The following is a 54,666-nucleotide window of genomic DNA, read 5'->3' as shown; positions in this document are numbered from 1 at the left end:
ATATTTCTTGAATGTCGAGTCATTTCGTGCAATATCGGGCTATTATGTTTAATTTCGTGCAGAGAGACGATGCTGACAACGCAACGCAAGACCCTCATTCTCGACATCCTGCGCCGTGACGGCCAGGTGATCGCCAAGCGCGTCGCCGAGGATTTCGCCCTTTCGGAGGACACGATCCGGCGGGACCTCAGGGAAATGGCAGCGGAAGGGCTGCTGAAACGGGTGCATGGCGGGGCGATGCCGCTGGCGCCTGACCTGCCTGACTTCACCGCCCGGCGCAGCGTGTCGTCACAGATCAAGGCACGGCTGGGAGCAGCGGCGGCGGCGATGGTCAAGCCCGGTCAGATGATCTTCCTCGACGGCGGCACGACCACGGCGGAGATCGCCCGGCATTTGCCGCGCGACATGCCGCTGACGGTTGCGACCCACAGCCCGACGATCGCCGCCGAGCTGGAACACCACCCGACAGCCGAGGTGATCCTGACCGGCGGACGGCTCTACAAACATTCGATGGTGGCGACGGGCGCAGCGGCGGCAGCGGCGATCTCGCAGCTTCGCCCCGACCTCTTCTTCCTCGGGGTGACGGCGGCGCATCCGGTGCACGGGCTTTCCACCGGCGATTTCGAGGAAGCGGCGATCAAGCGGCACATTGCCCGCTGCTCGGCCGAAACGCATGTGCTGCTGACTGAGGAGAAGTTCGACCTCGTCTCGCCCTGCCCGGTGCTTGGCATTTCCGAGGTGGCGGGGCTGATCGTGCCCATGGAGGTGACCGCCGAACGGCTGAAACCCTATCGCGATCTCAACGGCGCAATCGCCGCAGCATGATGGTGCTGCGGGAGGGCTGCGGTGCTGCAGCATGCGGCAAGAGACTTGCGGCAAGGGCCGCGATGAAGGCCGCCAACACGGCATAGGCCGGCGCCATGCTGCCGGTTCCAATGGTGAGCACCGTCTGCAGATATGGCTGCGCCAACGCGATGACGATGGAAAGTGCCGGCATGTCAAGCAGGGTCCCGGCGATCCGCGAGAGTTCCGGCATGAAGGCTGCGCCAGCAAGCGCGCCGTAAACCGCCGTCAGGCGGAGTGTAAGGCGCAACGGCACCGAGGCTGCAAGCGGCAGCATGTCGCCATCCTCGAGGGCAAACATGAGATAGGCTGCGAAAGCCGCCAGAAACAGGAAGGCGACGGGCAGTGCGGCCAGGGTAGCGGATTGCGTCAGCGCCGCCGCATCCGCCGCCAGGAAGAGCAGGATCGGCGTGGAAGCGACGAACCAGATGGCGACGATCGGCCCCCAGAACCAGATGAGCGAGAGAGCGTGAAGACGGAGCAGCGTCGCCATGAAGAGCACGCCGATCGCGGTCCAGATGCAGGCGGGTTTGAGCACGCCCGATATCAGCCGCAGGGCCGGCTCGCAGGTCCCGGCCATCTCGCCGCAGCCGGACAGCTGGATCGTGAGCCAGGTGATATAATCGAGGCTCAACGTAGCGAACATGAAGATGCCGATGCCCATCAGCATCCACCAGAGATAGCGGCCTGCAAACATGCCCTGCCCTCACGGCTTCCAGGACTGTGCTCACGTCGCCGCGAAAGGGTGCATCCGCGATCGCAGGACGTACCCCTTTTATATTAGGCAATTCTTATTTTTCTAATAACTTATGTAAGCAAGCTCGACTCATCCGCCAAGGCGGAAGTAACCCTGACATCGCCGACATGGATGCCGTTCCAATTGCGCATTGGCTTCGTGGTATGGGCGATCAGGGCCGCATGCACCTCGCTCTCCGTCTCGAAGAAGCGGGCGAGGGTCGCCGCCACCATGGCTTCGGCGGCGCGGGTCGTGCCATCCTCGCATTTCAGCGCGATGGCAATGCCCTTTTCCGGGATGGCGGCGCAGAAGACGCCTTCGGCGCCTGTTTTGCAGAAGATACGGCCGGGGGCGATCTGCATCAGTTCCGTGCAGGCGCGGCCGGAGCCCGCGACATAGAAGGGCTCGGCCATGCAGGCCTCGATCAGTCGGCGGGAGGCCTTGGCGCGCAGCGGTTCGAGGCCGGTGCCGGTCGCCATTTTCGCAAAACCGTGGGCAAGGCTCTTGAGCGGCACGGCATAGGTCGGAATCGAGCAGCCGTCGGTGCCGCAGCTCTCGGCGCCGAGCACGGCGCCGGTCAGGCTTTCCATCGCCGCGCGGATCTCGACCTGCAGCGGGTGCTGATAGCCGACATAGCCCTTCGGATCGAGGTCCTGATGACAGCACGCGCAGATGAAGCCGGCATGTTTTCCCGAGCAATTGTTGTGCAGCGCGTTCGGTGCCTCGAGCGTGCGGGCCTGATGGATCAGGGTCTTCTGATGGAACGACCAGTGGGCGCCGCATTCCAGCGCCTCGGCGTCGCGACCGGCGCGCGACAGCATGGAAGCGGCCAGCGCCACATGCTCGTCCTCGCCACTATGCGAGGCGCAGGCCAGCGCCAATTCCTTGTCGCCGAAGCCATAGGCATCGGCCGCACCACTTTCGACCAGCGGCAGCGCCTGCATCGCCTTGCAGGACGAGCGCGGGAAGATGGCCGCCTCGATGTCGCCCAGCGAGAAGACAAGTTTGCCATCGCCATCGACCACAGCCACCGCGCCGCGATGGCGACTTTCGACGAGCAGGCCGCGAGTGACTTCGACGGTGACGGGATTGGTCATGAGCTCTCATCCGGATGCTGGCGGGGTTGCGCAGTCCATAACGCGTCACGCGGCGAAAGCCAACGGGGTTGACGTGGCGTCGGGGTTTAGGCGGCTGCGCGGGTGCCTGCTGATAGTGCACCGGCTCTATGGGTGGCTGGACATCACCGCATATTCCGCCGTCCCAGCCCTTGAGTTTAGACGGCTCGAGACGTTATGCCTTGCAACCCAATTCACAATCCGAGGAATTGTTTTGCAATCGGGCACATCTATCACCGAGTCCACGTTGTTGGCACTTTTCACGATTGTCTCTCTGAGCTTGGCGTGTTGGTTGGCACGCCAGCCCGCAAAGACGAGCGTCGGAATCACCCTTGGAGTCCTTCTTGGGCTGGTGTTGATATACACCACCTCAGCGCTCGTCGCTTTTTTGGCAAATGTTCTTCCCTTCGGGCAAATCGACTTCTGGCTCTCGAATTTGGTCGCGAAATTCTGAAATAGGCATTCAGCCCCCTTGCAGGCTTGGACGCGAGCACATCGTCCAAACATTCATCACAAAAATTGACGGAGACGATCTAAAACTATCGTTTCTCTGATAGGTCCGATGCAGCTAAGAGTGGTGCATCAGGAACCGCCCCATGCCATCCACCTTTTCCTTGATCCTTCGCGACAACAGGATCCGTATTCCGACCGTGACACTCGTCGCGCTCGCCTTCACCTATGCTTCGACCGCGCCCTACCAGTCGATCATCGGGATCAATGAACTCGGCTTGAGCAATGGCGCCTATTCGGCGCTGGTGTTCTTCTCGGCAATCGTCAACGTGACGACGAGCCTGACGCTCGGCATCTGGTCGGACAGGCTGAAAGAGCGCCGGCCGCTGGTGCTGGGGCTTTGCGTCGCCGGCATGCTCGGCTTCGGGTCGATCGCGATCATTCATAGCCCCGTGGTCTTCATCTTCTCCACGCTGTTGCTGGTGCCGATGAGCAATTCCACCTATTCGCTGCTGTTCGCCAGCCTGCGCGCCAGGACCAATCAAATGGACCGTGGCCAGGGGGCGGCGATCACCGCAACGGTGCGAGCGCTGTTTTCCGGCTCATGGGCGCTGGCGCCGGGGTTGATCGGCCTCTATCTCGTCAGTTCGCCGTCGATGACGCCGGCCTATGGGATCGCGGCATTGGCAAGCTGCACCTGCTTCTGCCTGTATTTCTTCTTCGCACCCCGAAATGGCGCCGCCGGCCCTGCCCCCGATCACGCCGGATTCTTTGCTTCGCTGAAACGGATTTTTGTGCCGCACGTGCTGTCGCGCGTTATCGTCATGGCGATGCTGTTCGGGCTGCAGCGGCTGAACAGCATGCTCTTGCCGCTGATCATCACCCATGCGGCCGGCGGCACCGTCGTCGATGTCGGCTTCATGGCAGGTTTGACGGCGCTGCTCGAGATGCCGTTCATGATGATGTGGGGCTTTGCGCAGCGCCACTTCCGGACCGTGCATGTGCTCGCCTTCGGCGCGCTGATCTACTGCGCCTATCTGCTACTGCTTGGTTTTGCTTCCGCGCCCTGGCACATCTATGCACTACTCCTCCTCAATGCCTGCGGGGCGGCAGCGATCCTCAGCGTGCCGATCACCTATCTGCAGGACCTGATCGCGGACCGACCGGGGCTTGGAACCTCGCTGATCTCGCTGAACACGTTCATTGGGACCGGCATCAGCGCCGGCCTCTTCGCTTTCGGCACCGCGATCACCGATTATTCCGGCACCGCCTTTGTCGGCGCGGCCGCGGGTCTCGCATCGATCGGAGTGCTGCTCTATCTCGAAAGCAACTGGCGGCAGGCGCGGCAGCCGGCGTGAAGCGCCAGCCGGTTGCGAGCGATATCGGTCAACGCGGCATGATGCGGTAGGCGCAGCGGCGGGCGCCGGCGAGGATGTGTTCGCTGCGCTCGATATCGGCGCCGAGGACGGCGCGGAAGGTTTCGAGTTCGGAGCGGCAGAAGCCGGCGCAGACGGTAGCGGCGGCGCAGATCGGGCAGTGGTTTTCGACCAGCATGAAGGAGCCATCCGCCTCCTGCCAGTGATCGGCCATATAGCCCTCGCGGGTGCGGATGCCGGCAAGGCCTTCGATGCGCGAGGCAAGGTCATGCGCCTCGCCGAGTTCCTGCCGATAGCGCTGCAGCGTCTCGGCCTCGCGGGCGGAGATGACGGTATCGAGGGCTGCGGCCCCGAGCTGTTCGACCAGCGTGCCAAGGAGATTTGCCGTCAGCTCGGCATGGCCATCCGGGAATTGGCGGTTGCCGCTGGCCGTGAGGTGCCAGAGCTGGCGCGGCCGGCCCCTGCCCGCGGCGGCAACGGTGACCGGTTCCACCAGCCCCTCCTCCGCCATCTTCGACAGCTGCTGCCGGGCGGCTTCGCCTGATATGCCGAGCGCATCGCCGATCGCGGCGGCAAGCTGCGGGCCATCGGTCTTTATCAGGATCAGGATCCGGTTGGCTGGGGACTGGCGCATATTTTCCAAGTCAAGTCTTGTTTTAATCGAAGCGGCATGCAATTTTCCAATTTATAACTTGGAAAATAATCCTTCGCCAGTAAAAATCTCGGGGTCCTCCCATGTCGAATATCGACCAGACCGCAGCCGTCTCGAATTCCAGCTCGGTCTTCCGCCTGTTCCTGCCCGAGCACCTGCCGGCAACGCTGATGCTGGCCGGCGGCGTGACGCTTTATGCTGTGGAGAGTTACATCATGGCGACGATCGCGCCTTCGATCGTGCGCGATATCGGCGGGCTCGCGCTGTTTTCCTGGGTCACCAGCCTGTTCGTCGCCGCCGCCGTGCTCGGCTCGATCTTCGTCGCCATGCGGCCGCGCGGCATCGGGCTTCGATCCGTCTATGTGATCGCGGCACTGGTCTTCGGCGTCGGCAGCCTGATTGCCGCAGCCGCACCGTCGATGCCGGTGGTGCTGATCGGACGCGCGGTGCAGGGTCTGGGAACTGGGGCGCTGGCCGCGCTCGGCTATGCCTTCATCCGCTTCGTCTATCCCGAGCCACTCTGGCCGAAGGCCTCGACGCTCTATGCGGCGATCTGGGGCGTGGCGACCGTCATCGGACCGACGCTCGGCGGCTTCTTTTCTTCGGGCCACGCCTGGCGCTACGCTTTCATCGTGCTCGTGCCGCTCGGGCTGTTGATGGCGTTCCTGGCGCCACGGCTTCTGCCCGAGGTCGAGGACGACCGCGAGCAGGAGAAGACTCCGGTTGCCCAGATCGGACTGCTGCTTGCGGCCGTGCTGATGGTGAGTGCGGCCGGCGCGATCGAGACAACAGGCGCGAAAGCGGCGCTGATTGCGGCCTCGGTCATCGCGGTGGCAACCATGCTTCTCATCGAGCGGAAGAGCCCGAACCGGCTCTTGCCGTCCGGCGCCGTCAGCCTTTCCCAGCCGATTTCCCGGGTCTACCTGGCGATGCTCGCCATGACCGTCGTCCTCGTCAGCGACGTCTTCATTCCCTATTTCCTGCAGACCCTGCATGGGGTGGCGCCACTCCTATCGGGTTATCTCGTCGCGCTCGTCGCCCTCGGCTGGACGTTTGCGGCCTTCCTCAGTGGCTCTTGGACCGGCAGGCAGGCTTACCGGGCAATCGTCATTGGTGCCCTTATCGAGGCGGCGGCGACCGCTTCGCTCGCGATTTTCCTCGCGAGCGACAATCCGGAGGGGCATATGCTTCTCATCGTCCCGGCGGCGATCGGCATGTTGATGATGGGCTTCGGCATCGGTCTCGGCTGGGCGCATCTGGTCGCCATGGTCCTGAGGCTTGTTGCCGACAACGAGCAGGACAAGGCCTCTTCGGCGATCCCGACGATGAGTTCGCTCGGCGGCGCCTTCGGTGCGGCCTTCTCGGGCGTCATCGCCAATGGCGCCGGCCTCGTCGATCCGGGCGGCGTTGCAGGCAGCATCTCGGCGGCCCACTGGCTCTATGTCGCGATGGCGCTGCCCGGCATCGTCGCGATTGTGGCGGCGATGACGCTGAGAGACAGCCGAAATTGAAAAAGGCGCCTCGGGTTCGGGGCGCCTTTTCATAACTGAATGCTTGCTGCGCTCTTAGAACAGGATGATTTAGGCCCTATCGGCCTAAGGTCCGAATCCTGTTCTCAATTCAAGAGTTAGAGCATGATGTCGTCCGAAAACCACTCACACTGTTCTGACGACATTATGCTCTAAAGCGCGTCGCATCAAATTTGATTCATGCAACACGCTTTAGCTCTTTGTTTTTATGCATGTCGTTGTCCCGGAACCGCTGCACACTTCCGGGCGACATGCATTAGGCGACGTTGCGCTCCGGTTCCGGCTCCTGCTGGACGGCCTGCTGCTTCACGCCGAGATAGAGGACGGAGCTGCGGCCGATGCCATAGGTATCGCAGACCTCGGGCGTCAGGAATTCGGTGACCGGAACTTGCTGCACCGCCAAACCGGCGCGCTGGATCACATCGATGAACCCGGACCTTGAGAAGAGGCGCACATGGTCGTCTTGGCCGAAATGCGCCCAGCGGCCTTCCGGCGTCGTCACTTCGGGATTTTCATAGTTGTCCTCGATCGACAGGCAGATCGGCGCCATCAGGATGGCGATGCTGTGTTCCTTGAGAACACGCCGGATTTCGGCGGTGGCACGCACCGGATCCTCGACATGTTCGAGCACATGGGAGCAAAGCACGAAGTCGAAGCTCTCGTCGGCGTAGGGCAGGTTGTGGATATCAGCTTTGTCGTCTGCCTCGGGCATATACATGTCGCAGCTGCGGTAGAAGATATGCGGGTGGCTCTTGAGCCAGAAGCTCAAGGCCCGTCCCGGCGCAATGTCCAGGAATCGGAAGGGGTGCGCCTGGTTGAGGCGCTGGAACACTGGCGTCAGGAACAGCGCGTAGAGCCTGTCGCGATCGGACGAATGACAATTGGGGCAGCTATAGGCCTGATGGTTGATCGTCTCGAATTCATCGACGCGATAGGGAAAGCCGTGCTCGACCGCCTTGTCGATGTAGTAGCGCGGAAGCGGTATGAAATGCGGAATTCTGCTGCGGCAGATGGGGCAGGCGTGGAATAGAGCCATTGCATTCCTCGTAGGGACCGTACAATGCGCAAGCAACACCACATCAAGATGCGCAGTTTCGGGGCCGGGTTTCGATCAGACGACTGTTCAACGACCCGGGGAGACTCACAAACGGCCAGGATCAGCTTCACCTTGCGCACAAATGCTGGTCCGAAGCTGACCTCAGACGGTGAGCATGACCTTGCCGACATGGCTGCCGTCTTCCAGCAGCCGGTGGGCTTCGATAACCTCTTCGAAGGCAAAGACCTTGTGGATGACGGGCGCAACGGTGCCGGCTTCCAGCAGCGGCCAGACCTCGGAGAGCAAGTCGTCGCGGATGGCGCGTTTTTCTTCTGCCGTGCGCGGCCGCATGGTGGAGCCGGTGACCGTCAGCCGCTTGACCATGATCGGCGAGAGATTGACCTTTTCGGCGATCGCGCCGCCGAGGAAGGCGATGATCGACAGGCAGCCGTCCTGGGCCAACGAGCCGATGTTGCGCTCGAAATAGGAGGCGCCGATCATGTCGAGGATGATATCGACGCCGTGGCCGGTCTCGGCCTTGATCACCTCGGCGAAATCCTCGGTCCTGTAGTTGATCGCGCGTTTGGCGCCGAGCCTCTCGCAGGCCTCGCATTTCTCCTTCGAACCCGCCGTCGCGTAGACTTCAGCGCCGAAGGCGCGGGCGAGCTGGATCGCCGTCGTGCCGATGCCGCTGGAGCCGCCATGGATCAGCACCGTTTCGCCTTCCGTCAGCCCGGCCATCTGGAAGAGATTGGCCCAGACGGTGAAGAAGGTCTCAGGCAAAGCGGCCGCCTTTACCGCGTCATAGCCCTTGGGAAAGGGCAGGATCTGGCCTGCCGGCAGCAGGCAATATTCGGCATAGGCGCCACCATTGGCGAGCCCGCAGACCTTGTCGCCGACGCCATAGCCGCTGACGCCGGGGCCGACGGCAACGATTTCGCCTGATAGCTCCAGACCGAGGATCGGGCTCGCATCCTTGGGCGGGGGATAGCTGCCCTGGCGCTGGGCAATATCGGGGCGGTTGACGCCGATCGCCTCGGCGCGCACCAGAACCTGCCCGTCTTGCGGTACGGGAAGCGGTCGCTTGCCGATCGTCATCACCTCGGGCCCGCCGAAGGACGGCAGATCGACGAAACGCATTTCCTGAGGCAATGGCATGACCCGGCTCCTCCCTGGAGCAGTTCAGCTTTTGGTGGAAGTGCGCGGAACCGCTCTGGCTTTTTGTCTAAAACACAGGAAGTAAATCAGCCCCGCAGGCTTGGGAAGACTTGATGTGGCAGAGGCGTCAATTCGCCTCGCCCACTGCATAAGTGCTACAGCGTCCTTTGCGCATCTAAAATGACGCGCGGCGCTGTAGGAGATGGAAGACCAGGCCTCCCTCGCTGTCCTTGGCGGCCGACTTGATGATGGCGATTTCGGCGCTGACGCGGTTGATATCGTCGATGACGAGTCCTTCCGGCAGTTCGATGACGCCGATCGAGCAGCGCATCAGCGGGAACAAAGCTTCGGCGCCGGTGCGGTCGTGACCGAGGATGCGGCCGGCGGCGCGATCCTCGTCGGAATAGAGGTCCCGCACGTCGTCATGGAAATCGCTGATCAGCCGCTCGAGGATTTCCGTCAGCTCTTCCTTGGTCCAGCCGACGACGCCGATGAAGAAATCGTCGCCGCCGACATGGCCGAGGAAATGACGTTCGGCGAAGAAATAGCGGCGCATCAGCGCGGCAAACAGCGAGATCGCGTGGTCGCCGAGATGGAAGCCATAGGCATCGTTGAACGGCTTGAAATTGTCGAAGTCGCAATAGCAGAAGTGGCGAAGCGCATCGCCGTCGCGGCCGGACTGACGCATGAAATCGCGGATGGCACGATTGCCCGGCAGGCCGGTCAGCGGGTTCTGGTCCTGCGCGGTCTTCAGCTGTTTCTCGTTGATGACCTTGATCAGCGACGCGGCGGAGACGACACCGGCATAGCGCATATTGTCGGTCAGGATCAGGCAGTTGCTGCCTTCCATATTGGCGAAGATGGCCATCAGTTGCTCGGCGTCGCTGTCGAGGCCGACGATCGGCGCCATCTCGACGAAATGCGAGATGCCGCGCTCGTACATCTTGTTCTTCAGGAGATCGCGGCCGAAGGGCTGGTAGATATATTCCTTGAGGTGATGCTCGTGGATGATGCCGCGCGGCTCGTCATTGGCGTTCAGGACAGGAAAGAAGGCCTGGCGCGGATTACGCCGGAAGAGTTCGAAGACGCTGTCGATGCTGTCATTCTCATAGACCGTCGGCAGCAGCTCGATCTGCTTGCGGATGAGGATTTCGTCGAGCGACTGGCTGCCCCGCTTGCTCTTGCCGAGCTCCTGCAGGTGCGGGTAGGACGGCGCCAGCTCTGATATATGCGTCGTCGGGCGGGAGATAAACCAGCCCTGGACGAGGTCGACGCCATATTCGCGGCAGGCGATGAATTCGGCCTCGGTCTCGATGCCTTCGGCGATGACGCGCGTGCCGAGCACATGGGCAATGTTGACGATGCTCCTCAAGAGATGGCGCTTGCGGGGGCTGCGGTCGATCTCGGCGACGAAATGGCGGTCGATCTTGAGATAATCGACGGCATAATCGCAGAGCAGCTTTATCTCGCCGTGGCCGACGCCGAAATCGTCGATCGCCAGTTTGAAACCGGCCTTGCGCAGCCTGGAAACGAGGCCGGAAAATTCCGGCACGCTGGTATTGTCGAAACGCTCGGAGAATTCGAAGCAAACGGAAGACGGCGGAATATTCGCCTTGCGCAGATGCTGCAGCAGGCTCTCGACCAGGTGTTCTCCATGCGGGATCAGCCGGACATCGAGATTGAGGAACAGCGTCGAGGTGGAGAAATTCGATAGCGTCGCGAATTTGGCGAGCGCGCGGCTGGCGACCATCTGTTCGAGCTGCAGCAGCTGGCCGGCCTGGTGAGCCTCGTCGAGGATTTCGAGGGGCGTATCATAACCGATGCGTTCCTGGCCGCGCATCAGGGATTCGTAGCCGAAAACCGTGCCGGTGCCGGCCTCGACGATCGGCTGGAAGGCATTCTCGACCACGAGCTTGGCAAGGGTGACGATCTGATCGCTGGCGTAGCGGCGCAGGACATCCGGCGCGACGGTGGCAGCCAAGGACATGCTGGTCTTCATTGTGGGCCGATCTCCACTGTGACTTGTTCTTTTTCGTCCGGAACATGCCGCAGAAGGATCAATGAACTCTTTCGCCAGTGTGAAAGTTTTATGAAACGCGCAAGAGCATCCTGCGCGTTCCGCGTTCATTCAATTTTTCCAATGCAATCAAATCCTTGTTCAGGCGGAGCGACGGCGCTCCGCCTCGTGATCGGCGAACATGTCGGCGACGCATCTGCCGCCGGATGGAGCGCCGTCGTCAAGAATATCGTCCCGGAACTCATTGAGCTTGCGGGCGGTATCCCAGAGGCGGAGCGCCTCGCGGACGACCTCACTGCTCGAGGCATAGCCGCCATTGTCGACGGCGGCGCGGATGCCCGCTGCCTGTTGCGGAGAGATGGAAACGGTGACCATCGGCATGAACTTCCTCCCTTTTCTGATCAGGCAGAACCCTGCCTCTGGGGGACGCATGACCATTTTCAGCATTCTCGGCGATCTCGCCGGTGCCTTGGTGCATTCGCACTCAGACCGTTCACTTGACTTAGGACCGGTCTGTAACCCGTTAAGTCTAATCCCCTGTCATAGTCTTGTCAAAAAAGAACGGTCAGCGGCATCAGTTTCGATTGCGGATGCCGAGGCTGAAGGCAATCATTGTCGAGCCCTGGACGATGAGATCGGCGGCGAGGAACAGGCCGAGGATCCACAGGCTGTTCACCGGCCAGCCGAGCGCGATGACGAAACCGGCAAGAGCGGTGATGACGCCACTTGCGACGATCCAACGCCAGCCCTTGGTGGGCTTCATGCGCATGCCGACCCAGGTGCGGAAGACGCCGGCGATGACCAGTGCGAGCGAGAGAAACAGCGTCAACGCCGCCGAGGTCAGGATCGGATTGACGAAAGCGCAGATGCCGGCAAGCACATAGAGCAGGCCGCTCAGTATCCAGAACAGCACATGATCCCAGCCGCGCACCTGGAAGGCATGGACGAGATAGATCACCCCGCCGAACAGCATCAGCATGCCGACATAATAGACCGAAACGACGGTGGCGAGCATCAGATTGCCGAGCGCGATCAGACCGCAGACGAGCAACAACACGCCGAGGCCGGCAAACCAGATCCATTTCGACTGTAGCGAAGATGTCGGCGTTCCCTCGAAGACATCGGTCATGATGCACCTCCTGAGATTCTGAATATGTTGCAGCAATTTGACAGGGAAAGATCCGCGCCCAGTCAAATCGCGAAAGATTTTTATTGATTGATCAGTCAATCAAAAATAACCTGCCGCTGATTTCAAGGAGTGGTTTGTTGCCGAAAGTCGGAATGGAGCCGGTGCGCCGCAAGGCGCTTGTTGATGCAGCGCTGCGGGTGATCGGCGATCACGGCTCGCTTGCCGTCACCATGTCCGATATCGCCCGGCAGGCCGGCGTGTCGCCAGCCCTGGCGCATCATTATTTCGGCAGCAAGGAACAATTGCTGATCGAGACGATCCGCTCGCTTCTCCGACAACTGCGCAGCGATACGGTGGCGGCACTTAAGGCCGCCAGGACGCCGCGGGCGCGGCTTTCCGCCATCATCCGCGTCAGCTTCCACGCCGACCAGTTCGCGCCGGAGACGATTGCCGCCTGGCTTGCCTTTTACGCCGAAGCGCAGCGCTCGGAAGAGACGCGACGCTTCCTGGTGATCTATGCGCGGCGGCTGCGCTCCAATCTGCTGGCCGACCTCAAGGCGCTGTTGCCAGCTGACGCCGCAGAACGCATCGCCGAAGGCGCTGCGGCGATGATCGACGGGCTTTATATCAGGCAAAGTCTGAAATCCGCGCCGATCGGCATTGAAGCCTCGATCGCGCTGACGGAAGATTATCTGAATGCGCTTTTGGCCACCGCCTCCCCCTCTCCCCGGAGCGAGAAGGGACGACCACATCGAACCACCCAAGGACAAATGACATGAAAGCCCAGCCGAAAGCCTCGCACTTCATCGACGGCGAATATGTCGAGGATACCGACGGCACCGTCATCGAGAGCCTCTATCCCGCGACCGGCGAGGTGATCGCCCGGCTGCATGCCGCAACGCCCGCGATCGTTGAACGGGCGATCGCGGCGGCCAAGCGCGCCCAGCCGGAATGGGCGGCGATGAGCCCGATGGCGCGCGGGCGCATCCTGAAGCGGGCAGCCGACATCATGCGCGAGAGAAACCGGGCGCTTTCCGAACTCGAGACGCTCGACACCGGCAAGCCGATCCAGGAGACTGTTGTCGCTGACCCGACCTCGGGTGCCGATGCCTTCGAATTCTTCGGCGGCATTGCGCCGGCCGGTCTCAACGGTTCGCAGATCCCGCTCGGCCAGGACTTTGCCTATACCAAGCGGGTGCCGCTCGGCGTCTGCGTCGGCATCGGCGCCTGGAACTATCCGCAGCAGATCGCCTGCTGGAAAGCTGCGCCGGCGCTTGTCTGCGGCAATGCCATGGTGTTCAAACCGTCCGAGAACACGCCGCTCGGGGCGCTGAAGATCGCCGAGATCCTGCATGAGGCAGGACTGCCGAAGGGCCTCTTCAATGTGATCCAGGGCGACCGCGACACCGGGCCGCTGCTCGTCAACCATCCCGATGTCGCCAAGGTATCGCTGACCGGATCGGTGCCGACCGGCCGCAGGGTGGCGGCGGCCGCCGCCGGCAACCTCAAGCATGTGACGATGGAACTCGGCGGCAAGTCGCCGCTTGTTGTCTTCGACGATGCCGATCTCGATTCGGCGGTCGGCGGCGCGATGCTCGGCAATTTCTATTCGACGGGGCAAGTCTGCTCGAACGGCACACGCGTCTTCGTGCAGAAGGCTGTTAAGGCCGAATTCCTGAAGCGGCTGAAGGTCCGCACCGAGGCGATGCTGATCGGCGATCCGATGGACGAGGCGACGCAGGTGGGCCCGATGGTTTCCTGGGCGCAGCGCGAGAAGGTGATCTCCTACATCGAGAAGGGCAAGGCCGAGGGCGCAACACTCATTGCCGGCGGCGGCATTCCGAACAACGTCTCCGGCGAGGGTTATTATGTGCAGCCGACGGTGTTTGCCGATGTCACCGACGACATGAGCATCGCCCGCGAGGAGATCTTCGGGCCGGTCATGTCGGTGCTCGATTTCGACGATGAGGACGAGGTGATCGCGCGGGCCAATGCCAGTGAATTCGGCCTTTCCGGCGGCGTCTTTACCGCCGACCTCACCCGCGCCCATCGCGTCGTCGACCGGCTGGAGGCGGGCACGCTCTGGATCAACACTTACAATCTCTGCCCGGTGGAAATCCCCTTCGGCGGCTCGAAACAATCCGGCTTCGGCCGCGAGAATTCGCTGGCCGCGCTGGAGCATTATTCCGAGCTGAAGACGGTTTACGTGGGCATGGGGCCGGTGGTGGCGCCTTATTGAGGAAGTGAAGACCCCTCCCCCTTTTGGGGAGGGGTTTGGGGCGGGGTCTTTGGCACCGTTGCAAAAGAATCTAAGGGAACGTCATGCAACAAGCAGATTTCGTCATCATCGGCTCGGGCTCCGCCGGCTCCGCCCTCGCCTACCGTCTGTCGGAAGACGGCAAGAACAGTGTCCTCGTCATCGAGGCGGGTGGCAGCGATTTTGGGCCGTTCATCCAGATGCCGGCGGCGCTTGCCTGGCCGATGAGCATGAAGCGATATAACTGGGGTTATCTGTCCGAGCCGGAGGCGAACCTCAATAACCGGCGCATCACCGCGCCGCGCGGCAAGGTGATCGGCGGCTCCTCCTCGATCAACGGCATGGTCTATGTGCGCGGTCATGCCGAGGATTTCAACCGCTGGGAAGAGCTCGGCGCCAGCGGCTGGGCCTATGCCGACGTGCTTCCCTATTACAAGCGGATGGAGCATTCGCATGGCGGCGAAGAAGGCTGGCGCGGCACGGACGGGCCGCTGCATGTCCAGCGCGGCGGCTTCACCAATCCGCTGTTTCGCGCCTTCGTCGAGGCCGGCAAACAGGCGGGCTTCGAGACGACGGAGGATTATAACGGCAGCAAGCAGGAAGGCTTCGGGCTGATGGAGCAGACCATCTTCGGCGGCCGCCGCTGGTCTGCCGCCAATGCCTATCTGAAACCGGCGCTGAAGCGGGACAATGTCAATATCGTCTACGGCTTTGCGCAGAGGATCTTGATCGAGGACGGACGGGCGACCGGCGTCGAGATCGAACGCAACGGCAAAATAGAGGTGGTGAAGGCGAACCGCGAGGTGATCGTCTCAGCCTCCTCCTTCAATTCGCCGAAGCTCTTGATGCTGTCGGGCATCGGTCCCGGCCAACATCTGCAGGACATGGGCATTACGGTGAAGGCCGACCGGCCGGGCGTCGGCGCCAATCTGCAGGACCATATGGAATTCTACTTCCAGCAGGTGAGCACCAAGCCGGTGTCGCTCTATTCCTGGCTGCCGTGGTTCTGGCAGGGCGTGGCCGGCGCACAATGGCTGCTCTCGCGCGGCGGGCTCGGCGCCTCCAACCAGTTCGAGGCCTGCGCCTTCCTTCGCTCGGCGCCGGGGCTGAAGCAGCCCGACATCCAATACCATTTCCTGCCGGTGGCGATCAGCTATGACGGCAAGGCGGCGGCGAAGAGCCACGGCTTCCAGGTTCACGTCGGCTACAACCTGTCGAAATCGCGCGGCAGCGTGACGCTGCGTTCGGCCGACCCCAAGGCTGATCCGGTGCTGCGCTTCAACTATATGAGCCACGCCGAGGATTGGGAGAAGTTCCGCCACTGTGTGCGGCTCACCCGCGAGATCTTCGGCCAGAGCGCCTTCAACGACTATCGCGGGCCGGAGATCCAGCCGGGCGAAGGCGTGCAAAGCGACGAGGAGATCGACGCCTTCCTGCGCGAACATCTGGAAAGCGCCTATCACCCTTGCGGCACCTGCCGGATGGGCGCCAAGGACGATCCGATGGCGGTGGTCGACCCGCAAACGCGGGTGATTGGCGTCGATGGCCTGCGTGTCGCCGACAGCTCGATCTTCCCGCACGTCACCTATGGCAACCTGAACGGACCCTCGATCATGACCGGAGAGAAGGCGGCCGACCATATCCTCGGCAAACAGCCGCTGGCGCGCTCGAACCAGGAACCCTGGGTCAATCCGCGCGCGGCGGTGAGCGACAGATAGTCAGTGGTAATCTTCTTCGCGCTGGCGACGGACGGCGAGGACAATGACGCTCGTTTCGCTCATCACTTTGAAAAGAATGACGTGTCCGGCAGAACCGAATGGTACGACGAGCTCGCGCAGCAAGGGATCATCCGCAGAGGCGCGTCTGGCCATCAGCGGGAAATCCTGAAGTATCATCAGAGCTTTTTGGATGGCGTTGATGGCACGTTCCGCCAAATCCGGATCACGTTCGATCAGAAAATCGGCGAGCCGGTCCAGATCTTCATAGAAGGTCTGGGTGTACTTTAGCTCGAAGGTCATTTTTGCTGTGCAGCTTTACGAGCTTTCGCCTTTTCAAGCTTTTTGCGCATCAACTCCTGAATGTCGTCCGTTGTGTAAAACACACCGGTGCGCTCAGCGCCCGCCAAGCCGGCCAGACCCCGCGCAATGAACTCCGCTTGGGTCTTTCTGTAATCGACCTGGCGGCGAAGAGAGTCCTCTATCAGCGACGACAAGCTCTCGCCTTCTTTGAGAACGCTTTCGGCGGCAGCGCGCAATTCAGGATCCACGCGAAGGGACGGGAGAGATGCCGTTTTCATGACGTTCCTCATGCGTTGCAATTGCAATGCAACATGATGGATCATCGTGTTATATTCAACTCCCCTCCACCTGACGCAATTCATATGCGCCGCGGTTGAGAAAATCGGGAGCAATCCCATCAGAGAAATCCGATCCAGCGTCCCGCCACGAGTGCGGCGATCCATGTCGCCGCCGACAGAGCCGCCGAAACTCTTATGGCAGGGCGAAGAATGCCGACCGTGGTTACCGTTCGCCAACCCTGCCCCGCGTGCACCACCAGCACGTTGAGTAATCCGAAGGCAATCAGCCCGAGCTTGGCGAGGAAGGCGGGATTGGCGGCATATTCGACCGCCCGGACGCTGAAGAGGCAGAAGCCAGTTAGAATAGCCGCGGCAAGGCCGACGCCGGCGGAGCGGGAGAGAAATGGGGCAACGACTTCAACAGGCAGCTTGCGGAAGAAGCCGGCGAGCTTGAGATCAAGCGGCAGGATGGCGCCGATGAGAAGACCGATCGCCAGGATATGGGCTGCGTTGACGAACATGTAGAGTGTTCCGGAGCGCCGGAGCGCGACCGCAGGCGTGGTGGCTGACAGCCATTCGAGAATGTCGATCACAGCTCGCTTCGCCCAGAGGTCAGTTCGTCTTGATGCGGTCGGGATAGATATCGTAGCGCTTGTCGCCGATGGTGAGGCGCACCGCCTTCATCCGCTTCTCCTTTGGATCCTGCGAACGGTTTCCAAGGGCCACCACCTGGTCGCCGGGCTTGGCGACACCTTCGACGAAGCCGGAGCGTTCCGTCTGGCGCGGATTGCCGAGCTCGACGAGCCAGACGCCGTCATTGGCGGTCGCGACGTTAAGGGTCGGATGCGGCCCGCCCATGGAGATTTTCTCGATGGTGCCAGCAAGCTCGATCTGATCCGCCTCTGCCCAGGACCAGCCGTGATGGGCCATTGCGCCGGTGGCGAAAGCCACAGAAAGCATGGCTGCAGCCATTAGAGTATTTCCGTTTTTCTTCGCACCACGGAAATGCTCTATCTCTTTGTTTTCACGCAATTCCGGACGCAAAACCGCTGTGCACTTTTGCTGGAATTGCTCTAGCCGCTGCGCTGAAATTCTAAACATCATATCCTCCCTACCCGTATTGACGGGCAGGTGGAGCATTTGAGCCGGAAGAAAAGGGATTTCACCAAATCTTGAAGAAAGATGCGGGCGTCAGTTCACCCTGATGCTCAGGCCAGCAGACGGGTGACTTCGGCGCTGTGCGCTGGGGCGACGGCATCGGCGATGGTCGTCGAGAACAGCACCTTGCGGGTGGCGTCCGCCACCTTGGCGAAGACGTGGCGGATCTGGCAGTTCTGTTCGCCGTCGCAATCGTCGCACCGGCGGTAGGCGGTGATCGAGAGGCATGGAAGCGGCGCGATCGGGCCGTCGATGATGCGCAGGATCTCGCCGAAGGTGATGGTGTGGGCGGGCTTGAGGAGGAGATAACCGCCCTGCTTGCCGCGGCGGCTGGCGACGACGCCGTGATGTTTCAGGTCGAGCAGGATCTGTTCGAGGAACTTCTTCGGGATCTTCTGCTGCGCCGCGATATCGGAAATCATCACCGGTTCGTCGGCATCGGCATCAGCCAAGACCGTGAGCGCCCGCAGCGCATATTTCGCCTTTTGCGTAATCATTTTTGACCATCGACACACACAGGCAGTGCGAATTTCCGCACTGCTACGGAAGTACTTTCACCTCTATGGCACAACCAGCATGAACGGAATTTGAACGCGCCGGAGAAAGCCTTGAGAGACAAGCGTTTTGGCCTTGTTTTTTGCTCTCGGCCAAGCTCTCTTAATCTATGCCAAAACTGCGCCTTCTGCACCATTTTCGGCATCACTTCAGATTTCGGATTGACAGGCTGCGTGTAACTCTACTATTTCTATAGACATTCGAGCTGCCGATGTGGATTTTCATCCGCAGGCGGCTGCTTTTCTGCATCGCGGCAGCTTCGGAGAGATATTTGCTCTTCCGGCCGCAGCTTTCGAAATCCCTTTTTCTGTCCGATCCCTGTGTGAACTGCGATACTCCGGTCAACAAAGGACAGGATTCTCATGACTGCTATCAATCCGATTGCGGAAGACGGGCCGATTGCGGAAGAAGGACCGATTGCGGAAGCCAAGGCGCTGAATGACAGACTGGCAGGCCTCGACCTTGCCGGACGTCTGTCGCTGGTCTCAGGCCTCGGCGGCCGCGTGGTGTTCACGACGTCACTCGGCATCGAGGACCAGGTGATCACCGCCGAGATCGGCACGCACCGCCTGCCGATCGATGTCGCGACGCTGCAGACCGGCCGGCTGTTTGCCGAAACGCTGGCACTGATCGAAGAGACCGAAAACCAGTACGACATCCGCATTCATCGCTACGAGCCCGAGAAGGCCGATATCGACGCCTATGCGGCGCAATACGGCCTCAACGGTTTCTACGAGAGTGTCGAAGCCCGGCATGCCTGTTGCGGCGTGCGCAAGCTGAAGCCGCTTGCACGGGCGCTCGAAGGTGCTGCGATCTGGATCACCGGCCTGCGCCGCGGCCAATCGGCCAATCGCGCCGAAACGCCCTTTGCCGAATACGACGCCGAGCGCCACCTGCTGAAGGTCAATCCGCTCGCCGACTGGGACCTGGAGGCGATCAAGGCCTTCGTTTCCGCAAATGGCGTGCCGGTCAATCCGCTGCACGCTCGCGGTTATCCCTCGATCGGCTGCGAGCCCTGCACCCGGGCGATCAAGCCCGGTGAGCCGGAACGCGCCGGCCGCTGGTGGTGGGAGCAGGACGAAACGCGCGAATGCGGCCTGCACGTCGCCGAAGAGGCCGCAGCGATCGCCGCACAGTAAATCACCTCACGGCTTTCCCAATCGGGGCGCGGCGACCGCCGCAGCCTTGGGAAAGTCAACATTCCCTGGGAAAGCCAACGTTCCCGGGGAAAGCCAACATCAAGGAATTGTTTTGCGGCGAGCCGTAAACGACCGATAGCCTGGAGTAAAACATGCCCGATAGCCGTCCGGATACGGAACTCAGCAATCCGCAGAGCGCCAAGGCGCCGCTCGACCCGCATCTGAAAGCGCTGGAAAACGAATCCATTCACATCTTCCGTGAGGTTGCGGCCGAATTCGAGCGTCCCGTCATGCTCTATTCGATCGGCAAGGACTCCTCGGTGTTGCTGCATCTGGCGCGCAAGGCCTTCTATCCCGGCCGCGTGCCCTTCCCGCTTCTGCATGTGAATACCGGCTGGAAGTTTTCCGAGATGATCGCCTTCCGCGACGAGACCGCGAAGAAGTATGATCTCGATCTGATCGAGCACATCAATCCGCGCGGCAAAGCCGAAAACATCACCCCGTTTACGCATGGATCGGCTGCTTTCACCGACATCATGAAGACCGAAGGCCTGCGTCAAGCGCTCGATGCCGGCCAGTTCGATGCCGCTTTCGGCGGCGCACGGCGCGACGAGGAAGCCAGCCGCGCCAAGGAGCGCATCTATTCCTTCCGCACGCCGGATCATCGCTGGGATCCGCGCAACCAGCGGCCCGAACTCTGGAACATCTATAACGGCATGATCCGCAAGGGCGAGAGCGTGCGCGCCTTCCCGCTGTCGAACTGGACTGAGGTCGATATCTGGCGCTACATCCAGGCCGAGGACATTCCGCTGGTGCCGCTTTACTACGCCAAGAAGCGGCCCTTCGTGGAGCGCGACGGCATGATGATCCTCGCCGAGGACCCACGTCTGGAACTGCTGCCCGGTGAAGTCCGCCAGGAAGGCATGATCCGTTTCCGCACCCTCGGCGACTTCCCGCTGACCGGCGCCATCCGCTCACAGGCCACCACCCTCGAAGAGGTGATTGCCGAACTCGAAATTGCAACGGTGTCCGAACGCCAGGGCCGCGCCATCGATCGCGACCAGTCCGGCTCCATGGAAAAGAAGAAGCGTGAAGGATATTTCTGAGATGACCGCAGCCCAAACCGCCGTCTCGGCCGCCACCGTCGTCAGCCTGCCCGCCGCCGAGCAGCAGAAAGCTCTGCGCGACTCGCGCCCGCTGCGCCTCATCACTTGCGGCAGCGTCGATGACGGCAAGTCGACCTTGATCGGCCGCCTGCTCTGGGACACCAAGGCCGTCAAGGAAGACCAGGCCGCCACCCTGCAGCGCGATTCCACCGGCAAGCAGAACGATCTCGGTCTGCCCGACTTCGCATTGCTGCTCGACGGCCTGCAGGCCGAGCGCGAACAGGGCATCACCATCGATGTCGCCTATCGCTATTTCTCGACCGACAAGCGCTCCTTCATCGTCGCCGACACGCCCGGCCACGAGCAATATACCCGCAACATGGCAACCGGCGCCTCGACCGCCGATCTCGCTATCCTGCTGGTCGATGCGCGCTTCGGCATTCTCGAGCAGACGCGCCGTCACGCGACGATCGCCTCGCTGCTCGGGATCAAGCAGTTCGTGCTCGCCGTCAACAAGATCGACCTGACGGGCTACGACCGCGCCGGCTTCGACAAGATCAGCCATGACTTCCGGGAATTTGCCCTGTCGCTCGGCGTCAAGCAGATCATCGCCATTCCAATGTCGGCGCTGAAGGGCGAAAACGTCGTCTATTCCGGCCAGGCCGCCATGCCCTGGTACAGCGGCCCAACGCTCGTGGAGACACTGGAGCTTGCCACCGTGCGCTCGTCGCAGACGGTCGGTTTCCGCCTTTCGGTCCAGCGCGTCTCGCGTCCCGGCGAAAGCTTCCGCGGCTATCAGGGCACGGTTGCCGGCGGCTCGGTCAAGCCTGGCGACAGCGTCATGATCCTGCCGTCGGGCATGGTCGCCAATGTCTCGAAGATCGTCACCTTCGATCTCGTCCGCAATGCAGCCGTTGCCGGTGACGCGATCACGCTGGTGCTCGACCGCCAGGTGGATGTGGCGCGCGGCGACATGATCGTCTCGATCGACGCCCAGCCGCAGGTCGGCCTTGCCTTCGACGCGCAGATCGTTGCCTTGCAGCCTGAGGGTATCGAGCCCGGAAAGCGCTACTGGCTGAAGAGCGGCAGCCGCCGCCAGCGCGTTCAGGTGCAGCCGCTCAGCCAGCTGGAACTGAAGACCGGCAGTTGGAACGCCGCCCAGCGGCTCTACATGAACGCCATCGGCAAAGTGCGGCTCGTCTTCGACGAAGCGGCGATCTTCGACCCCTATGAGCAGAACCGGCTTTCCGGCTCCTTCATCCTGATCGATCCGGAGACCAACAACACGGTTGCCGGCGGCATGGTGACCGGCAAGCGCACCGAACTCGGCGGCCTGCACAATGGCGAAGCCCGTGTCATCCTCTCGCTTCCGGCCGATCTTGCCGAGCAGATCATGGCAAGCGAACTCTTCGCCAGCCGCAGCCACGAGGCCGAGGTGCGGCGCATGACGGCAGCCGAAGCGGCGGACCTCTGGTCGAGCGCTGCAAGCGATATCTAAGGGATAAGGGGCCAGCAAGTCTGGCCCCTCACCGAGACCGAATCCGCTGGCTGCAGGGCTGGCGGATTTCCCTGTCGAGCGGCAAAGAACCGATCAGAACCTGAGACTTTGCGATAGGGGCTTTCCGCTACGCGGCCCCCCCGCGACTTGAACGCAAAATGGCAGGTCCCACCAGCTCAATTTTCTGTGTCGGCCTCTGCGGCCGCTAAAAAAATCAGAGTTTGCAGAAAACGGACTTTTTCAATTCACGATTCGCTGTTTAACGCTTGCCCGCAGGCCAATGTGGGGCCATTCTTAGATCGGATCCTGGCGGTGCGGTAAGACGAGAGGTCAGGCCTTGCAACGCTCAATCTCGACCTCGAAGCACGTGGCGCCTTTTCTCGACTGATCCCCGAGCGAGGAGGTTGTCCATGTCCACGCACTTTGTCGACCATCCGCTACAACCGGGCGACCGGGTCCCGAACGTTGTGTTTGATGCGATCTCGCGCGAGGGGAAGATCGCACTTGATGATTTTCGTGGCCGCAGCCCGTTGTTGATAGGTTTGTTTCGAGGCCTGCATTGTCCGTTCTGCCGGCGCCATGTCGCGGCCATGGCATATCTCAACCCGATGCTGCGTGAGAAAGGCGTCCAATCTCTGGCGGTGGTCAACACCCCGGTCGAACGCGCGCGGCTCTATTTCCGTTACCATCCGATACCCGATCTTCTTGCTGCTTCCGACCCGGTACGGGCTTCGCACCAAGCCTTCGGCTTACGCGAGGTCGGGATCGACACTGTCATGGCGATACGGATCGATCTTCCGGGCGAGTTGCCCGAGCCGATGGGCGTGATGGCAATGGACGAGTTCATCAACGAGAAGGAAGGATATCAGATTACGGAAGCCGATCAGCAGATGATGACTGCCGACCACGGGCAGCTTGTCGGTCAGTTCCTCATCGACCGGGAGGGCATCGTACGCTGGAGCTTCACTGAAGTTCTGGAGGCTGGGCTCCAGACATTCAAGGCACCGAATTCCGAGGAATTGATGTCGGTAGCTTCCCAAGTCGTACATTAACAACGAAAACTCGCTGGACGACCCGCCACAAGTCGGCCTTGCCGGTGCGGCGCACGACGGCCGCCGAAGCGGCCGACCTCTTATCGAGCGCTGCAAGCGATATCTGACAAGGGATAAAGGATAAGGGGCCTGCAAGACTGGCCCGTCACCGAAATGCGGGATCACCGAACCCGCTGGCTACAGGACTGGTCAGAACCTGAGACTTTGCGATCAGGGCTCCACATCCGCTCCGGCCCGAAGCGGTCGGATGGCGTTCCTCTAGACTTCGGCATTTCCGCGATCTACATTTGAGCTTCTGTGAGCCTGAAATTATATCAGCTCTCAGTCCCTTCGCATCGCCCACCCCAACCATTTGCGGTTCGGGCCTGCGCTTCACCCCCCATTCAACGTAATTTCACCGTGCAAGCGGGAGGAGTTTCCATGGCCAATGCCCAATGCGCCTGCGGCGCTCTGAGACTGATGCTCAGCGAGCCGCCACAATTGACAGCTCTCTGCCACTGTTTGGCCTGCCAGCGCAGAACCGGTGCGCCGTTCAGCGCAAATGCTTTCTACTCGATGGGCTGTGTCGAAATATCTGGAACGTCTACAGAATTCATTCGTACCGCCGAGAGCGGTCGCAAGGTCCGAATGCATTTTTGCCCAATGTGCGGCTCGACCGTCTATTGGAAGGCCGATGCTGCGCCGTCCTGGATCGGGGTGGCAGTCGGTTCCCTTTCCGACCCGACCTTCGCGCCACCCGCCATGTCAGTCTACGAACAATCGAAACATCATTGGGTGCAGCTTGACGAAACGGTAGAGCACTTTCAGAGCCATCCAATCCGCCAATTGGAATGAATCGACGCGGGCTTTCGGCCTCAAGCGGACTTTGGATCATCGGCAGCGGAAGCGCTTTCGCTGCCTGCTAGACAACCCTTCGCGCAGACCATTGATCGCTGACACACCGTTGCCTCCGGACCGAGCCGTCTCGGCAGATAGTCGCGCAAAACTCAGAGTGATCGTTCGAAAAGAAGCTCATTCTCCTTTTCGCCGACATGCTCCCAACCAGCCGCTCGATAAAATCTCGGCTCGCGTGTTTGGATCGGTGGTGAGCCACGCGCGTTCGATGCCCGCAGATTTGAGGCGGGCGCAGGCTTCGGCCAGCAGAATCGAGCCAATCCCTTTTCTTTCAAATCCGGGAGCGATAAAGAGCGCCCAAATGTTTCCGTTGCGTGGGTCAGCCGCAGAAAAGCCGACCACATCGCCGTTCTCCTCCCAAACGGCCACTCCCGGATTTCTTACATACCATTCATAATCATGATCGGTGACCTTAGAGGGGTCAGCCAATACGTTTTCGACGACTGAAGAACGGACAACTTTGAGCGCCATGAGGTCACTCGCAACCGCTTTTCGGAGCATGCAACGATCTCTCGATCGCTTGTGAAGGCTTGCAGAATGCCTCTTTGTGGCGATCAGTTCAATGACTGCCTCTGCCGCTTTGGGGCCCTAGCCAACTGAACGGACTACTTCCCCAGAGCATTCTTCAGCGCCTCGACGACGACGCGGACGGAAGGGACGTCTTTGATATCAGAATGGACAACCAGCCAGACCTCTCTTGTCAAAGGCCGTTCGGTCTCAATGCGCTGGAGACCAGCGGACTCCAGGACGGCGAAATCGGGCAGCATGACGACACCGGCGCCCAGGCTTGCGGTTGCGGCCTGAAACTCCAGAACGGATGACCTCACAGCGATCGGCCGGCCGGCCGCCAGTTCGATCAGCCGCAATTGTTGCGGCGAGGCGTTCATGGTTTCGTCGTAACCGATGAAGGTCCAGTCCGGCGGTGGAACCGTTTCGAGATAGGTCTTGGATGCGTAGAGATGGAAGCTTGTCTCGCCGAGCTTGACGATGGCGTAATCGCCGTCCTCGGGACGCGACATTCGCACCGCAATATCCGCCTCTCGTCTGTTCAGCGACGCGAGGCGCTTTTCTCCGACAAGCGTGATCTGAACACCGGGATGGTCTCGCCTGACGGCCGCGATCGGCTTTGCCAGGAGCACGCTTGAGAGAGCGGGAGGCGCGCTGATCCTCACATGGCCACGCAATTCCGTGGCGCTGCTGCGACCAAGCTGCTCGATTGCCGCAGTTTGCGCCGCGACAAGAGCTGCGTGCCTGGCAACCTGCTCTCCGTCCGCGGTTAACATGATGCGCCGTCCGCGGCGGTCTATGAGTTTACGCCCCAGGCTGGCTTCAAGCGACGAAACGCGCCGACTGATCGTGGCGTGTTCGACGCCGAGCTGCTTTGCGGCACCAAGCAATGTTCCGGACTGCGCGAGCGCCAGGAAATGCCGAAGGTCGTCCCAGTCGATCTTTGTGAATTCTCTCCCAATCATTGTGAAGCAATAGGGAATTTTCACACATCATGCCATCGCTTAATTTGTGCCCATGAAGGAGCACGAGATGACCGACCAAATCATATGGCTGAACGCCCCTGGTGACATCACCCAGTTCCATGTCGAGCATCACCATTGTGAGCCTCCCGGTGATGGCGAGATAAAAATCCGTCATCAGGCGATCGGAACCAACTTTCTCGATGTCTATCATCGAAAGGGCATCTACCCCATGCCCTCCTACCCCGCGGTGATCGGTGCGGAGGCGGCGGGCATCGTCGACGATGTCGGTCCTGGTGTCTCCCTGTTCCAAAAGGGTGACCGCGTTGCCTATGCCGGGCCTCCGGTTGGAGCCTATCGCTCCACGAGGAATATTGCCGCTGAAAGGGCGATCAAGCTTCCGGATGCCGTTTCAGCAAAGACGGCAGCGAGTTCGCTGCTCAAAGGCATGACCGCCTACATGCTGTTGAAAAAGACCTATAATGTGCGTGCAGGCACTCAGGTTCTGATCCATGCGGCCGCCGGTGGGCTTGGCAGCATCCTCGTGCGTTGGGCCAGGTCGCTCGATGCCACCGTGATCGGGACGGTCGGCTCTTCCGAAAAGGCAGCCCTCGCCGCATCTTATGGCGCCGATCACCTTATTGTTGGACGAGGCGCCGATATCGTCGCGGACGTGAAGCGGCTCACGAACGGGCTTGGCGTCGACGTCGCCTATGACGGGATAGGCGGCGACACGCTTCTCAAAAGCATTCGTTCTGTCCGCCCATTCGGCATGGCTGTCACCATCGGTCAGGCCGCCGGCGCCATTCCACCGGTGCCTGTCGAGGAACTTCGCCCGGGCAAGGCGCTCTGCCATCCGAGCATCATGGCCTGGTGCGCTGACGTCGGACAATATCGCGAGGCTGCTCTGGCTGCCGTCGGGGCGATGGAAGCGGGGATCGTTTCGCAGATCGGTGCCGAATATCGTTTGGCCGATGTTGCCAAGGCGCACGAAGAGATGGAATCCGGACGCTCGGCCGGCAGTATCCTGCTGATACCTTGATCGGTCAGCGTCCGTTATTTCGGTTTGCGCAGATGGAGAGATCCTGTCGGAATAGGAACCACACTGGCAAGTCGTTGGCCTACCACGGTACCGATTGTGGCAACCCCGGACGTATTCCTGGATGCAGGCTCGATTTGGCGAAGAAACAGTCCGCTATCATCTGCAAGAGATCCGATGGTAATCATCGGCTCATCGTCGACGAAAAGTATCAATCCAATGCCGGATCCGACCTTATCCTCCACCCTGCACGGCAGGGCTCTCAGTACGGTCTCCGCGTTTGTCGAAAACAGGGATTTCACAAGCCCGCCAAGGGCTTCGACCTTATTGACGAACGGCCGCACGACAAGCGTGACCGCGTCTTCTTCAGATAAAGAGAGTTTGACTGAAAACTGAGCCGGCGCAGAACCGGTTGGCAGGCAAGCACTATAAAGCTGGAAAATCGCGGCGCGGGCGAAATTCAAGCGTGTATCATGGGATTCGGCTTCGACGATTGATTGAAGAAAGCGTGAAGAGTTCACTGCCGCAATCCCTATTTCGAATCGGGGTAGCCCGATGAGGTTTCATTATACGATACCGCTTCTGCGTGCGAGCCGTCCGCATTATTCATATTAACGAATGCTGACCTTCGAAAATCTCCGGCTTGTCCCCGATATCCTGGATAGACCGCGAATATTTGGCGAAGCTGGAAAGCCAGTTTAGATCGCAACAAAATATGAAAGCTTTAAGTCAATACTCTGGCGTGTCGAGATCGCTATCACTCGTCTATCGGTATGCGACGATTGTGGAGGGTGGAAAGCCCCCGGAGCATGATGCCGAAAAGTGCCCGCAGTATTCGGAAGACATCATGCTCCATAAAAACCGGATTCAGATTTCAGGCCGACCGGCCTAAATCATCCTGCTCCAGGGGAAAGAACGCGCAACCGTTCCGGTCCGCAGGAGCGCTTCCGATCTTCGTGTCACGCATATTGTCTTCTTGAAATCGGTTTCCGCCTTCGAGCGAGCCCTGATTATTGAAACTTGAGGGCGGCGGCGCGCAGAGCCTGCCAAGCAGGGCCTCCATCGTTATGAATGTCGAATTTGTCGTAGTCGTCCTGGGGATAGAGGCCTGAGTCCTGTGTGCTGACAAGCCGCCAAACCACCCAGCCTCCACAATCCGACATGGCGATCGTGTTCAGCCAAGTTTGATAGGCATTTGCCTGATCGGGATCGGATCGCGGAACTCCAAATTCCTCCAGGATCACCGGTTTTCCGATATTTCGTCCGATCTCGCAGTATTCGCGAATGCGAGCATCGAAATCGGAATGGCTGATTTTGACGTAGGATGGGTAGCCATGCCATGTGCCGAAATCGACGCTCGGAATGTTCATATCCGACAGCTTCTGATCCATGTTCCCATGGCCCGTCGTCACGAGCTGTTTCGGTGCCAGGGTTTTGACATAGGCTGACATTTCCGACACCCAGTCGTGAAGGAGCGGTTTGGGATGAATGTCAGGTTCGTTGGCCAGGTCCCAGGCAAAGATGGTGGGGTCATCGGAATAGCGGACACCAGTAATCGTGTTGACGCGCGACAAAACATGCCGAATCCATTCCTTGTAATCGCGTCGGGTTCGCGGATCAGCGGCAAAAAAGGTGTATTTGTCCGAACTCCCGTACCAGGCGTTCATTTGTTGGGCACCGCCCGTATAGGCCCAGAAATCGACGAATGCGAGGATCAGCTTAAGCTTGCGCTTCCCCGCTTCCGCGATGAGGTAATCGACCTTTTGCAGGCCGTCAGGTCCATCGTTGGGGACCATCCGTTTGGTTGTCGGATCCCAACTCATCATATAGATGCCCTTGGTACCCAGATTGCTGGAATCGGACGTGCTTTTTGAGTTCCAGATCGTCGGCACCCGGCCGTCCAGCGACCCTATAACCGGTTGCAGGAAGGTGCGCACCACATTGGCACCCATTGCCGTGGCATCGTCCAACACGCGGGTGACTTCGCCTGGCGAGCCAAATGTCAGATAATGGTTGTTTACGCCGGCCACGCGGAATGGCTTGCCGTCCAGCAGGAAGCCCTCCCCTTTCGTCGTGACGAAAGATTGCTGCCCAGATGACTGCGCGGCCGTAGATCCGACCTGAGCAGACCAAAAAAGCGCCAGCGCCGCAGCGCCGACAGCGAAATTCCGGAAGCGTTGAATAGGCCTCATGCGAAGAACTCCCTTTCAAGCCCGTGACGCAATTCCGATTTGGTCGGTCTGGTCGAGGGAATTGCCATATGTCGAGACACCGGCAGCCGCTGATGGCGCGGTGGTGGATGGCGTCGCAATGCGCCGCGCAGCCCAATACAATGCCGGGCACAGAAGGAGGCCTTCCAGCGAAACAGCAATGACCCAGAAGTTGGCTGTGCCTGCGATCCCGAATTGCGCACCGGCGGCAGCGGCCACGATCTCCAGCACCGCACCGCCGATCAGAACGAGCGTGGCAAAACCCAGGCGCCGCCGGACACGTTTAACCGCGAGATAATGATACTTGGACGCCATTCCGAAAGCGGCAAAGCCAAGAAACTGGAGACTATTTCCTGCAATCACAGCATAGGCCGGATTGAATATCCAGAGCATGAAGCGCGACAGGAACAGGAACGCCAAGGCGGTCGCCGCGCAAACCAGCATCGACAAGCCGAGCGACAGGCGCAGGCGCGCGGGAAACAGCTCCGGCTCCCGCACAGCGATGGCAAACAACACCGAGGCGAGTGACGCAGGGACTAGAAGCGCAACGTTCAGCACCGTCCATGCGGCATAGAAGGCGGCGTTGATCTCAGCGGACAGCATCACCGTGACGACGAAGGGCAGCAGCAGCGCCGGCGCCTGAACAGCCATGCTGAGGGCATGATGACCTAAAACCTGTCGGAGCGCCGGGCGGAAGGCGTGGATGTCTGGCCGGCGGAAAACGCGCCCACCGGCATAAACAAGTAGCCCGGCCACGACGACCAGTGAGACAAGCTGCCCGGTAAACCAGGTGGTGAAGATCGCCAATTCGCTGCTTGCGCGGCCAAGTGTCAGGCCGAGAGCGATCAGTAGAAGAAGCTTGCTGGCGGCGAAGACGACATTTCGGGCCAGTTGAAGGCCGCTGCGCAGAAGGCCGACCAGGGCCTGGTCGAGCACGAGGGTCACGGCCGTCAGAGCGCAAGCAACAACGAAGAAGAGATCGGTCGCGGAGGAGCCGACGATCGAGCCAAGCTGCGTCGATGTGAAGGCAGCGATAGCAAGATAGATCAGCCCCACCACGATGGAGGCGCTGAACGAGGCAAGGAGCGCGCCCGTCAAAAAAGGGCCTGCTCTTTTCTGGCGGCCTATCTCGCCCATCAGGAAGGGTCCGAGACCGACTTCCCCGAGATTCGCGAGGAGGTTCATCAACGAGATGGCGGCGGCGGCGAGCCCAACAGCCTCGGCCGAGAAGGAACGCGCCGCGAACCACCAGTAGACGAAGCCGAGAATGGCCGTCATCAACGTTCCAAGCCCCAACATGCCTGCATTGAGGAGCAGGACCGCCTGATTCATCAGGAGGCTGCGGACCTTGGCAATAGCGGCGTTGAGGGTCATCATACCTATTCCACCGGTTCGAGAGCGCGAGCAGGAACGGAGGTGAACGGTCGCGTAAGGGCAGCGCGGGTCCGGCCGAGAGCGAAGCCGGCCGCAGTGGCTGCCAGGCCGGCGCCCAGCGCGACGGCGCGAAGAAGGCCGCTCGGCTGGCCAAGCAGCACATCAGCGAATCCCCGCATAACCCCTTGCGGCAACGTCCTCGTCATATAGGTCTTTTCCGACGCCAGCGCCTCGCCGGTGCCCGCCATCAACGATAGGCAGGCCTTTGAAAGCCCTTCGGCCCAGCAGCGGTGGAGGAAATATTTCCACGTCGCGCGATCGGCGGGTATGGCGTGATCGCTGCCGCTCGATGGCTCGAAGACGAAACGGCCATGCGGCAGGGCCTTGGTTGCACGGATGCAGAGTTCGGTTTCCTCGCATCCGAGCGGCAAAGCCTTGGCCGTTCGGCCCAGGCCGGAATCGAAGCCGCCCGTATGATCGAAGACGGAGCGGCGGATGCACATCGACGCGCCGATGAGGTTGCGCACCGGCCCTGGATGAAGACCGCGGTAGGTGCAGCCAAGAGTCCACAGGAATTCGTCGGGAAACCAGGACGGACGGTCCGTTTCCCACAACGGGCGGATAGCCGACACGGCGCCCAGCACCGAGGGGTCCTCCAGTTGCCAAACCAAGGTCGCCAGCAAATCTTGATCCGACACGGCGTCGTCGTCGAGAAACAGGATGACCTCGCCGCGGCTGACTGAAATCCCGGTGTTGCGGGCACCGGAGAGGCCGGGCGGATGAATATTCTCGACGATCCTGACCGGAGTTTCGAAGCACTTGGCGCGCAGACGCAGCGCCAGTGCCGGATTGTGATCGACGATGACGACGATCTCGTCCGCGGCCGGGACCTGGCGCGCTGCCGCCGCGATTGCCTTGTTGAGAATGTCCCAGCGCTTGTCGGAATAACAGCAGATGACGATTGCCGTCGTGAGCTTGCCGGGCACGGGGTGCTGGAAATCATCCATTTTTCGTCTCCGGAGCGGACTGAAGGGTTATTCCGGTCGGTGCCGGGGACTGGAGCGTGTCGATGGTCATCCAGACCTTGCGGTAGATCGTTCCCCTGTCGCCGCCCTTGTAGAGCCAGGCTTCCAGCCGTGCGGGTGGGCGCGTTTTTGTGGGTACGGAGAATTCGAAGGTTTGGCTGGAGGAAGGCGCCAGTTCGAAGGTTGGCATCTTTCCAATCAACGTGCCGCCCAGAACAAGGTCAAAACTGTAAAGCGTTTTGGCGTCTTCCGAATTGCGCACGCCGACCGTTACCACATTGTTCGTCCAGTTCCATTTGGGCACCATCCAAAGCTCGGTGAAATGAAACGGCTTGCGTTCAAGCGCGACCGGGCGCGCCACGAGGACGGAACTCGCCGCCAAGATCATGGAAACTGCGAAGATCGCGAAACGGCGGCCGGGCCAAGCCCAGGGGATGGCTGGAACCGGCCTTGCGAGCAGCAAAACGACATTCAGCCACCGAAGGGCGATAGTCGTCAGGCCCAGCGCGTAGACCCAGCCTCGCGCATCGAGATGGCCGACGACATGCAGCAGAAGCCCCAGAAAAATGCAGGTCGCCAAGCTCAGGAACACCGCGAACGTCCCCCTGGTGACCACATCGCCCTCGAAGCGCAGGGTGTCCACCAGCATGCGGCCCGGGAAATACAGTAACAGCGGCGCGCAGAGCGCCAGACGGACCAGCTTCTCCCAGGTCGAAAAGGTTTCGGGCAGCCACGTTACGGCCAACGCAGCGGCAAGAACCCACAGCGGAATGATTCCCAGAAAGAACCGGCGGGCCATCATCGGGGGCGAGCTCCTGCATTCGCCCATGCCGTTGCGCCGATGATCTGAGCGGCGCCCGGGTTCACCTTCATGAGCTTCTGGCGGATCACATTCGGGTCGAAGGATTTCTGGACGAGATGAACGACCTTGCTGTCCAGCCGGCTCAGCGTGAGGCCGAGGCGGCTATGGATCTGCGTCAAATAGGCCCCGCGCGCATCGCGCATCGTCGGCGACAGGTGCATCACATCGAGCAGAAAGACGGAATAGAGTGTCCATTCTCCGAACCGCGTCTGGTCTTTTGACGCACTCAGACCCTTGAGCAGCTCGACGTAGGGTGTCGAGCCGTATTTCGACGCGATGTAGTCATTCAACGCGATGAGCCATTCACGCTTGAAGCAGAAGAAATCGTTGATGAAATCGACATAGCGAAAAGACCGGGCCGGCTCGACGCCGAGGATCCTTGCGACATTGCGCAACCGTTTCTTTTCGAAACGGTAGTGAAGATCGGGAAGTCTGTGGCTGGAATAATAGAGAACCGGTTCGCGCCGGTCGATCAGATCGGTCGTCGCGATGGGCCGCAGCAGCAGTGTATCCGCACCGAGATTGCAGAAATGCTCAGTGCGGCAGAATTCGAAGGCGCGCAGCTTGATGATCTGCTGCCGAAACCAGCCGGGAAGTTCCAGTTCGCTGGCTGAAAGCCAGTCGTTGTCGCCGGTGACGGCGGCGCCAGGCACGAGACCCTTCGCGTCGAGGAAGGCTCTTAAAGCGGCCGGGTTGTCCGTGACCATGGTTAGGTTTCCCTTGTCGGGGAAATGCCGCTGGTAGGAGCGAAGGGACGCTTCGAGCAAATATTCGATGTCCCGCGAATGGACGCACATGAAAGCGTCGATACGGCTATCGATCATTGTAAATCTCCGTCTGGTCGTCCCAGGGATTGCACCCGCACTCCGGTCCGCCTAGGAGGGGCGGCGGGCTGCCGTGTTTTCCCGAGCCGCCCGACATCGAAAATGACCATGAAGCCGTTGTCGAAGGTGCGGTCGACATCGGGCTCGGAATTGAACTTGAGCAGCGACGACGCCTGGAGGGGGACCGTGTGGTTTCGGTCCTGCGCGCCGCCGTCGAAATAGACGCCGACGCCGGGCAGGCCGGTGGTCATGCGCAGATCGACCATGACGAAACCGACGCCCGAGTCGATCAGCAGCTTGCGTTCCATCGGGCCGAGATCGGCAGCGGTGATGGCCATGCCAGTATCCTGCCCGCTCTCAAGCGTGGTCGAGACCTTTTGCCGGCCGTAGGTGGACAGGAGCAGGCGATTGATCCGGTCGGTTGCGAAATGCTGCTCGCCGCCTAGCCATTCCCTGGTCCACTTTGCGGCGCTGATCCCCATCGGTTCTATCGACGAGGAGTCGGCCGAAACTTCATAGCCGGCCGGAACCAGGATACGTGGCCCCTCGGAGCTGATGACGCCAGCGATCAGCACCGTCGTTGCGGCGGCGGCAAGCGACGTTGCGCGCAGCCAGCCACGCGAGGTGCCGTGCCAGAATGCCGCGACGGCCACCGCGACGACGATTGCGACGCCGAGGAAAGATAGCGAGCCGATGCGGTTGCCGATCTCCCACCCACTGCGCGTCAGCCGGAAGATGATACTGACGGGATAGGCCAGCGTCACCAAAACGAGGATCTCGAGAAGGCTTGACCGCCATAGGCGCCATCTGGTCGGCGGCCAGAGGATGCTCGCATTCGGGTGCTGCCCATTGAAAACGAGCGAGCGGAGAAAGCCGGTGAGAAGTCCCAGGCAGATCAGCGCGACGCCCGCCATCGTCAGGTAACGTTGCCAAGCAGGCGCCAGGGCTCCCGTGTCCGACACGAAAAGCTTACGCGTCGAGGTCGAACTCGATACGAGTTGCGCTACCTCGTGTATGCCGCCTGCCAGTACGGGAAGGATGTAGCTGCCGGTGGGGTTCCCGACGATCTTCGACCAGGCGACCGGAGCAATCACGGCGATCGAGGCCAGCAGGATCGCCTGCCGCCTCTGCATAGCGGAAGCGCCCTGCCTCAGGCATTCCATCACCGCCGTGCCGCACAAAAGGGCCGTGCAAAAATAGGAGGTGAGATGATGAGTAGCTGCGAGCGCCACGATCAGGACCATGGTGGCGACGACCGTCGGCCAGCCTGCCGTGTCGCCTCGCTCCAGGCGTCGGCTTTCGGAAGCCAACAGCACCGCCGCAAGCATGGGGATCGCCAGGCTTTCATACGAGTAGTGGACGTCGAACAGCAAAAACGTGGACGAACCCATGTAGATCAGGCAGGCGATGGAGGCGATCCGTGCAGAATTCGTGATCTTCTCAAAGAGCAGGAATAGCGTGAGCATCAGCATCATCCGTGCTGCCGCCAACACGATGAGGCCTGCCGCGAAGACGGACAGTCCGGACAGTTTGACCAAGGCGGACGTTACGAGCTCTAGCCCGGGATAGAGGGGGCTGACCGGCAAAAGGGGATTGGGCAGGAACAGTCGCCCCGCCTCCAGAATGTCGTTAACCGTCGCCCAGTGCAGGAATTCGTCATGGTCTATGAAGGCGACGGGCGCGCGGATCAGGCGTACCACGAAGAGGGCTGAGGTCACGATCACGATGAGCGCCAACCGCTCCAGGCGGCTGGCCCCCGGATGGATGATTCGCGCCGCAGCGGGGAGAAAGATCGCGGCGATGGCGGTATAGAACGTGGGAACCGCCCAGCCCTCTCCCAGCCGACTGGCATTTGCAGCAAGAGCGGCCACAATAAGGGCGCAACTGCACAGAAAGGCAAAGGCCGGCGACATCCCCAGCGACGAAGGATCGGCAACACCCCCGACCGCGCTGTCCTGCCTGCGCAGGCCCAGAAATGCGGCGATCCACAGATCGATGCGTGGAATGGAAACCCCTACCGTATAGCCATGACGATAAGCTCCGTCCTGGTAGGCCTTCTGCTGGTCTGGAGACGTCCGCCCCTCAACAACGGTCATCGTGCTTCAAATCTCCAAGCAGTGCCGGACCGGTTCGCAGTTCAGGCTGCGGATGCGAAAGTACGCGTCTGTACACCATCAGCAGCCGGTCCGTGCAATCGTCCCAGTCCGGCAAGCTCGTCTCAACCGAGATCGGCCCCGCCTCCATGGCGGCGAGCATTTCACGCGCGGTGAAGTCTGGCGAAGCGTTGAGCGGAATGGATCGCACGAGGCCCTCCTCAGCCAGCTCCCGAAAGCCGGATGTGTCGGTGGTCAGTACGGGAGCCTTGACCGAAAGCGCCTCCATAACCGCCACGGGATGAGCTTCATAATCGCTGAGGAGCACGACAAGAGCGGCCGAAGACAAAAGATCGGCCATTGCGGACCGGTCGGTCGGCGGAATTGCCCCGATCTCGACACGGTTGCCGAGCCCGAGCTCGGACACCTGCTGACGCAGCTTCGCCTCATAGGGGCCCTCTCCCAGGATCCGAAGGCGCATATCGGGGAATTTCGTTGCCAGCACATTAAATGCAGCAAGCGCCCGATGATGACCTTTGTAGCGCTCCAGCCTGCCGAGCGAGACAATCAGCGGCCTGTCGTGAGGTGAAGCCGTTCGCCGCCCGGACTTTTCCGGCAGGCGCGCGCCATTGGGGATAACGATGAACCGGTCTCTCGCGATTGCCATATTATGGCTGAACAGATCCGCTTCGAACCGCGACACGCCAATGAGTTGCGCTGCTCTGGCGGCCAGAGGCGCAAGCATTCTATGTTGGAAACGCCGGATCGAGGACCGAAATCGTGACGAATGGCCACCGCTGTGAAAGGTAACCACGAAAGGAAGCCCGTTCCGCGATGCGGCGGCCATTGCCAGCGGTGCCAGGAAGGTGTGGTAGCCCTGAACATGCATCAGGTCCCAATCACCGTCGGCGACCGCCCTGAAGACGCCGGGGGCGAAGCACCAATCCCGCCCACGGGGAAAGGTCTTCAGCCTGACAATCTGCACGCCGTCTCGGCTTTCCGCTGCCGGAAGAAGGCCGTCGGGATTGCCCGTCAAGACCGTCACCGCATGCCCCTTGTGCACGAGCCGGGTTGCGACCTCGCTTACATGGGTTTCCGTTCCTCCGGCAAAAGGCAGGTATCTCGCGCTGAGCATCAATATGCGCATCATGCGGCCTCGCCCATTAAATCCAGACCTCAGGACATGCCCTGCTCGAGGACTTGGACGCCCGTCGGCGTGCTGACGCGTTCTCGGAAGATCGTCTTCAGCACGCGCCAGCCGTCCGGAAGGGCACGCAGATTGCTGACGCCGTAGATACGCTCCGATTCAAAGCTCGCGACTTCCATGATTTTGAGCTTGTTCTTCAGGGCCCGCAAATTGATCAGCGTCTCAATTTCGAAGCCGTCGCAATCGGCACGCAGCAAGGGAACATGCCGTTTCCAAAAGCCCATGTAGCCGTAGCACAAATCGCTGAAAGAGCTGCCATAGAGCATCCGGACCAGGAGGGTCAGGCCGAGATTGCCGAAACGGCGGATGACCGTCATGTCGCTGGTGCCGCCACCCTGCATAAAACGAGAACCCTTGACGAAATCCGCACCTGCAACAAGAGCCGCGACGAACAAGATGATTTCGTAGGGATCCATCGACCCGTCAGCATCAAGCATCACGATCATATCACCCGATGCGGCTTCGAAGCCGGTCCGCAATGCGATGCCTTTGCCCTTCTTGGGCTGGAGTACGATCTTGACATCGTCGCGCATGCTTCGCGCTATGTCTGGCGTTCCGTCTGTCGATCGCCCATCGACGATGATGATTTCATGCACCCAGGTCGGTATGCGGGGCAAAAGCAGCTTAATGTTTTCCGCTTCGTTCAAGGTTGGAATGACGAGCGAGGTCCTTGGCAAATTGAACATCGGACCCTGGACCGGCATTGAGGAATGCGAGGATTCTAAAGCTTCGATTGTAGACATAAGCTCTCCATGGCGTTTTGGACCGCGTGACAAATCGCAAATCAACGATGCCCCTGAGCTCTTGGGCCGAGAGGAGGACTAAACTCTCCCAGTCGGGAGGAGTATGCGGCTAAGTCTCAATGGACTTTGATCAGATCGCCAGGCTGTAAGACCGTTTCTTCGGTCGCAGGTTCGACGATGACACCGTTCGGTCCAGGCCGAACGATTTCGAATTCAACATCGGTGGTATCCTCCGACGATACCATGGACCGGAAAATTTCAAGATCGCTCTCGGTCGTCTTCAACGCCGTGGATAGGCCTCTTTCGGCATCCGCTGCTGACTTTTCGATCTCGATCTTGCGTTCGATACGATCGCGCTCGACGTCCTGTTTCGCTGCCGCCAACCGTTGCTTTGCGCTCTCGACATCGATGACGGCCTGCTGCTTTCGATCTTCAGACTCAGTCAGTTCGCTTTGCGCCCGGGTCAACTCGATGCTGGTGACAAGCTTGTTTTTGGCCAAATTCTCGATACTTGCCAGCCGATCCTGACGGACCCGAATTGTGGCATCATAATTGCCGACGCGTGCCTGACGCAGATCGAGATCGGCCTGAGCATCGGTAACAGATTTTGCGTAAGCACTGCTCTGCGCATCCTTGCTCGTCGTTACCAATTGGCGCTGCCATGTCTCATCATCCAACAACTGTTGAGCATCGGGATCAGGACCAAGAACAGGTGTGCCAATGCTGGCAATTTGCACGGAATCGCGCTTCGCCCTCAGCACCTCGGTTCGCGACGCAAGCCGCTTCAGATCGGCCAGCCCAGCCTTCAACCGCTCGATCTGGCGTGTAATCTCCACACTCTGCCATGGCTCGATAGTCTTCGCCGTCATGCCACCCGCTTGCGCAACGGCATGCAGAACAGTCATGCCATCAACATATTGAAACGAGCCTGGATTACGAACCGGGCCGGTAATGTAAATCGGCTGGTGCTCAATCCTGACGATGTTGACGAAACCCTTTCTGCCGACCAGACTTTCGTACGAAGGAAGAATTATCGCCTCCACATCGGCCGGAGGAAGCCCTCGAACCGGGAAGCGTCCCAAAAGCGGAAGCGAAATGGTTCCGTCCGCTGCAACGACGTATTCGCCAGTGAGCTCGGGGCGCTGGTAAAAGTTCCAGGGAACCGTGCCCCGTGAGCCCGTCCAGCGATCTTCTACAGAGGCCAAGCTTTCGTAAAATGCGAGATTCAATTTATCGCCTGAGCGAAGAGCATCACGCAGCGATTGAGGCTGCCGGGCCGAAGTCTCGCCAGAGGTCACAACCGGGGCCGAACCTGTGGACGCAGGTAAATCTTCCGCTGCTGACGTCAATGGAACAATTGCTGCAAACACCATGCACAGTATTGTTTGATGCAGGCGAGAACCGATTCTCGACCTATATTGAGGCATCTCTGGCGATATTATCTTCGAAAGCTTCATGTTTCGAATTTCCGCTTTGAAAGCGCTGAACACTGTCCGATCTCTTTAAGGTTAACATAATAATAACCATATTCAATAGTACTTAACAATGATTAATACATCTGCCAGACAGGCCAAGAGTCTGCGTTGAAAAGAATTCAATAAAAGTAATATCTTGCGGCGACTGGGCAGCACATCGAAACCTTTGGCCCTATCGGTTTATTTGACGGTCTGCAGGGTGAACTTGCGTCTTTGCCATGCAGCTCTCAGCATTAGTCCATCAGAGCCGCCATCGGCGAAGAGATGTCTGAGCCAACGCCGGCATTTGAGAAGTGGTTTCAAGAACGACACTTGCGCCGTCGCGATGGATGGCGAACCGATTTGTATCCAGGCCCAGCCGGGACGCCATTTATCCAGAAAATGGCATTACGTTATGCATTTCAGATATCTACAGCCATAGAACCTGTTGCGATAGGGTGCCCGCCATCGAGTGGGCTCTCGGCACAGGCCGACCGCTCTCCCGCAAAACGACGCCTGCCACCGTAGCGGCGTCAATGACAGGGAAAGGTTTAAAGCTCTATGTCTGTACATGAAAAGCCACTGATCGCGATTGTCGGTGCAACGAGCAAACAGGGGCGCAGCGTCGCCGCGACACTCCTTCAGAGCCAACGTTTCCGGGTGCGAGCTTTAACCCGGAAAAAGGATTCGCCTGAAGCTTTGCGCCTGGAGGAACGCGGCGCTGAAATCGTAGCCGTCCCTCTCGAACTTGGCCGTCAAAAGGACCTCGTCGCCGCCTTCAAAGGCGCGGATGGCGCATTTCTGATGACGCCGCCAATCGCCCCGCCGGAGACAATCGAGGCCCCTCTCGGCCGACAACTGGCGGATGCCGCCGTTGAGGCCGGCGTCGGGCATATTGTTTTCAGCACGCTTGAGAATGTCGACAAGATCACCAGGGGCACGAAGTATGCGCCGCATTTTACCGACAAAGCGTACGTTGCAGACTATATTCGCGGCCTGCCGGTCTCTCACTCCTTCGTCATGCTGGCATTCTTCTACACGAATCTTCTCGAATATTATGTGCCGCGCATGGAGGGCGATACGCTCCTCTTGCCGATTTATCTTCCTGAAGATTTCCGCGCGCCGTTTGTCGATCCGCTGACGGCGACCGGGCCGGTCGTGCTTGAAATTTTCTCAAATCCCGAGCGTTACAACGGGAAAACGCTGCCGATCGTTGGCGATATCATTTCTCCGCGCGAGATGGTCGAAACCTTTCAGCGTGTGACCGGGCTCAAGGCCGCGTATCGAAACGCTTTCACCAGGGATGGCTTGCTGCACTATTTTCCGGAGTTTGCCGCCAACGAACTTCTCGTTCGAGAGCTTCTGGGGATGGTCGAATATGCTGTCGACCATGGCTATTTCGGCAAGGAGCACGATCTCGAATGGAGCCGTCACCTGAACCCCGGCACGCTCAACTGGGGACAGTATCTCAGGACCACGGGGTGGCGTGGCAATAAGCGGACTTTCGGACTTTGAAGCATGTCGCGCAAATGTGTGCAGCGGTTTTGCGATAACGATACGCTTGAAAACAAGGGCTACGATGGCCGAATTCCCGGCAATTTGGAAACCTCGGCGACAAGAAAGTCGACGAGAAGCCGAACGCGGGCAATGGCGGCACGCTCTGGAACGATCAGCAAGCTCACCGGAACCGGTAAAGGACGATAGTCGCCAAGCACGACCTCGAGCTGGCCGTCGTCCAGAAGATCGTGGACCAACCAGAGGTGTGCAGGACCAATGCCGCGTCCGGCGGCAAAGGCTTCGCGCGCCGCAAGCCCGTGATCGACGCGCAGCTTGCCACTGACCGGGATCATCAGGCTTGTGCCGTCGGGAGAGGACAGAACGAGCTGATCGCTCCCCGCCACATTGGACATCACGACGGTTTCGTAGCGTGACAGATCGGCTGGGCGTTCCGGCCGTCCGTGGGAAGACAAATAGGTCGGAGCGCCCACCAGCAGCCGATGGCTTTCTCCCAGCGCATGAAGTTTCATCGCGCTGTCCGCGAGAGGCCCAAGACGGAGTGCGACGTCAACGCCTTCGCGAACCAGGTCGATCCGCTCGTCCGTCAGGTTGAGGTCGACCCGAATGTCCGGATGCTTGTCCTGGAAATCAAAGATGAGGCGGGTGATGTGCATCACGCCGAGTGCTGCCGTACAGGAAAGCCGAACAGCCCCAGCTGGAGCCCGGCGGGCATCTCTCGCTTCTTCCGCAGCCTGTTCGACCAGGCGTAATATCTGAAGGCAGTTCGTATAGTAGCGGCTGCCTTCGTCGGTAAGGGTGACGCGTCGGGTGGTTCGGCTGAGAAGCGGTACGCCGACAGCCTCCTCGAGTTCATTGAGGTGCCGAGTCACGGTGGATTGACCGACACCCAGCTCTCTTGCGACCATCGACAGGTTGCCGCGTTCGGCGACGCGGACAAAGGTGCGCATTCTGTCCAGCGACAGTCCCGCACTATCCATTTTTAAGCACAGTGATCCTCATTCATTCCATATAGGGAATAATCTCGGCTGTGCCTACTGCATAATTCCTTAAATCGGAACCGATTTAAGGATAAAATTATGCAACAATTCAAAGTGTTACAGCGCCGCGCGTCTGAAAAGACGCGCGGCGCTGTCGTTCGAGCAGATCGGCCGGATTGATCCGGCCGATCGCTGTTCATCCGAATTTGACGAGGTTGAGGACAGGCAGCGGCCCGCCGGGGAATTGCGCGAGCTTGCCGCCGATCGAAATCGGCCCGAGATCGATGTCGGCAAAGCCAAGTTTGGAGATCAGCGCCCCCACTTCGGCCTTCGATGACGCATCGTCACCGGAGTAAAAGAGCACGCGGCTGCCGCCCTCGGCGCGGGGATCGGCTGAAACCAGATGCGCCTGGAGATGGTTGAATGCCTTCACAACGCGAGCACCGGGCACCAGGCCGGCGAAGACCTCAGTCGACAAACGACCATTCAGCTCGGCTGGTTTGAACAGCGGCCCTTCGATCGGATTGTTGGCGTCGATCACGATGCGACCCGCCCAGTTAGGAAGACCCGCCAATGCCTTGGGTAGCTTCGACCAGGGGACGGCGACAAGGACGAGGCCGGCTTTCGCGGCCTCTTCGATTGTCCCCGCCGTAATGTGCGGCGACAGTTCCTCGGTCAGATCCTGCAATGTGTCGGGGCCGCGACTGTTCGAGATCGTGGCGGCGATGCCGTTGCGGGCAAGGGCTCGGGCGAAGGCGGAGCCGATATTGCCGGCGCCTATGATGCCGATGTTCATTGCGATAACTCCATTGTTTGGTTTCGATGGAGCGAATATCGCCTTGTTATTCCCTTGTGATTAGACGGAATTGCCTGTTATCAATTTCAAGCATTCATTGAAAGTGATGGTATGGAGACACTTGCAAACCTGGAATCCTTCGTGCGCAGCGCCGAGCTTGGAAGCTTCTCCTCGGCGGCACGACGGCTCGGCCTGACGCCGGCGGCGGTCAGCCGCAATGTCGCAGCACTTGAAGGCAACCTGAAACTCAGGCTGTTTCAACGAAGCACCCGAAGTCTGACGCTCACGGAAGCAGGCGAGCGCTTTCTGCACTCAATCCGAGATCACCTGGAAAGCCTGCAGGGAGCGATCTCGGAGGCATCGAGCGAACAGTCCGAACCATCCGGCGTGCTGAAACTCAGCATGAGCCCGACACTCGGCATAGGCTACATCCTTCCGCTATTGCCGGAGTTCATGCAGCGATATCCGATGATCCGGCCGGAATGGATGTTCGAAAACAGACAGGTCGATCTGATCGCCGAGGGCTATGATGCTGCGATCGGCGGGGGTTTCGAGTTGACGCCTGGTGTCATCGCCAGGCCATTGGCCCCTGCTCATATTATCCCCGTGGCATCACCGGGATATCTGGGCGATCGGGTTCCGCCTCATGATCCGTCCTGCTTGCACGAACTCGACGGTATCGTCATGCGTTCGATGCGGACGGGTCGAATTCACCAGCGGCAGATGCGCAATCTTGCTGGAGATGAGCAGCCTGCGGTCTTGAAAGAGACGATCGTCGTCAACGATCCCGCGGCCATGCGATCCGCCGCCCTTCTCGGCCTTGGTGTCGCGATGATCGCCAAGGCGGATGCTCTGGCCAATCTGGAGAGCGGCGAGCTGATCCGATTGATCCCGGCATGGTATGCCGACGCAGGCCCGATTTCGATCTATTATGCAAACCGCACCCTGTTGCCCTCCAAGACAAGAGTGTTCATCGACTTCCTGACGGAGGTTTTTCAACGTGAGCGATGGCCGGAACGATTTGCAGGAACACTGGGCTGATATCGATATTTTGAAGGCATTTTTGACTGCCCGCATCGACAGACGAAAGGCTGGCGAATCGTGCCGAACTAGCGCGTCGAGCCGCGCGGGATGATGGAGAAGCCGCAATCGACCTTGTTTTCGCCGGGCGGCTCGTCGCGGATGGCGCGCCGCAGCATGTCGGCGACGCGGTAGCCGATATCGTAGCGTGGAATCTGAACCGTCGTCAGGGTCGGTTGGGTGAAGGCTGAAAACTCCAGATCGTTGAAGCCGCAGATGCCGACATCCTCCGGCACGCGGATGCCGCGCGCGGCGCATTCGATGAGGACACCGAGCGCCAGATCGTCGCTTTGAGCAAAGACGGCATCGATATCCGGCACGCGCTGCAACAGGCGGGCAAACAATTCCCTGCCGAGGCCGGTGCTGCTTCCCTCATTTCCGCCAATGGCGAGATCAGCATCGAAACGGCCGGCTTCGCCCATCGCGGCCTCATAGCCTTCCTTCCGGCGACGCGAGCGAATATCCGTGCCGCGGCCGATGAAGCCGATCCTCTCATAACCCCTCGATAGCAGGAAGCGGGTGGGTTCGGCGCCGGCCGCATAATGATCGAGGCCGACGACCAGCCTTTCCGGCTCCTGGCTGAGATCGGTGATATGGGCGATCGGACAGGCGGCGTTTTCGATCAGCGACAGAAGATCATGATAGGATTCGGCGCCCGCGATAATGACGCCGGCCGGCTTCTGCGTCAGGAAGGATCTGAGCTCGCCGGCCTCGCCGTCGACATGGTGGAGCGTGTTGGAATATTGCACGCGGAATTCGGTGGTGCGCAAGCAATCCTCGATGCCGATCATCAGGCCGGCGAAGCCGTGATGGTGCAAAGCGGGCGTGATGACGCCGATGATGCCGTTATGGCGGCCGGCGAGTGCCCGGGCGGCAAGATTGGGGATATACCCCATCTCGTCTACCGTGCGCAGGATAGTCTGGCGCAGATCCTCGGAGACGATTTCGGGATTGCGAAGCGCGCGCGAAATGGTGATGGGGCTGACACCCACCTTCTTCGCCACATCGCTCAACTTCACATGCGCACCGCGCCTGGCCTTCCGCCCCCGCTCCACTGCCGTCCTCACCGCCCCCGTTATATCTCGCCCGCGAGACTCGCTTGCCCTCGAATCGCGACCTTTACTTTCTGAAGAAGAAATAATTTAGAGTCTACTAACATTTTATATTCGCAATAGAATCCGGGAATAGAATTTCCAGAAACAGCAACGGGATCGTCTGTCGGCAAATTACGGGCGCCTGCGGCGATCGGATCACCGCCATCGGGAATAAGTCCATTTATTTTCGAATGAAAACATCGCGAAGGACGCGAAGCGAGACAAAACCGGGCCGGAAGTTCTGCAGCGGGGCAGCCGGCCGGAACGCACGGGCAGCGAAGATTAAATTCCCGTCATATCTTACAAATCAGCAATATAAACATGATCAAACTTTAATTTGTAAATCCGCTTGGTGGGATCATATGAATCCCGAGCGCCAATTCTTCTCTTCCCCCCGGTCGCCGCCCCTCGTCGACTGCACGTTCCCAAGAGGAATTGCCGCCAAACGCCATCCGACGCCAGGTCCCAGGACATGGAACCACGACGCCATCCAAAGCCAACGCTCTCGCAAGGGACCACCGCCCAAGGGATCACCACCATGTCACACATCTTACGCAAACATCGCACCGCAGCGCTTGTCGGAGCCGCCATCATCGCCGGCGCGGCATGCCTGCCCTTTACGATCAATTCGTCCAGCGGCTTTGCCGCGCCGTCCGATGCCGGCGGCGTTCTCGCGCCGAGCGGCTCCTTCGCGTCCATCGTCGATGCCGACAAGCCTGCCGTCGTCACCATCACCACGACTGTCAAGGCGACCGATGTCAGTGCCGACCAGCAGGAGTCGCCGATGGACGAGCAGTTCCGCCAGTTCTTCGAGGACCAGGGCATCCCGCTGCCGCACCAGGCGCCGAAAAACCGGCCTTCGCAGCAGGCGATGGCGCTCGGCTCCGGCTTCATCATCAGCCCCGACGGCGTGATCGTCACCAACAACCATGTCATCGACAATGCCGTCGACATCAAGGTGACGCTGGATGACGGCGCGGAACTGCCGGCCAAGCTGATCGGCACCGACCCGAAATCCGATGTCGCCGTGTTGAAGATCCAGGCGGGCAAGCCGCTGCAGACCATTGCTTGGGGCGATTCCGACAGGCTGAAGCTCGGCGACCAGATCCTGGCGATCGGCAACCCCTTCGGCATCGGCACCACGGTGACGGCTGGCATCGTTTCGGCGCGCGGCCGCGACCTGCACAGCGGCCCCTATGACGATTTCATCCAGATCGACGCGCCGATCAACCATGGCAATTCCGGCGGCCCGCTCGTCGACCGCAGCGGCAATGTCGTCGGCATTAACACCGCCATCTATTCGCCGAACGGCGGCAGTGTCGGCGTCGGTTTCGCCATTCCCTCCGACGAGGCCAAGGCGATCGTCGCCAAGCTGCAGAAGGACGGCTCGATCGATCACGGCTATCTCGGCGTGCAGATCCAGCCGGTCACCAAGGATGTCGCCGATGCCGTCGGCCTTGATAAAACAGGCGGTGCGCTGGTTGCCGCCGTCACGGCCGATACGCCGGCCGCCCATGCCGGCCTGAAGCCTGGCGACATCGTCACTTCAGTCGGCGGCGAGACCGTCAAGACGCCGAAAGATCTGTCGCGCCTGGTCGCCGACCTTTCGCCGGGCGCCAAGGAAGCGCTCAGCGTCTGGCGCGACGGCAACACGATCGATCTCAATGTCACCGTCGGCACCAATGAGGAAGGCCAGAAACAGGCCGCGGCCGAAAGTCCAGCCAGCAAGGGCGAGAGCAGCGGCCAGCCGAGCCTCGGCATCGGCCTTGCCGACCTGACGCCCGACGTGCGCCAGCAGCTCAACCTGCCGCGCTCCGTCAACGGTGCGGTGGTCGCCAGTGTCAACCCGGACAAGTCGGCCGCCGCCGCCGGAATTCAGTCCGGCGATGTCATCGTCTCGGTGAACGACAGACCGGTCCATAACACCCGCGACGTCAAGACCGCGATCGCCGATGCCGGCAAGGCCGGCCGCAAGTCGGTGCTGCTGCTCGTCGAACGCGATGGCAACAAAACCTTCGTCGCCGTGCCGTTTGGGGCGGCCTGACAGTCTCCCGAGCTTTTGCCGCAAACAGGAAAAGCCCGCCTGAGGCGGGCTTTTCGACAGACCTGAGCGGAAAGGCCTTGGAGCCAAGCACCGCTCAGTCAGCAAGAAATCTATAGGGCGCCGTCTGCCCCTCTATTCCTGCTCAGGGAGATTTCAGCGTCGTTGTCTTTGCGCGCGGGCGGGATTTGCCCTTTTGGCGGTTTGCCTCTTGCCGCTTTATCGCATCGGATTGGCTGCGTTGCGCCGCCTCCAATTGCTGCCGCGTCGGGAGATCATGGTCGTAGGTGGCAGCGCTGAATGCCGTTGCGTTGTCGAACGGACCTTTGTGTGGACGAGCCAGACCATAGGCTTGCTTATCAGCGCTATCGATCCCCTGCTCCGCCGACGGTGAGCGCGCCTGACGAGCCTGCGTTATCAGATCGTCGGCGGTCGAGCTTGACGTCGCGTTTTTCGGCACGGGGGCGATGGTCTCGCGTTTCCTGGCCCGATCCTTTTGATCGGCGTGAATCCCAGACATGTCTTCTTCCTTGTTCGTCATGTCATCGCGACGATCGATCGGGCGTTGCCGGTGACGTCGCAGCAGGCGCGCGTTCACGGGATCTCGGACAATCGTTCAGGCAGCCTGGTTTTGGGAAAGCGGTAAGCTGGCGGCCGCAGCGGTGCGTCCGCGCGACCAGACGCCGTATACCGCGCGATCCGATAGGCTTTCACCGGGGCGCCGCCGTCATCCTGCCATCTGGCAAAGGAGCCGTCTTCCATGGCCTGCGGAAGCGGGCCTGAACTCAACTGTGTCGCGAGATACATTTTCAGAGCCGATTTCAACGCGGCCTCATCGACGATCCCCATCTGGAAACAATGAATGAGGAAACTTGTGGCGCTGATCTCGCCATCATCGGTCGCGTAGGTTTCGCCGCCGCGAAAGCCGGCCTTTCGGAGGATACGGTCCAGCATTCTCAAATTGTGGATATCGAATAATTGATCTGATGTGGAAGACATTGTGTCCTCCTTCGTTGGGGCTAGGGTTCGCTGGCGCCAGGGCTTACTGGCGCGCCCCAAGCAGCGGTGCCCGTATCGTGCCCGCCGATAGTTCAGCTTGCGCTCTTTGCCATCCGACCGCAACCTCATTCGGCGGTAGCCATTGATAATGGCGTGGCGGAACCCATTTTAGAGAGAGGAGGATACGCATCATGCAGTTCAACGGTGAAGCGACCTTCACAAAGCCGTCGGCACTGGCGGTTTCAGAACGGCGTGCGCTCATAGATCACCTCAGAGAGGTGATCGCAGGCCTGGCTCACGGGCTGGCCGCCGATGGATTGCTGGACCTTGTGCCGCCTCTGCTTGAGATAAACAAAGTCCTCCGCGATATGACGGACGAAATTTCGCGTGCGGACCCGGTCTATTCCGACGAGATCATCACTGGTACGGTGCGCTTGATCAAGACATCTCAGGCTTTGCTTGATGACCGGGTCATCGTGCAGACGATCCATTGAGACCTGCCGACGATCGGGCATGGCAGCAGGCTGGTTGCCAACCATCTGGCATCAAGCTGCCCGTTCCGGTCAGCCGTGCATCGACAATCATCGCCGGGTCCGAGGGTCGCACAGCGGCTCCCGCCCACTTCCAAGGACAACCGCAATGGCACTTATCTTTCCCAACAGAAGCCGCAGCTTCGACGAAGCAAGAAAAGGTGTCCGCTTCACCGGCTATGACGGCATGTTCGAGGTCAGGTTTCTGGTCGAAGAAGCAGCGCTCGGCAGCGCGATCACCCAGAATTCTTCCGAAGCCGCCTATCTCAATGCCTTCGATGCGGCGCGTTCTTCCATTCAGGAGGCTGCATCGAGAGTCTATCAGCATCGACGCGGAAACAACTTCACGCTCACGGCTGCAGATTTTCGCTGATTGCGAGAAGGCGTATGGCCGGTGAAATGAAACGGCCACCATCCTGCTACTGCCGGATGAGACAGGGGGAGCAAAGCATATGGTTGCCACACGATACCGCCTGAAAGACCTGAAGCTGGCGCGTCGCCATATCGTGAAGGCGGCGCATCGCGTTGCCGATCAGGAAATGCTGATCAGGAAACTATTGCGCAAAGGTAGACCCTCCGGATCGGCCTATGCGCTGCTCAGCAGGCTCTACGACGATCAACGGCGGAAACTCGATCGGCTGAAACTGATCGAAGCAATGGTTGAGGTCGAAGCGCAATCCTGTATGGACGTGCCCCGCAATCCTGCCCCCTCCGCGCCGCCATTGGCGATCGTGCACAGCAGCGGGATCTCTCTGCCGGACCGGCAATCCGCCACGCCTTGTAGCGCAGAGGATTGGCGCCCATATTTGGTGTAGTGGCAGTTTGTGAACGGGCGCTGCTTCCCGGGTGATCAGAGTTATCCGGCCCCAACCAAAGGAGGGCATGATGTCTTCCACGGTAAACATCCACTCGTGGAAACGCCTGGCTCAGCATATCGGCAGGTTCCGGTACATCGACTTTCTGGTGAAATCGACACCGGCCATCTGTCTGGCCTTTATCGTCTATATCATTCTCAACGATGTGTTCTGGTAGGCGCGGCAAGACTGTTGCGGCGAGCCAGGACGCTTTGCTGCCTATCAAACGAAGGACTGAAACGCTGACGGAATTGGATAACGCAATGCAACTGCGAGAAATGGGTGAACAAGACTGCCTCGCATTTCTGGCAGGCCACACCCGTGGCCATCTGGCATGCCTGGGCGAAAAATATCCCTATATCGTTCCCATTCAGTATGCCTATGAAAAAGGCCGACTTTTCATATTTTCCATGCCGGGCCTGAAGATAGATCTGTTGCGGGCCCATTCGCCAGCCTGCGTTCAGGTTGAAGAATTCGGCGAAAACCGAACGTGGAAGAGCGTGCTTGTTCAGGGCACCTATGATGAGCTGACCGATACGCCGGCCCGGCATGACGAACGCATCCACGCCTGGTCCCTCCTGCAGAAGCAACCGTTCTGGTGGGAACCCGGATCGTTTGCCTTAAACTCGGAAAGCGAAGACAGCCTTGCTCCCTCCATATTCTTCGGCATTTCGATTGAGATGGTATCGGGGAGGCAAGTGGTTTAACATGCGGGCGTTCAGACTGGCCGTGCCTTGATCCTTGATTCGCAAGGCGGCGCTGCTGCATGATATATGGAACTCCAGACAGACACCCCCAGCTAAACGCTGTCCGATACCAGCCTTTCCCATAGGGGCGCGGATTGCTTGATGCATCTTACCAACGTGGCCTGCCGAACCGGCACCGCGTTGAATGCCACGCGACCACCCATAGGGAAAACGATGACAGACGCACCTGAGAATGAAGCGCTTTTCAACATCACCGGGCACTATGTGCAGGAATTGAAGGCCGTCCTTCAAAGCGAGAGCATTGTCGAAGGCACCGACTACGAAAACAGCGCCTTTAACGAAAAACGACGGGCGGAAGGACTGCACCTGCTGCGCTTCCACAAGACCGGCACGGCAGCGCAGGCGACGCAGATCTGGGAAAAACATATGACGGCTCGAGCGCATCGATAAGACGGCACGAAGCCAATTCTTCGATTGATGCCGACTTGAGAGCGCGGTTCTCCGATCCTCGGTTCGGAGACGGGGTTGGCACGTCCAGCTCAACATTTCCATGGAAGGAAAAATCATGTCCAATGACAAAACGAAAAAGATCCAACCCGCCAAAGAGGCCGTCACTGAGGCGCCCTACGAAGTCATCTATTTCGCCAAGAAACATCGCATTTCCAACGAGGATGCCAGGGACATCATCGAGAAGCACGGCGCCAATCGCAAAGAGGCTGATAAAGCCGGCCGCCGTATCAGCGTCTAGCGAAAAAAATAGCCTCGCAGGCGCTAAACTCTAAGGGCTTTATTGGATGCATGTCATTTTCCCAAAACCGCGCACACTTTTGGGCGACATGCAGTATTTGATGCATGTCGTTATCCCAAAACCGCGCACACTTTTGGGCGACATGCATTGGCCGCGGCTGGCTTGCGATGCCACGATGCAACATCAGTGGACGAATTAACCCTACTGGCTTACCTTAATATCAGCATGCGCTTGAATACATCCGCCCCTATGCCATCGTAGCTTCAACGACAACACTTCTGGTTCCTGAAGCAGCTCGCCGGAACCGTGGCCCCGCCTTTCCTTGGAGAGGCTGGCTTGCCTTCAGAGGCCCCGAGCTAGATCGAATGGAGGGTATGCCATGAACAACGTCTTGGAATTTCGTCCAAAATGCCCGCATGACGAAAGTCTGTCCGACTGCCGGGAAGCGCTTGAACCGGCAGTGATGAAAATCGTCAGCGACGCCATCGGCAAGGGATACACGGCCGCGGAAGCCGCCATGGTGGTTGCCGATATCGCCGACGATTACATTCTCATGCTCTCGCGGCAACTGCAGCGTTGACAGGCTTTCCTGGCGCGCAGCTGTGCCTTCTTGATCCATCGCAGATGCTGGCGCCGACGCGGATCGATGCGTCTTCGAGCGTGTGAACTTCCAACGTCGACAAACGACAAATGACTTTGCCCGCTGACGACAGCCCGGCGCCTTATCATCATACTTCATGAGTGGACCGCGCAGCAACTGCAGGGGTAGCAGTAGGTACAGGAGACGAGACCTGCCGCGCGATCCGCCGGCAAAACCCCTGATATTGTCGGAAGTTCCCTGGCAGAGATACGACGCCACGATCCCGGAAATTCCGCCGGGGATCATCGACAACCTGCCCGGGCGCGTTGCGACCGTCACACCGATAAGCTCCCGCCGGGCGAAAACCGACAGGCTCAGTGAACGCCAACGAAAAACCCCGCCGGAGCAGGGCTTTCAGCAGGTCCAAGTGGAGCAAGCCGGAGATTCGGCCCACGTCTTAAACAAGATCGATCATGTCAAAACCCGGCAAAAGCACCTCTTTCGCGAGCGTTCACGGCGCTGCTCTGTTCCGCTCAATCTTTGAATCATTGCCGTAATGTGGCGTGTATTGATCACCTGCGACGTCTTCCGCGACCCTCGCCATCTAACGCCACCTCGGCTGCCGCGGCGGAGCATTGGCCTGGATTTCATGGAGTGGCGCCCGAGAGCCGAGAAGTTTCTTCAGCTTCTTCTCCTCGGCCGGGCCGATCCCAAACTTGCGGCAATGTTCCGCAACATCGTGCTCTCGCGGGCCGGGAATGCGAACTTGGCGATTGCTCATGGTTTTCATGACCGTTTCCTCCTGAGAGGAAAACCAGCAGGCGGTCGTTTTGTTCGTTAGCGATGCCTAAAATTTAGGAGTCTGGTTTGCTTCGGTTTTGGGGCGAGCATGAGTATCGGTCTGCCAGGCGCCAAGGCGGCGCGTAAAGGGATCATCAACGGGTTCATTTTCATAAAACGAAACAGCGCCATCGCCACCGGAATAGTAGGCTATCTGTAGAGCACGAAATGCATCTGCGCACGCCACACTCAAGACCGGCCGAGGAATGAGCGGCACCACCCATCAATTGATCTTCAACCAATGCCGAAGCGCCGCCACCGCGCCGTCGCTGGCATAGGCAATCATCCCGCCAATCGTCAGGCCGGCAAACGCGATAAGCCCCGATATCCCATAGCCGATCGATTTCATCAGTTTCCACTCTTCAAGTGCCGGCCCGACCGCCTCCTTGTTCTTCTCGACGGTCTCCTTGAGGCTTTTGATTTCCTCGCGGATCTGCGCATCCGCACCGCCGCTGATCGCCACCCTGGTATCGAGATGGGCGATCTGCCTGGCCTGTTCGTCGAGCCGCTGGTGGATCACGGCGCGGCTATTGTGGGCATTGGCCTTTTCGTCGCTGACCTCCTTGCGCAGAAGCGCGACGTTGTCCTCGATGCCTGTCAGCCTTCCCTCGGCACGCCCGAGAGCGCGGAAAATATCGTCATTGGATGTCATCTCTCTCAGCGCTCGACTAGGGGTAAAATTTCAGCTTTTCGGATTGCGGCAAGCGGCCGACAAATCGCAAGATCCCATGCAGCGTCGGATGGACATAAGACGTGGTATCGAGGTTCATGCCTTGAGCCAGCAGCGCGGCATTGTCCTGGACGTTGGTGGCGAATATCTCCTGCACCTTATAGTCGGCCGTCCCGTCGCCGTTGTCGATGCGGCCATAGGTGTTTCTCGACGTCCATTGACCAGGCTGATATTCGAACATGATGCGGGTGCCGTCCGGCACTGAAGCCGGCAGCTTGATCGTGTCCCACGTCGTCACGCCGTCCTGATTTCCAGGATGCCCGACGACGTTTCCGAGCGGAAACATTTCAGCGGCCGACGACTTCGTCGGATCAGTGTCCGCCGTGAAGGCAAGCAGCTGATCGATGACCTTGGCGTAACGAGAACTTGCCTTGATGGTGTTGTTCACCGTCGCCAAGGTGGTTGTCCATAAGGCAGGAACGGTATAGCCCGCGACCGTCCGGCCGCTGTCCGACGAAGCGGTCATGGTCGGAATTATGGTGACGCCGACGACATGGATGCCCGCCCCATAGCGCGTCTTGACGCGGTCGACCAAGCCGAGCTTGGCGTTCGACCATGTGCTTGACGTGGCACTGTTATCGTTGCGGCCGGACTGGTCGAGAACGAACGTCCAGATATTCTTGCCGCCGTTGTATGTGTCACGGATCGCATCGATCATGGCCCAGCGCTTGGTTGCCGACGTCGCCAGTTCCTGCACCGACTTCGATCCCGGGACGCCCATGACGAGGGGTATGATACTGCCCCATACCGGATCTCGCACATCAAGCCAGCGAAGCCACATGCCCATGTTGCGTCTGGCATCGGCCGTGGCGGCAATCTCCTGGCGCTCGATGAGGCTATCGGACAGGACCATCGGAACGGGCCGGCCGTCCCACCCCTTGGCCAGAACCATTGCAGGGCCATAGGCAAGAGGCTGCGAGTTGCTCTCATTGCCGACCGTATTATAGAACGTATCGCGGGCTGGCGTGCTCGCCCCGTTCGCCAGGGCCAGCGCCCGAATTGACGTCAGATCGGTGGGTACGATATCGTAGCCGCGCGCCTTGATCCGACCCTTAATCGTGAGAACTGGATCATTGTTGCTTGGATCGATCGACAATTCGGCGCCGACTGTATTTCCCATGATGATCCGAACATTACGGACGCCGGCCCCCATCGTAGTTCTACGATCCGAATTCGGCCCAGCCGTCCTTCATGCCAGATCGGGCGCAAAAGTTGGGCGAGCCGGGGTGCCTGATAGGGTCAATATTGGATATGTCCTGCCAGGCATAGCCGCTATCAGAGTTTGATATAGCGCCCTCCCCTGGCACGATGTCGAACGCCATATTCTTTCCCGGTTCGTTCGGGCGAGCGACGGCGATCGAAGCGAAGGAGACATCGTTCCTCTGGCTGATGTTGAATGATGTCGCCAGGAATTGAGCAAATGCAGGAGGAGCGATAGGCGAGAGACCAAGGGATCCTGCGAAAAACAGGCCGTTGAGAGCGGTTAACGCAATGCCGAGCTTACTCATATGTTTCCTTGAGTTTGGGGCCACGGTGGAACTAAGATTGATTTGCTCGCTCCTGCGTGATAGCGGCGAAGATGGCGGGTCACGATATAGCAAGCAGGCCGCCTTATCGCCCGTAGTTGATCCACAAGAAAGTTGGAACTTGTTCAAAAGACTAATTCGATCTTTTCGCAGACCGGCTAGCCTGCCGCAGGGCACCGACGCGTTCAACTGCGGCGGACAAACTGCCAACTCCTGGATGGACAGGGCGAACATTTCCGCCGATTTGATAGCGAAAGCGGCGTCGCTGAGTGGGCGCCCCCGGGGCGATTTTAGCAGACATTGGATGCGGCGACGGCAAATTGGGCCCGTTGGTCGCCTCCAAAAGGGCTGGGTTCACTTATCGCGGGTTTGACCTACACCCACAGAGGAAGGGAATAACGCCTTTTGACCTGAGGAAGGACAAACTGGAGGATCGATATGACGTTATCGCTCTTCTAGGAGTACTCGAGTACATCGCCGACCTACAATCTGTGTTGCGCCATCTTCGGGACCACTGCAGTTTCTTGGTCGTCAGCCATGTCTCAAATCGAGTTGGGATGAGCGCAGACGAGATGGCCAAGTTGAACTGGACAACCGTGTTGTCCAAGGGCGCATTTTCTTCCGAGTTGACAAAAGCAGGCTTCCCCATCGTCGAGGATCGGACCACTACTAATGGCCAGACGTTAATCTGGCTTTGCGAGGTGGATGTACAGCAGGGGCTGGAAGCTTAAGCTCTCCTTTCTCGGCCCGGCCCAGTCGGGGAATGCGGACCGAGGTAGGTGCCCACCCCCCGGCAGGTTTTTCTGCCGGGGAAGTTCGAGCAAGATCACACAAACTGGAAGTCCTCTGACTGAAGGCTCGATACGAGGATACTCTGAAGTGTTATGGTGTTGTCAGCATCGGCCGTTATGATCGTATCATTGCCAGACTGGCTCGATGCGGCAAGAAGCGACGCCCAATCGGCAAAAACGCTGTGATCGATCCTGATCGTGTCATGCGCTGTGCCGGTCGCCACGAAATTCGTGATCGTATCGTGGCCCCAGTTCGGCGAATAGATGAAAAAGTCTGCCGCCGCCCCCCCGATGAGAATATCGTCGCCGGCACCACCGGTAAGCGTGTTGCCCCCGTTACCGCCGGTGATAAGGTTGTCAAGCGAGTTTCCCGTTCCGGTAAAGGCCGCCGTTCCGTTATACGTGAGGTTCTCGACATTGGCGCCAAGCGTATAGCTCGCCAGGTTCGTGCGGACCGTGTCGGTCCCCTCGCTGGCGTTCTCGGTGACGCTGTCGCCGGCATTGTCGACGGCATAGATGTCGTCCCCCGCCCCGCCGATCAGCGTATCGGCGCCGGCGC

59 protein-coding genes and 2 pseudogenes are annotated in these 54,666 nt (G+C 59.9%); 25 read left to right on the top strand and 36 right to left on the bottom strand.

Annotated features, from left to right (window positions below):
* Window positions 1-69 precede the first annotated feature (69 nt).
* The gene (locus BS629_RS24220; RefSeq protein WP_018241167.1) at window positions 70-825 is read left to right on the top strand and encodes a DeoR/GlpR family DNA-binding transcription regulator; all 756 of its coding nucleotides are present in this window, start codon (window positions 70-72) and stop codon (window positions 823-825) included.
* Here the strand turns inward: BS629_RS24220 and BS629_RS24215 are convergent.
* Window positions 800-1,540 carry a hypothetical protein gene (locus BS629_RS24215; RefSeq protein ID WP_018241166.1) on the bottom strand — a complete coding sequence of 247 codons (741 nt, stop codon included), beginning with the start codon at window positions 1,538-1,540 and terminating at the stop codon, window positions 800-802. The two genes, BS629_RS24220 and BS629_RS24215, sit on opposite strands and share 26 nt — an antisense overlap.
* Before the next feature lie 110 nt (window positions 1,541-1,650).
* Window positions 1,651-2,676: an asparaginase gene (locus BS629_RS24210; protein ID WP_018241165.1), complete on the bottom strand. Its 1,026-nt coding sequence runs from the start codon at window positions 2,674-2,676 to the stop codon at window positions 1,651-1,653.
* Between the two features lie 614 nt (window positions 2,677-3,290).
* Here BS629_RS24210 and BS629_RS24200 point away from each other — a divergent pair.
* Window positions 3,291-4,502 carry an MFS transporter gene (locus BS629_RS24200; protein WP_018241163.1) on the top strand — a complete coding sequence of 404 codons (1,212 nt, stop codon included), beginning with the start codon at window positions 3,291-3,293 and terminating at the stop codon, window positions 4,500-4,502.
* Window positions 4,503-4,530: 28 nt separating this feature from the next.
* Here BS629_RS24200 and BS629_RS24195 read toward each other — a convergent pair whose 3' ends face one another.
* Window positions 4,531-5,154, bottom strand: a complete 624-nt coding sequence (locus tag BS629_RS24195) for a helix-turn-helix transcriptional regulator (RefSeq protein ID WP_032981646.1) — start codon at window positions 5,152-5,154, stop codon at window positions 4,531-4,533.
* Between the two features lie 101 nt (window positions 5,155-5,255).
* Between BS629_RS24195 and BS629_RS24190 the strand changes: the two genes are divergently transcribed.
* On the top strand, window positions 5,256-6,683 hold the full coding sequence (locus tag BS629_RS24190; protein ID WP_018241161.1) for an MFS transporter: 1,428 nt from the start codon (window positions 5,256-5,258) through the stop codon (window positions 6,681-6,683).
* 274 nt (window positions 6,684-6,957) lie between these two features.
* On the opposite strand, the gene BS629_RS24185 is transcribed toward BS629_RS24190, so the two are convergent.
* The 5 genes from BS629_RS24185 to BS629_RS24165 all read right to left on the bottom strand — a co-directional run bounded on the left by BS629_RS24185 (window position 6,958) and on the right by BS629_RS24165 (window position 12,041).
* The gene (locus tag BS629_RS24185) at window positions 6,958-7,737 is read right to left on the bottom strand and encodes a class I SAM-dependent methyltransferase (RefSeq protein WP_018241160.1); all 780 of its coding nucleotides are present in this window, start codon (window positions 7,735-7,737) and stop codon (window positions 6,958-6,960) included.
* A gap of 162 nt (window positions 7,738-7,899) precedes the next feature.
* On the bottom strand, window positions 7,900-8,895 hold the full coding sequence (locus tag BS629_RS24180; RefSeq protein WP_018241159.1) for an NAD(P)H-quinone oxidoreductase: 996 nt from the start codon (window positions 8,893-8,895) through the stop codon (window positions 7,900-7,902).
* Between the two features lie 175 nt (window positions 8,896-9,070).
* Window positions 9,071-10,894: a bifunctional diguanylate cyclase/phosphodiesterase gene (locus tag BS629_RS24175; RefSeq protein ID WP_026188314.1), complete on the bottom strand. Its 1,824-nt coding sequence runs from the start codon at window positions 10,892-10,894 to the stop codon at window positions 9,071-9,073.
* A gap of 159 nt (window positions 10,895-11,053) precedes the next feature.
* Window positions 11,054-11,293 carry a ribbon-helix-helix domain-containing protein gene (locus BS629_RS24170; RefSeq protein WP_018241158.1) on the bottom strand — a complete coding sequence of 80 codons (240 nt, stop codon included), beginning with the start codon at window positions 11,291-11,293 and terminating at the stop codon, window positions 11,054-11,056.
* A 193-nt stretch (window positions 11,294-11,486) separates the two neighbouring features.
* Complete coding sequence (locus BS629_RS24165; protein WP_018241157.1) at window positions 11,487-12,041, bottom strand: HdeD family acid-resistance protein; 555 nt, start codon at window positions 12,039-12,041, stop codon at window positions 11,487-11,489.
* 152 nt (window positions 12,042-12,193) lie between these two features.
* Here BS629_RS24165 and betI point away from each other — a divergent pair, with 152 nt between their 5' ends.
* The 3 genes from betI (at window position 12,194) to betA (ending at window position 16,016) form a co-directional block, all read left to right on the top strand.
* Window positions 12,194-12,820, top strand: a complete 627-nt coding sequence (gene betI / locus BS629_RS24160; protein WP_032981483.1) for a transcriptional regulator BetI — start codon at window positions 12,194-12,196, stop codon at window positions 12,818-12,820.
* Window positions 12,817-14,280: a betaine-aldehyde dehydrogenase gene (gene betB, locus BS629_RS24155; RefSeq protein WP_018241156.1), complete on the top strand. Its 1,464-nt coding sequence runs from the start codon at window positions 12,817-12,819 to the stop codon at window positions 14,278-14,280. Before betI ends, betB begins: the two co-directional genes overlap by 4 nt.
* 83 nt (window positions 14,281-14,363) lie before the next feature.
* Entirely contained in the window at window positions 14,364-16,016 is a 1,653-nt protein-coding gene (betA, locus tag BS629_RS24150) for a choline dehydrogenase (RefSeq protein ID WP_018241155.1), read from the top strand.
* Here betA and BS629_RS24145 read toward each other — a convergent pair whose 3' ends face one another.
* The 5 genes from BS629_RS24145 to BS629_RS24125 form a co-directional block, all read right to left on the bottom strand.
* Window positions 16,017-16,316: a type II toxin-antitoxin system RelE/ParE family toxin gene (locus BS629_RS24145; RefSeq protein WP_018241154.1), complete on the bottom strand. Its 300-nt coding sequence runs from the start codon at window positions 16,314-16,316 to the stop codon at window positions 16,017-16,019.
* Entirely contained in the window at window positions 16,313-16,594 is a 282-nt protein-coding gene (locus BS629_RS24140; RefSeq protein ID WP_026188312.1) for a YlcI/YnfO family protein, read from the bottom strand. The genes BS629_RS24145 and BS629_RS24140 overlap by 4 nt, the downstream gene beginning before the upstream one ends.
* 119 nt (window positions 16,595-16,713) lie before the next feature.
* Complete coding sequence (locus BS629_RS24135; RefSeq protein WP_018241152.1) at window positions 16,714-17,187, bottom strand: DUF6644 family protein; 474 nt, start codon at window positions 17,185-17,187, stop codon at window positions 16,714-16,716.
* 19 nt (window positions 17,188-17,206) lie between these two features.
* Window positions 17,207-17,566 (bottom strand): DUF6152 family protein, encoded by a 360-nt coding sequence (locus BS629_RS24130; protein ID WP_018241151.1) that lies wholly within the window; start codon window positions 17,564-17,566, stop codon window positions 17,207-17,209.
* Window positions 17,567-17,802: 236 nt separating this feature from the next.
* On the bottom strand, window positions 17,803-18,249 hold the full coding sequence (locus BS629_RS24125; protein WP_018241150.1) for an RrF2 family transcriptional regulator: 447 nt from the start codon (window positions 18,247-18,249) through the stop codon (window positions 17,803-17,805).
* Between the two features lie 420 nt (window positions 18,250-18,669).
* Between BS629_RS24125 and BS629_RS24120 the strand changes: the two genes are divergently transcribed.
* The 5 genes from BS629_RS24120 to BS629_RS24100 all read left to right on the top strand — a co-directional run bounded on the left by BS629_RS24120 (window position 18,670) and on the right by BS629_RS24100 (window position 23,936).
* Window positions 18,670-19,446 (top strand): phosphoadenylyl-sulfate reductase, encoded by a 777-nt coding sequence (locus BS629_RS24120; RefSeq protein WP_018241149.1) that lies wholly within the window; start codon window positions 18,670-18,672, stop codon window positions 19,444-19,446.
* 152 nt (window positions 19,447-19,598) lie between these two features.
* Window positions 19,599-20,552, top strand: a complete 954-nt coding sequence (gene cysD, locus BS629_RS24115; protein ID WP_003546395.1) for a sulfate adenylyltransferase subunit CysD — start codon at window positions 19,599-19,601, stop codon at window positions 20,550-20,552.
* Window position 20,553: 1 nt separating this feature from the next.
* A complete protein-coding gene (gene cysN / locus BS629_RS24110) occupies window positions 20,554-22,050 on the top strand; it encodes a sulfate adenylyltransferase subunit CysN (protein ID WP_018241148.1) in 1,497 nt (498 codons plus the stop codon).
* 410 nt (window positions 22,051-22,460) lie between these two features.
* Entirely contained in the window at window positions 22,461-23,102 is a 642-nt protein-coding gene (locus tag BS629_RS24105; RefSeq protein ID WP_018241147.1) for a peroxiredoxin-like family protein, read from the top strand.
* 420 nt (window positions 23,103-23,522) lie between these two features.
* The gene (locus BS629_RS24100) at window positions 23,523-23,936 is read left to right on the top strand and encodes a GFA family protein (protein ID WP_026188311.1); all 414 of its coding nucleotides are present in this window, start codon (window positions 23,523-23,525) and stop codon (window positions 23,934-23,936) included.
* 177 nt (window positions 23,937-24,113) lie between these two features.
* Here BS629_RS24100 and BS629_RS24095 read toward each other — a convergent pair whose 3' ends face one another.
* Both BS629_RS24095 and BS629_RS24090 read right to left on the bottom strand, forming a co-directional pair.
* Window positions 24,114-24,467: a GNAT family N-acetyltransferase gene (locus BS629_RS24095; protein WP_245268221.1), complete on the bottom strand. Its 354-nt coding sequence runs from the start codon at window positions 24,465-24,467 to the stop codon at window positions 24,114-24,116.
* A 134-nt stretch (window positions 24,468-24,601) separates the two neighbouring features.
* On the bottom strand, window positions 24,602-25,468 hold the full coding sequence (locus BS629_RS24090) for a LysR family transcriptional regulator (protein WP_026188310.1): 867 nt from the start codon (window positions 25,466-25,468) through the stop codon (window positions 24,602-24,604).
* 67 nt (window positions 25,469-25,535) lie between these two features.
* On the opposite strand from BS629_RS24090, the gene BS629_RS24085 reads away from it, so the two are divergent.
* Window positions 25,536-26,507: a quinone oxidoreductase family protein gene (locus BS629_RS24085; RefSeq protein WP_018517839.1), complete on the top strand. Its 972-nt coding sequence runs from the start codon at window positions 25,536-25,538 to the stop codon at window positions 26,505-26,507.
* Between the two features lie 14 nt (window positions 26,508-26,521).
* Here the strand turns inward: BS629_RS24085 and BS629_RS24080 are convergent, their stop codons facing one another.
* The 11 genes and pseudogenes from BS629_RS24080 to BS629_RS39980 all read right to left on the bottom strand — a co-directional run.
* A complete protein-coding gene (locus tag BS629_RS24080; RefSeq protein WP_020572948.1) occupies window positions 26,522-27,025 on the bottom strand; it encodes a hypothetical protein in 504 nt (167 codons plus the stop codon).
* 489 nt (window positions 27,026-27,514) lie between these two features.
* Window positions 27,515-28,696 carry a glycoside hydrolase 5 family protein gene (locus tag BS629_RS24075; RefSeq protein WP_018241142.1) on the bottom strand — a complete coding sequence of 394 codons (1,182 nt, stop codon included), beginning with the start codon at window positions 28,694-28,696 and terminating at the stop codon, window positions 27,515-27,517.
* Between the two features lie 15 nt (window positions 28,697-28,711).
* Window positions 28,712-30,091, bottom strand: a complete 1,380-nt coding sequence (locus tag BS629_RS24070; RefSeq protein ID WP_018241141.1) for a polysaccharide biosynthesis protein — start codon at window positions 30,089-30,091, stop codon at window positions 28,712-28,714.
* 2 nt (window positions 30,092-30,093) lie between these two features.
* Window positions 30,094-31,095: a glycosyltransferase family 2 protein gene (locus BS629_RS24065; RefSeq protein ID WP_018241140.1), complete on the bottom strand. Its 1,002-nt coding sequence runs from the start codon at window positions 31,093-31,095 to the stop codon at window positions 30,094-30,096.
* Entirely contained in the window at window positions 31,088-31,915 is an 828-nt protein-coding gene (locus BS629_RS24060) for a membrane protein (protein WP_018241139.1), read from the bottom strand. The genes BS629_RS24065 and BS629_RS24060 overlap by 8 nt, the downstream gene beginning before the upstream one ends.
* Window positions 31,912-32,799 carry a DUF6492 family protein gene (locus tag BS629_RS24055; RefSeq protein ID WP_018241138.1) on the bottom strand — a complete coding sequence of 296 codons (888 nt, stop codon included), beginning with the start codon at window positions 32,797-32,799 and terminating at the stop codon, window positions 31,912-31,914. The genes BS629_RS24060 and BS629_RS24055 overlap by 4 nt, the downstream gene beginning before the upstream one ends.
* Window positions 32,796-34,895: a hypothetical protein gene (locus tag BS629_RS24050; RefSeq protein ID WP_018241137.1), complete on the bottom strand. Its 2,100-nt coding sequence runs from the start codon at window positions 34,893-34,895 to the stop codon at window positions 32,796-32,798. Before BS629_RS24050 ends, BS629_RS24055 begins: the two co-directional genes overlap by 4 nt.
* A complete protein-coding gene (locus BS629_RS24045) occupies window positions 34,882-36,042 on the bottom strand; it encodes a glycosyltransferase family 4 protein (RefSeq protein WP_018241136.1) in 1,161 nt (386 codons plus the stop codon). The genes BS629_RS24050 and BS629_RS24045 overlap by 14 nt, the downstream gene beginning before the upstream one ends.
* Window positions 36,043-36,068: 26 nt before the next feature.
* Window positions 36,069-36,785 carry a glycosyltransferase family 2 protein gene (locus BS629_RS24040; RefSeq protein ID WP_245268248.1) on the bottom strand — a complete coding sequence of 239 codons (717 nt, stop codon included), beginning with the start codon at window positions 36,783-36,785 and terminating at the stop codon, window positions 36,069-36,071.
* Window positions 36,786-36,958: 173 nt separating this feature from the next.
* Complete coding sequence (locus tag BS629_RS24035) at window positions 36,959-38,215, bottom strand: polysaccharide biosynthesis/export family protein (protein WP_245268220.1); 1,257 nt, start codon at window positions 38,213-38,215, stop codon at window positions 36,959-36,961.
* A 285-nt stretch (window positions 38,216-38,500) separates the two neighbouring features.
* Window positions 38,501-38,642: pseudogene (locus BS629_RS39980) on the bottom strand (IS5/IS1182 family transposase); the annotation flags it as partial.
* A gap of 215 nt (window positions 38,643-38,857) precedes the next feature.
* Here BS629_RS39980 and BS629_RS24030 point away from each other — a divergent pair.
* Window positions 38,858-39,811, top strand: a complete 954-nt coding sequence (locus BS629_RS24030) for an NmrA/HSCARG family protein (protein ID WP_018241133.1) — start codon at window positions 38,858-38,860, stop codon at window positions 39,809-39,811.
* Between the two features lie 59 nt (window positions 39,812-39,870).
* Here BS629_RS24030 and BS629_RS24025 read toward each other — a convergent pair whose 3' ends face one another.
* Complete coding sequence (locus BS629_RS24025; protein WP_018241132.1) at window positions 39,871-40,791, bottom strand: LysR family transcriptional regulator; 921 nt, start codon at window positions 40,789-40,791, stop codon at window positions 39,871-39,873.
* A 196-nt stretch (window positions 40,792-40,987) separates the two neighbouring features.
* Window positions 40,988-41,587 (bottom strand): NADPH-dependent F420 reductase, encoded by a 600-nt coding sequence (locus BS629_RS24020; protein ID WP_018241131.1) that lies wholly within the window; start codon window positions 41,585-41,587, stop codon window positions 40,988-40,990.
* A 111-nt stretch (window positions 41,588-41,698) separates the two neighbouring features.
* Here BS629_RS24020 and BS629_RS24015 point away from each other — a divergent pair, with 111 nt between their 5' ends.
* Window positions 41,699-42,628 (top strand): LysR family transcriptional regulator, encoded by a 930-nt coding sequence (locus BS629_RS24015; RefSeq protein WP_018241130.1) that lies wholly within the window; start codon window positions 41,699-41,701, stop codon window positions 42,626-42,628.
* Between the two features lie 68 nt (window positions 42,629-42,696).
* On the opposite strand, the gene BS629_RS24010 is transcribed toward BS629_RS24015, so the two are convergent.
* Window positions 42,697-43,686, bottom strand: coding sequence for a LacI family DNA-binding transcriptional regulator (locus BS629_RS24010; protein ID WP_018241129.1), 990 nt, complete (start codon window positions 43,684-43,686; stop codon window positions 42,697-42,699).
* A gap of 613 nt (window positions 43,687-44,299) precedes the next feature.
* Between BS629_RS24010 and BS629_RS24005 the strand changes: the two genes are divergently transcribed.
* Window positions 44,300-45,805, top strand: a complete 1,506-nt coding sequence (locus tag BS629_RS24005) for a DegQ family serine endoprotease (RefSeq protein WP_018241128.1) — start codon at window positions 44,300-44,302, stop codon at window positions 45,803-45,805.
* 142 nt (window positions 45,806-45,947) lie between these two features.
* Here BS629_RS24005 and BS629_RS24000 read toward each other — a convergent pair whose 3' ends face one another.
* Complete coding sequence (locus BS629_RS24000; RefSeq protein WP_032981644.1) at window positions 45,948-46,322, bottom strand: hypothetical protein; 375 nt, start codon at window positions 46,320-46,322, stop codon at window positions 45,948-45,950.
* Between the two features lie 74 nt (window positions 46,323-46,396).
* Complete coding sequence (locus BS629_RS23995) at window positions 46,397-46,801, bottom strand: hypothetical protein (protein WP_018241126.1); 405 nt, start codon at window positions 46,799-46,801, stop codon at window positions 46,397-46,399.
* A 191-nt stretch (window positions 46,802-46,992) separates the two neighbouring features.
* On the opposite strand from BS629_RS23995, the gene BS629_RS23990 reads away from it, so the two are divergent.
* The 9 genes from BS629_RS23990 to BS629_RS39505 all read left to right on the top strand — a co-directional run bounded on the left by BS629_RS23990 (window position 46,993) and on the right by BS629_RS39505 (window position 50,764).
* Window positions 46,993-47,295, top strand: a complete 303-nt coding sequence (locus BS629_RS23990; protein WP_018241125.1) for a hypothetical protein — start codon at window positions 46,993-46,995, stop codon at window positions 47,293-47,295.
* 145 nt (window positions 47,296-47,440) lie between these two features.
* Window positions 47,441-47,704 (top strand): DUF1488 family protein, encoded by a 264-nt coding sequence (locus BS629_RS23985; RefSeq protein WP_018241124.1) that lies wholly within the window; start codon window positions 47,441-47,443, stop codon window positions 47,702-47,704.
* Between the two features lie 79 nt (window positions 47,705-47,783).
* Complete coding sequence (locus tag BS629_RS23980) at window positions 47,784-48,146, top strand: hypothetical protein (RefSeq protein WP_018241123.1); 363 nt, start codon at window positions 47,784-47,786, stop codon at window positions 48,144-48,146.
* Between the two features lie 70 nt (window positions 48,147-48,216).
* Window positions 48,217-48,363, top strand: a complete 147-nt coding sequence (locus tag BS629_RS39315; protein WP_017959492.1) for a hypothetical protein — start codon at window positions 48,217-48,219, stop codon at window positions 48,361-48,363.
* A gap of 85 nt (window positions 48,364-48,448) precedes the next feature.
* Window positions 48,449-48,892 carry a pyridoxamine 5'-phosphate oxidase family protein gene (locus BS629_RS23975; RefSeq protein WP_018241122.1) on the top strand — a complete coding sequence of 148 codons (444 nt, stop codon included), beginning with the start codon at window positions 48,449-48,451 and terminating at the stop codon, window positions 48,890-48,892.
* 213 nt (window positions 48,893-49,105) lie between these two features.
* Window positions 49,106-49,342: a hypothetical protein gene (locus BS629_RS23970; RefSeq protein ID WP_018241121.1), complete on the top strand. Its 237-nt coding sequence runs from the start codon at window positions 49,106-49,108 to the stop codon at window positions 49,340-49,342.
* Between the two features lie 115 nt (window positions 49,343-49,457).
* A complete protein-coding gene (locus BS629_RS23965) occupies window positions 49,458-49,640 on the top strand; it encodes a DUF3606 domain-containing protein (RefSeq protein WP_018517836.1) in 183 nt (60 codons plus the stop codon).
* A gap of 379 nt (window positions 49,641-50,019) precedes the next feature.
* Window positions 50,020-50,220 (top strand): hypothetical protein, encoded by a 201-nt coding sequence (locus BS629_RS23960; protein ID WP_018241119.1) that lies wholly within the window; start codon window positions 50,020-50,022, stop codon window positions 50,218-50,220.
* A 244-nt stretch (window positions 50,221-50,464) separates the two neighbouring features.
* Window positions 50,465-50,764: a hypothetical protein gene (locus BS629_RS39505; protein WP_018241118.1), complete on the top strand. Its 300-nt coding sequence runs from the start codon at window positions 50,465-50,467 to the stop codon at window positions 50,762-50,764.
* Between the two features lie 60 nt (window positions 50,765-50,824).
* On the opposite strand, the gene BS629_RS23950 is transcribed toward BS629_RS39505, so the two are convergent.
* From BS629_RS23950 to BS629_RS23935, 4 genes are all read right to left on the bottom strand, one after another.
* Complete coding sequence (locus tag BS629_RS23950; protein ID WP_018241117.1) at window positions 50,825-51,010, bottom strand: hypothetical protein; 186 nt, start codon at window positions 51,008-51,010, stop codon at window positions 50,825-50,827.
* A gap of 273 nt (window positions 51,011-51,283) precedes the next feature.
* Complete coding sequence (locus BS629_RS23945) at window positions 51,284-51,712, bottom strand: hypothetical protein (RefSeq protein WP_018241115.1); 429 nt, start codon at window positions 51,710-51,712, stop codon at window positions 51,284-51,286.
* A gap of 16 nt (window positions 51,713-51,728) precedes the next feature.
* Entirely contained in the window at window positions 51,729-52,910 is a 1,182-nt protein-coding gene (locus BS629_RS23940) for a hypothetical protein (protein ID WP_245268218.1), read from the bottom strand.
* A gap of 40 nt (window positions 52,911-52,950) precedes the next feature.
* Window positions 52,951-53,298: a hypothetical protein gene (locus BS629_RS23935; protein WP_018241113.1), complete on the bottom strand. Its 348-nt coding sequence runs from the start codon at window positions 53,296-53,298 to the stop codon at window positions 52,951-52,953.
* Window positions 53,299-53,585: 287 nt separating this feature from the next.
* Between BS629_RS23935 and BS629_RS40245 the strand changes: the two genes are divergently transcribed.
* The gene (locus tag BS629_RS40245) at window positions 53,586-54,047 is read left to right on the top strand and encodes a methyltransferase domain-containing protein (protein WP_018241112.1); all 462 of its coding nucleotides are present in this window, start codon (window positions 53,586-53,588) and stop codon (window positions 54,045-54,047) included.
* 95 nt (window positions 54,048-54,142) lie between these two features.
* On the opposite strand, the pseudogene BS629_RS23925 reads toward BS629_RS40245, so the two are convergent.
* Window positions 54,143-54,666, bottom strand: a pseudogene (locus BS629_RS23925) (1,3-1,4-beta-glycanase); the annotation flags it as partial.

The sequence above is a fragment of the Rhizobium leguminosarum bv. viciae USDA 2370 genome (assembly GCF_002008365.1).
In the GTDB taxonomy this organism is placed as follows: Bacteria; Pseudomonadota; Alphaproteobacteria; order Rhizobiales; family Rhizobiaceae; genus Rhizobium; species Rhizobium leguminosarum.
This window is presented reverse-complemented; position numbering and strand designations above follow the sequence as displayed.

Excerpts from the sequence above, each read along its gene's own strand:
- BS629_RS24220 (WP_018241167.1), top strand. The coding sequence starts at position 70 with ATGCTGACAACGCAACGCAAGACCCTCATTCTCGACATCCTGCGCCGT.
- BS629_RS24215 (WP_018241166.1), bottom strand. The coding sequence starts at position 1,540 with ATGTTTGCAGGCCGCTATCTCTGGTGGATGCTGATGGGCATCGGCATC.
- BS629_RS24210 (WP_018241165.1), bottom strand. The coding sequence starts at position 2,676 with ATGACCAATCCCGTCACCGTCGAAGTCACTCGCGGCCTGCTCGTCGAA.
- BS629_RS24200 (WP_018241163.1), top strand. The coding sequence starts at position 3,291 with ATGCCATCCACCTTTTCCTTGATCCTTCGCGACAACAGGATCCGTATT.
- BS629_RS24195 (WP_032981646.1), bottom strand. The coding sequence starts at position 5,154 with ATGCGCCAGTCCCCAGCCAACCGGATCCTGATCCTGATAAAGACCGAT.
- BS629_RS24190 (WP_018241161.1), top strand. The coding sequence starts at position 5,256 with ATGTCGAATATCGACCAGACCGCAGCCGTCTCGAATTCCAGCTCGGTC.
- BS629_RS24185 (WP_018241160.1), bottom strand. The coding sequence starts at position 7,737 with ATGGCTCTATTCCACGCCTGCCCCATCTGCCGCAGCAGAATTCCGCAT.
- BS629_RS24180 (WP_018241159.1), bottom strand. The coding sequence starts at position 8,895 with ATGCCATTGCCTCAGGAAATGCGTTTCGTCGATCTGCCGTCCTTCGGC.
- BS629_RS24175 (WP_026188314.1), bottom strand. The coding sequence starts at position 10,894 with ATGAAGACCAGCATGTCCTTGGCTGCCACCGTCGCGCCGGATGTCCTG.
- BS629_RS24170 (WP_018241158.1), bottom strand. The coding sequence starts at position 11,293 with ATGCCGATGGTCACCGTTTCCATCTCTCCGCAACAGGCAGCGGGCATC.
- BS629_RS24165 (WP_018241157.1), bottom strand. The coding sequence starts at position 12,041 with ATGACCGATGTCTTCGAGGGAACGCCGACATCTTCGCTACAGTCGAAA.
- betI (WP_032981483.1), top strand. The coding sequence starts at position 12,194 with ATGGAGCCGGTGCGCCGCAAGGCGCTTGTTGATGCAGCGCTGCGGGTG.
- betB (WP_018241156.1), top strand. The coding sequence starts at position 12,817 with ATGAAAGCCCAGCCGAAAGCCTCGCACTTCATCGACGGCGAATATGTC.
- betA (WP_018241155.1), top strand. The coding sequence starts at position 14,364 with ATGCAACAAGCAGATTTCGTCATCATCGGCTCGGGCTCCGCCGGCTCC.
- BS629_RS24145 (WP_018241154.1), bottom strand. The coding sequence starts at position 16,316 with ATGACCTTCGAGCTAAAGTACACCCAGACCTTCTATGAAGATCTGGAC.
- BS629_RS24140 (WP_026188312.1), bottom strand. The coding sequence starts at position 16,594 with ATGAAAACGGCATCTCTCCCGTCCCTTCGCGTGGATCCTGAATTGCGC.
- BS629_RS24130 (WP_018241151.1), bottom strand. The coding sequence starts at position 17,566 with ATGGCTGCAGCCATGCTTTCTGTGGCTTTCGCCACCGGCGCAATGGCC.
- BS629_RS24125 (WP_018241150.1), bottom strand. The coding sequence starts at position 18,249 with ATGATTACGCAAAAGGCGAAATATGCGCTGCGGGCGCTCACGGTCTTG.
- BS629_RS24120 (WP_018241149.1), top strand. The coding sequence starts at position 18,670 with ATGACTGCTATCAATCCGATTGCGGAAGACGGGCCGATTGCGGAAGAA.
- cysD (WP_003546395.1), top strand. The coding sequence starts at position 19,599 with ATGCCCGATAGCCGTCCGGATACGGAACTCAGCAATCCGCAGAGCGCC.
- cysN (WP_018241148.1), top strand. The coding sequence starts at position 20,554 with ATGACCGCAGCCCAAACCGCCGTCTCGGCCGCCACCGTCGTCAGCCTG.
- BS629_RS24105 (WP_018241147.1), top strand. The coding sequence starts at position 22,461 with ATGTCCACGCACTTTGTCGACCATCCGCTACAACCGGGCGACCGGGTC.
- BS629_RS24100 (WP_026188311.1), top strand. The coding sequence starts at position 23,523 with ATGGCCAATGCCCAATGCGCCTGCGGCGCTCTGAGACTGATGCTCAGC.
- BS629_RS24095 (WP_245268221.1), bottom strand. The coding sequence starts at position 24,467 with ATGGCGCTCAAAGTTGTCCGTTCTTCAGTCGTCGAAAACGTATTGGCT.
- BS629_RS24090 (WP_026188310.1), bottom strand. The coding sequence starts at position 25,468 with ATGATTGGGAGAGAATTCACAAAGATCGACTGGGACGACCTTCGGCAT.
- BS629_RS24085 (WP_018517839.1), top strand. The coding sequence starts at position 25,536 with ATGACCGACCAAATCATATGGCTGAACGCCCCTGGTGACATCACCCAG.
- BS629_RS24075 (WP_018241142.1), bottom strand. The coding sequence starts at position 28,696 with ATGAGGCCTATTCAACGCTTCCGGAATTTCGCTGTCGGCGCTGCGGCG.
- BS629_RS24070 (WP_018241141.1), bottom strand. The coding sequence starts at position 30,091 with ATGATGACCCTCAACGCCGCTATTGCCAAGGTCCGCAGCCTCCTGATG.
- BS629_RS24065 (WP_018241140.1), bottom strand. The coding sequence starts at position 31,095 with ATGGATGATTTCCAGCACCCCGTGCCCGGCAAGCTCACGACGGCAATC.
- BS629_RS24060 (WP_018241139.1), bottom strand. The coding sequence starts at position 31,915 with ATGATGGCCCGCCGGTTCTTTCTGGGAATCATTCCGCTGTGGGTTCTT.
- BS629_RS24055 (WP_018241138.1), bottom strand. The coding sequence starts at position 32,799 with ATGATCGATAGCCGTATCGACGCTTTCATGTGCGTCCATTCGCGGGAC.
- BS629_RS24050 (WP_018241137.1), bottom strand. The coding sequence starts at position 34,895 with ATGACCGTTGTTGAGGGGCGGACGTCTCCAGACCAGCAGAAGGCCTAC.
- BS629_RS24045 (WP_018241136.1), bottom strand. The coding sequence starts at position 36,042 with ATGATGCGCATATTGATGCTCAGCGCGAGATACCTGCCTTTTGCCGGA.
- BS629_RS24040 (WP_245268248.1), bottom strand. The coding sequence starts at position 36,785 with ATGTTCAATTTGCCAAGGACCTCGCTCGTCATTCCAACCTTGAACGAA.
- BS629_RS24035 (WP_245268220.1), bottom strand. The coding sequence starts at position 38,215 with ATGGTGTTTGCAGCAATTGTTCCATTGACGTCAGCAGCGGAAGATTTA.
- BS629_RS24030 (WP_018241133.1), top strand. The coding sequence starts at position 38,858 with ATGTCTGTACATGAAAAGCCACTGATCGCGATTGTCGGTGCAACGAGC.
- BS629_RS24025 (WP_018241132.1), bottom strand. The coding sequence starts at position 40,791 with ATGGATAGTGCGGGACTGTCGCTGGACAGAATGCGCACCTTTGTCCGC.
- BS629_RS24020 (WP_018241131.1), bottom strand. The coding sequence starts at position 41,587 with ATGAACATCGGCATCATAGGCGCCGGCAATATCGGCTCCGCCTTCGCC.
- BS629_RS24015 (WP_018241130.1), top strand. The coding sequence starts at position 41,699 with ATGGAGACACTTGCAAACCTGGAATCCTTCGTGCGCAGCGCCGAGCTT.
- BS629_RS24005 (WP_018241128.1), top strand. The coding sequence starts at position 44,300 with ATGTCACACATCTTACGCAAACATCGCACCGCAGCGCTTGTCGGAGCC.
- BS629_RS24000 (WP_032981644.1), bottom strand. The coding sequence starts at position 46,322 with ATGTCTGGGATTCACGCCGATCAAAAGGATCGGGCCAGGAAACGCGAG.
- BS629_RS23995 (WP_018241126.1), bottom strand. The coding sequence starts at position 46,801 with ATGTCTTCCACATCAGATCAATTATTCGATATCCACAATTTGAGAATG.
- BS629_RS23990 (WP_018241125.1), top strand. The coding sequence starts at position 46,993 with ATGCAGTTCAACGGTGAAGCGACCTTCACAAAGCCGTCGGCACTGGCG.
- BS629_RS23985 (WP_018241124.1), top strand. The coding sequence starts at position 47,441 with ATGGCACTTATCTTTCCCAACAGAAGCCGCAGCTTCGACGAAGCAAGA.
- BS629_RS23980 (WP_018241123.1), top strand. The coding sequence starts at position 47,784 with ATGGTTGCCACACGATACCGCCTGAAAGACCTGAAGCTGGCGCGTCGC.
- BS629_RS39315 (WP_017959492.1), top strand. The coding sequence starts at position 48,217 with ATGTCTTCCACGGTAAACATCCACTCGTGGAAACGCCTGGCTCAGCAT.
- BS629_RS23975 (WP_018241122.1), top strand. The coding sequence starts at position 48,449 with ATGCAACTGCGAGAAATGGGTGAACAAGACTGCCTCGCATTTCTGGCA.
- BS629_RS23970 (WP_018241121.1), top strand. The coding sequence starts at position 49,106 with ATGACAGACGCACCTGAGAATGAAGCGCTTTTCAACATCACCGGGCAC.
- BS629_RS23965 (WP_018517836.1), top strand. The coding sequence starts at position 49,458 with ATGTCCAATGACAAAACGAAAAAGATCCAACCCGCCAAAGAGGCCGTC.
- BS629_RS23960 (WP_018241119.1), top strand. The coding sequence starts at position 50,020 with ATGAACAACGTCTTGGAATTTCGTCCAAAATGCCCGCATGACGAAAGT.
- BS629_RS23950 (WP_018241117.1), bottom strand. The coding sequence starts at position 51,010 with ATGAAAACCATGAGCAATCGCCAAGTTCGCATTCCCGGCCCGCGAGAG.
- BS629_RS23945 (WP_018241115.1), bottom strand. The coding sequence starts at position 51,712 with ATGACATCCAATGACGATATTTTCCGCGCTCTCGGGCGTGCCGAGGGA.
- BS629_RS23940 (WP_245268218.1), bottom strand. The coding sequence starts at position 52,910 with ATGGGAAATACAGTCGGCGCCGAATTGTCGATCGATCCAAGCAACAAT.
- BS629_RS23935 (WP_018241113.1), bottom strand. The coding sequence starts at position 53,298 with ATGAGTAAGCTCGGCATTGCGTTAACCGCTCTCAACGGCCTGTTTTTC.